Origin of the sequence: Streptomyces sp. NPDC058653 (genome assembly GCF_042716895.1) — a bacterium.
Classification (GTDB): domain Bacteria; phylum Actinomycetota; class Actinomycetes; order Streptomycetales; family Streptomycetaceae; genus Streptomyces.
The window spans coordinates 57,672-106,363 of sequence record NZ_JBHXRM010000012.1; the positions used below are offsets into that span (position 1 = coordinate 57,672).

Genomic DNA, 48,692 nt, shown 5'->3' on the forward strand with positions numbered 1-48,692 from the left:
GAGGAGACCATGTCACCCCGGCTCGACGAACCGCGTACCCACGACGCGCCGTCGACAATCCCGTCCGAACCTGACGAGACCGGCGCCACATCCGCGCCCGGTTTCCCGGGCCTCGATGACATGCCAGAGATCCCGCCCTTCGACGAGGTCGGCGCCCTGGACGCCCGGGCGCTGTCCAAGACGCTCTTCGAGCGCCTCGAAGGCCTGGAAGAGGGCACCCACGAGCACGCGTACGTGCGCAACACCCTGGTCGAGCTGAATCTCGCCCTGGTCAAGTTCGCCGCCTCCCGGTTCCGCTCCCGCAGCGAGCCGATGGAGGACATCATCCAGGTCGGCACGATCGGACTGATCAAGGCGATCGACCGCTTCGAGCTCAGCAGGGGCGTCGAGTTCCCCACCTTCGCGATGCCGACGATCGTCGGCGAGATCAAGCGCTTCTTCCGCGACACGTCGTGGTCGGTGCGCGTACCGCGCAGGCTCCAGGAGCTCCGTCTCGAACTGGCCAAGGCCGGCGACGAGTTGTCCCAGCAACTGGACCGCGCCCCGACCGTCGGCGAACTCGCCGAGCGGCTCGGCATCACCAACGACGAGGTCGTCGAGGGGATGGCGGCGAGCAACGCCTACACGGCCAGCTCGCTGGACGCGCAGCCCGAGGAGGACGACACCGAGGGCGCCCTGTCGGACCGTATCGGCTACGAGGACCACGGGATCGAGGGCATCGAGTACGTCGAGTCGCTGAAGCCCCTGATAGCCGGCCTGCCGGCCCGCGACCGCACGATCCTCTCGCTGCGGTTCGTGGCCAACATGACGCAGTCGGAGATCGGCGAGGAGCTGGGCATCTCCCAGATGCACGTGTCACGCCTGCTGTCACGCACGCTGGTCAGGCTGCGGAAGGGCCTGACGCTGGAGGAGTGAGCAGGACGATCCCCCCAGCCAACTCCCCCCACGGCCCGGCGGCCGGCTCCGGCCCCCGCCGGGCCGTCGGCGTCGCGGCCGAGAGTATGTAGATGAGCCGCCCCTCCCTGACGAGAAACGAGTACGCGCGCTCCCGCGCGTGCTTGGTCACGTCCGTGAGCCGTGTACGCGACGGCCGCGCGGCGGACGGGTCGATCTGGTCGACCATGTACTCGGCGCGCATCGCCACCGTCTTCACGAAAGCAAGCGCATCCGGGGCGTCAGTCGCAACCGACTGCGTCGAGGTGGCCCAGACCGCCGACGGTGGACGCGCCGCACGCGACATCAAGAACCGCGCGGCCGGGACCCAGTTCTACACTCCCGCCCAGTGGTCCGTGTTCGTCACCGGTATCAAGCGCGGTGAACTCGGCGCGTAGGGCACCTACGGCCGCACATTCCTGTCTGCCAGTAGCAGGGCGAGCGGACCGGCAGGCAGAAGGAAACGGCCGTCGGCGGCGGCGGTGAGGGCTTCTGTCATCGGCCACCACGCGAGCTTGAAGTCCGCCTCGCTCGGGCTCAGCTCCTGCGGTCCCAACGACAGTTGGCGGGCCTCGAACAGGTGGATACGGGCTGTGGAGGCCAGGGTGATGGCGTACGAGCCGAGCGGTCGCCACTGGCCGGCGGTGATACCGGCCTCTTCCCGCAGCTCCCGACGGGCGCAGTCCTCGGGGCTCTCGCCGTCTTCGCGACGCCCACCGGGCAGGAACAGATACTCGCCGCCGTGGCGCGGGAAGTCAGCGGCCAGGATGGCTAGCCGGCCGCTGTCGTCGCGCGCCACGATCACCGACGCGTCGCGGGTGGGGGCACTGGGTTCGTCGCTCATGCCCGGCGAGCGTAGCGGGGGTTCAACCCCGGAGCATCGCCGCGTACGGGACGTTCATCACCACGGGGTGAGCGATTCCCCGACCGCGGAAACCGTCCTCTCCGAAGGCGTCGCCGTGGTCGGCGCACATGATGATCAGCCACCGACGGCAGGCGGTCAGCGTGGCGATCAACCGTCCGAGGTGTTCGTCGGCGTAGGCCAGGGCAGCGGCTTGGGACCGTGCGCTGTCTGTGCAGTCGCCGAGGTAATGCCCATGAGGAACGTGCGTGGCCGAGACGTTGACGAACAGGAACAGGGGCTCGATGACGCGTTCGGCCACTTCGAGCGCGCAGTCGACCTGATGACGAGTGGAGTCGGGTTCGGACGAGCAGAATTCGGGGCGCCAGTAGTCCTCGTCGAACATGTCGGGCAGGACGGATCCGAGCGGTGTCTCACGGGAGAAGTAGGTGACGCCGCCGATGCACACGGTTCGGTAGCCGTGCCGACCGAGCCCGGTCAGAAGGTTCGGGGCCTCGAACACGAGGGTTTGGGCGGGCACCGTCTTGAAGGCGGGCGGCCGACACTCCCAGAGGCGGGTCGGTTGCTCGGGCTGGGGGAGCTTGGGCAGGAACCCGGAGAAGAAAGCCATGTGAGCGGGAAGCGTGAAGCTGCCCGGGGTGTCCCGCCGTTCCCAGCCTCCTTCCGGTAAGAGCCTCGCGAGGCGGGGAGTGCTGCCGTCATCCAGGGTGGAGCGCGCGACGTCGTAGCGCAGTGAGTCCAGGGTGATGAACAGGATGTCCGTTCCGGAATGAACGACTTCAGCCGCATTGATCACCGCTCGTCTCCTTCGTTGTCGGTGAACGGGTGGTAGCACTCGACATGCCCCTTGGCCCTCTCGTTGACGGGCAGCGGAACGCGGTCCGCCGCGATCAGTTGCCGGATCCCGGCGAGCCCCCGCTCCTCTCCCAGAGGCCTGCCATCGGGCCCGTACAAAGCGATGCGGACGTTCTCCGTGTCGTCTTCGCCCGCCGTGGTGGAGACGTGTACGCCAGGAACGGCTCCGGCCTCACGCATGGCCTCCAGGAGAGCGGCCTCGTCGGCAACGCCGAAGTCCAGAACCGTGCACGCGTAGTGCTGGGCGTTGACGGCGCCCCGGCACAGCCGAGCCAGGAACGCGGCGCTGGTGCCTTGTCCGTCGTGGGCGACAACGATCCGGCCGGCTTTCACGGTGACGACGAGGCAGGCGCCGAGCCACCAGGCGACGCCTTCGTGGAGTTCTCCTGGGAAGCGGCCACTCGCGCCGCCGTCGCGGATCACGGCCTCGGCGTTGATCGGGTTAAGCACGCATCGCCTCCAGGTGGGTGGCGATCTGTCCGGCGAGCTGATCGGGGGTCGAGTGGTCGGTGTCCAGGACGACGGCGGTGGAATCGGCGGCGGCCACCGACTCGAAGTTCTCCATGAGTTGCTTGAGGCGGCCGGGTACCTCGAACAGGTCCGTGTCGTCCTTCTTCAGATCCCGTTTGTTCCCCATCCGTTCGCGCAGCACCGGCTCCGAACAGAGCAGGTAGAACGTGTGATCAGGGACGACGAGGTAGCCGCGAAAGGGCTCCGGCAGCCGGGCGACGTCGGCGGTGGCGACCCGGTGGGCTGCGGCATGGCAGGCGACCACGGATGACGTGTACCGGTCGGCGATCAACGGTCCTGCTGTCAGGGCCGACCGGGTGCGGTCGGAGACGTGCAGGAGTCCGGAGAGGTAGAACGCGAACTGCGGCAGCGGCCGAAGCCGGCCGGCGGCTTGCGCCGACCAGTCCACGTGCGGCGCGGTCAGGGTGTGGAGAGAGGCCCCGCCGAGCCGTTCGGCCAGGATGCGGGCCAGGGTGGTCTTCCCTACACCGGAGACGCCTTCCAGGACGACAAAGGGGCCCGGCTGACCGTGATGGTCCGGCGCGATCGGTGCGTAAGCGGGCGGCAGGCTCACAGGGTCCCCACGCTGAATGACGAAATGTGCCCGGCGACAGCTTCGGCCAGCCGCTGGGGGTCGTCCAGCAGGGCTTTGACGTTCAGGTGCAGGTCCGGGCGCAGGAGGCACGGCTGGATGCCGCCTGAGTGGTCGAATCTCAGAGCCCAGAACCCTTCGACGCACTGCGGGCGGAGCGGGCAGGTCCGCACTGACCGACGTGGTGGCGGCCGAGGCTGCGGTGGATGACCTCGATCTTCACGCCGTCGACCCGGAAGACCCGGCGGCCCTGTCCGACGCCGACGACTTCACTGTGCTCGTCACGGGTGAGTGTCCGCAGATGGGCGATGACGCCGTCGGCGGAGACCGCGGTGGACCGTTGGTCCTGGTTGAACTCGGTCTCGACCAGTTCGATGAACTGGACCGGCATCCGCTGGTCCAGAGCGAAGTCCAGGATGTGCCGCACCTCGTGGACGTTCTGCTTCAGCAGCAGGCAGTTCAGCTCGACATGGTCGACGATCCCGCGAGCGATGTCGATGCCGTCGAGAATTGCGTCGATCCCGATGCGCGTACCCGCGATCGCGCGAAGGGATTCGTCGGAGAAGTAGTGCAGCGACACCTTGATCTTGTCGAGCAGCGTGTCGCCCAACCAGGACCGATGCGTGCGGATACGGGTCCCGTTCGTGATCAGCGTGTAGGACCCGTCCGGTCCCAGTGGCTCCAGTCCGGTCAAGACCTCGCGGGCCAACGGCGAGGTCAGCGGCTCACCGCCGCTGAAGTAGATCCGCCTCAGCCCTCGCCGGGTCATCGCCCTGATGACCGTGAGGAAGTCTTCGGCGCCGATATCCCGGCGCCGGGGCTGTTGCACGCGGTCGCGGCGAGTCAGAGGAGGCGGGACATCGGCCTCGTTGTGGCAGAAGTAGCAGGCGATGTTGCACCGGGGGGTCAGGGACACTCGGAGCTGTCCACGCAGGGCCGCGAAGTTTTCCAGGGCGGTCCAGTCGACCGCCGTGTCAGCGGTCGGCAACGTGAGGAGTGGGGTCATGGTGTTCTCCAAGGGATGGGAGTGTTCCCCGCCCGAAGACCGAGCGGTCGCCGTCGGGTAGTCACGTTCAGTTAAGGACGGCGACGGGAAGGCGGTAACCCCATGAGAGGGGCCCCACGATGGGTACATTTCATGGGGGTAGCGCCAACTGAGGGGGATGCCATGGCATTTGGTACGCAGCTGGCGGCGTTGCCCTCAGTGCTGCGGCGCGACCCACGATGCGTCGCGGCTATGGCCCGGCGCGACATCGGCGCTCTTTTCGCCCTGGCCCATCACGAGGCGGGGATCAGCTACAACCGCATCGGCGAGGCTTGCGGTATCAGGGCCGAACGGGTCAGCCAGATCGCCCGCGGGAACGGCGAGGTGTCTTCTCTGCCGGTCCTGGAGCGGATCGCGGACGGACTCGGCATTCCGGGTGCGGACTTAGGCTTGGCATCAAGGCCGTGGGAGGCCGGAGTGCCGACAACTCCCCCAATTGATCGAGGAGATGGAGACGATCCGATGAAGCGCCGCGACGTCATGCGCGGCGCGCTCGCTGCCGGTCTGGCAGGTACCGGGCTCGCCGCTGTGACTTCCACCCGCACCGATATCGACGCCGCCCTTGCCGCCGACCATACCCAGCCCGATCTCGACCACTGGCAGTCGACGGCCGAGCGTTACGGCTACGGCTACCACGGCCGGGCGCCCTCGGATGTCCTGTCGAGTCTCCTGGAGGACGTCGAGGAGATGAAGCCGCTTCTCTTCCGGGCGCAGTCCGACCGCAGCCGCACCCAGCTGTGCCACGTCACGGGACAGATGGCGGGCATGGTCGCGATCGTCCTGCACGACCTCGGCGAACACCGCGAGGCCCACCGGTGGTTCGCGACCGCCGGACGAGCCGCCAAACAGTCAGGAGACCAACTTCTGCATGCCTGGGTGCTGGGACGTGAGGCCATGGTGCCGTTGAACTACGGTGCCCCGGCCGCCGCCGCCAAGCTCGCCGACCAGGCCAGGCACCTCGCTGGGAACGGCCCCAGCTCCGCTGCGGCCCTCGCGGCCGCCGTCGCCTCCAGGGCGTACGCGATGGACGGGTACCGGGACAAGGCCCTCGCCGCCGTCTCCGACGTCGAACGGCTGGCCGACCTGCTCACCCCTCAGCAGCGCGCCGACACCTGGTTCGGCTACCCGGTGCAGAAGCATCACGTCCACATGAGCCAGGCTCTCACCCACCTCGGCGAAACCGCCCGCGCGTATGAGACTCAGGCGGCGGCTCTGGAACTGTCCCGGGCGCCGTCGCTCATGACGCGGGCCCTGATCGCGATCGACGAAGCCTGCTGCCGCCTGCATGACGGTGACAGGGCACAGGCAGCCCACATCACCGCCCAGGCATACGGCAGCCTTCCGGCCTCGTATCGGAACGGTCTCACCCGTATCCGCGCTCTGGCCGTGTTCCAAAGGCTCCCGGCCGACACAATCCACCTGGACGACCTCGCCGACCTCCTCGGCGTCGCCGCCTGATTGAGGGCCGGGCCTGAGCGGATGGGCGGCGTCGGGAACGTGGGCCTGGTCTTCCACTCGTAGGCCGGTGAGGTCGCGAACCGCCTCGCCGAGGAGAACCCGGAGATCCTCTCCGGCGCGGTCCCCGTCGACGCCCGGCGCCGGCGCGACGCCGCGGCCTCGTTCGTGCCCGACCGGGCGGAGACCGTATTGACGGGAGCATCCCCCAAGGCCACATTGATCCGGGGGCAGGGGGAAAAGGTATGACTCTTGGGGTGGGCCGGCCGGCGTCGTACGCCGCGCTGGAAGGGCTGATGCGGCGCCGACTCGGCCGGGAGTGTCTGTACGTGCCGTCGTGCCGGCTCGGGCTGTACGTGGCGCTGCGCCACTGGTGCCCACCCGGCGGCCGGGTGCTGATGTCGCCGGTCAACGACGACGTGATCATGTTCGTGGTGCTCGCCGCCGGACTGCGTCCCGTCCAGGCGCCGCTGAACGCGCGGGACGGGTCGATCGATCCGGCGGCCGTCCCGGAGTCCGACTGGCGCGGGCTGTCCGCCGTACTGACCACGAATCTGTACGGGAATCCCGACCCGGCGCCCGAACTGCGCGCCCGCTGCGAGGCGTTGGGCATCCCGTTGATCGAGGACGCGGCCCACGCCATCGGCAGCCGGCTGGCGGGCCGGGCCGTCGGCACCTTCGGGGACGCGGCCGTCTTCAGCCTCTCCAAGCATGTGGGCGCCAAGACCGGCGGCTTCCTCGCCGTGGCCGACCCGGCGCTCCGTACGGAGCTGGCGGCGGCCCGGGACGCGCTCCTCGAACCGTCCAGGCTCGCCGCCGAACTCACCTACGCCGTCAGGCCGTACGCGGAGGCAGGCCTACGCGGGCTGCGCCTGGTGCGGGCGGCGCGCGGGCTGCTGCGCGCGGCGGGCGCGCAGGAGCGCCGGGAGATCCGGATGGAGCTGCGTCCGGGTGATCTGAAGGACGCGCTGGCCGGTGGGCCCGGACTGGGCGGCTTCGACTCCTGGGTGCGGGTGGACATGCACCGGTACCGCATCGCGCCGGGCCGGGTGCGCCTCGGACGTACCGAACGGCTGCTGTCGGGGCTCGACCCGCTGCTCGGGGCCCACCGGGCGGGCACGGAGCGGCTGTTGGCGACGCGGTGGGCCGCGCCGGGGCCGCACGAACCGGTGCAGCCGCTGTTCCGGGTGCCGTTGCTGCTCGCCGACCGGGACGCCGCCGTCGCCGCGCTCGCCCGGCGCCGGATCACCACCGGCTATCTGTACGACCCGCCGCTGGACGTGTACGCGGGCGACGTCTTCACCGACGCGTCCCCGCGGCCCGCGCCCGCCGCCTGGTTCGCCCGGCACGCGCTGCCGGCCGATCCCTTACGGGCGGGCGAGATCGTCGCCGCGCTGCGCGCGTCGGGGGCCGAGCCCGCGTCACCGCCGGAGCACGTCGGTGACTGACACCTCGCGTACGGAGACGGTGGCGCGAAAGGCGCCGGTCGCCGGGGGCGAGGGCGAGGGCGCCGACGGCGGAGACCACAGCGACTCGATGTTCCGCAACGCCTACGCGCTGATGCTCTCCACCGGCGTCTCCGCCGCCCTCGGTCTCGGCTTCTGGCTGGTCGCCGCCCGCTACTACACCGAGGAGGCCGTCGGCCAGGGCTCCGCCGCCATCGCCGCCATGCGGCTGCTGGCGTCCCTCACCGCGACCACCATGATCGGCGCGGTGGTCCGATACGTGCCACGCGCCGGGCGCGCGACCGGAGCGCTCGTCTGGCGCGCGTACGCGGTCAGTTCGGCGGTCGTCTGCGTCGCCTGTGTGGTCTTCCTGCTGACGCTCGATCTGTGGGGGCCCTCCTACGCGCCGCTCAGCGGCGTGAGCGCCGGGCTCGTCTTCACCGCCTCGTGCGTCGCCTGGGCGCTGCTCACCCTCCAGGACGGGGTACTGACCGGGCTGCGCAGGGCCTTCTGGGTTCCGATCGGCAACGCCGTCTTCTCCCTCGGCAAACTGCTGCTGCTCGTCGTGTTCGCCACCGCGATGCCGGTCCTCGGTGTCTTCGTGTCCTGGGCGGCGGCCATAGCGCTGTCCGTGCTGCCCCTCGGCTGGCTGGTGTTCCGCCGGCTCATCCCCCGCCAGGCCGCCGCCGACCGGGACCGGGAGCCGCCGCGCCCGGCGGACATCGGGCGGTTCCTGGCCGGGGACTCGGTCGGCGCCCTCTTCAGCCTGGCGATGATCAACCTGCTGCCGGTGATGGTCGCCGTCCGCTTCGACGCGGCGCACAACGCGTTCTTCTACACCGCCTACACCGTGGGCGGGACGATGGAGTTCATGGCCATCAACATGGCCTCCTCCCTCACCGCGCACGCCTCGCACTCCCCCGAGCGGCTGGCCGAGGGCGTACGGGGGGCACTGCGCCGGATGACGTTGCTGCTGGTGCCGGTGGTGCTGGTGCTGGTGCTCTTCGCGCCGCAGGTGCTCGCGCCCTTCGGGGCGGACTACGCCGAGCACGGTTCGACGGTCCTGCGCCTGCTGGCCGCCGCCGCGCTGCCGCGTGTCGTGGTGGAGCTGTACATCGGCGTGCTGCGTGTCCAGGGGCGTACGGGCATGCTCGCCGCCCTCCAGGGCGCCATGTGCGTCTGCGTCCTCGGGAGCGCGGTCGTGCTGCTCGGGCCCGCCGGGATCTCCGGGGCCGGGCTGTCGATGCTGCTCTCCATGACGCTGATCGCGCTGGTGGCCGCGCCGGGACTGCGCTCGGCGCTGAGAAGTCCGGGCCGGGGGCGCGGCGGCAGGGGCGGAGGCAGGAGCCGGGCGGCGGACGAGGCGTACGGGACGACGTGGGCGCGTGAGGCCGCCGAGCGGAGGGCGCGCGCGGGAGACGGCATGGCGGGGCGGAGCCCGTATCCGGGGGCCGGGTACGACACGGCGACCCCGGCCTTCGGACTGCCCGTGGTGTCACCGAAGGCCGCTCCCCGCACCGGGACGGCGGAACGGACCGTGGCCGCCCCGCCCGCGCGGGGGCACCGGTCGGCCGCGGCGCTGTGGGTGCTGCTGGCCCTGGCCGCCGGGCTGTTCTGGGCACCGCTGCGGGACGCGGCGGACATCGGCGCCGACCGGGTCCCGGCGGACCGACTCGTCGCCGCGCTGCCGCCGTTGACCGTTGCGGCGGGAGTTCTGCTGATCGTCGTCCAGTGCGCGTCCGTGGCGCTCGTGCGGGCGCGCCCGTTCCTCCTCACGGCCGGGCTGCTGGCCACGTTCGGCGCACTGCACGGCGCGCCGGTCCTTCTGGGCGTACGGCCCGAGGCGCTGTCCGGCCCCTGGCACCGGCCGCTCACCGACGCGTTCAGCGACGCGCTCACCCGATCGACCGACCGGACGAGTGCTTCGGAGCTTCTGCCCGTCGCGCTGCAACTGCTCTGTCTGGGGCTGCTCGCCGTCGTACTCCGCGCGGCGGGCGCGGACGGGCGGGCGGTCGCGGCGGCGCTCTGGTGCCTGACGGTGGTGGGCTGGTGGGCGCAGGGCGCTTTCGCGGCGGTCGCCGTCCCGGTGACCGGGGGCCTGCTGGCCGTCGCCGCCACCGCCGTACTGGTGCGGTTCTCCGTACGAAGGTCCCCGTCCGGACGCTGAGCGCTTGCGCACATCGGACATATCGGGTCAACTAATGACGTAGTCGGAAATCCGCTTCCTCCTGAGGGGATGAATGGCATGTCCACTGAGACCAACGCCCGTGACATCGTGAAGGACTTGGACGTCGACATGGACGCGGTCCTGAGCCCGAGCGAGGCCGAAGGAACATACCGCGACAGCCGCGAGTGCGCGCAGCTCGCCCTGCTCGCCGGCGGAGGGGCTCTGCTGCTCTCGCCGCCGACCCCCCGCCCGAAGAAGGCCTGACGGGAGACGTCGAATGGAGCAGTCAGGTACCCCACCCCATTTGGCGGGCGCGGTGCATGACCTGGCTTCAGAGGTGGTCTCCGTCCTTCGGGGCGGGGGCCACTCCTCTGTGGTGGGCGGCAGCGTCGGCACCCTGGCGGACGAGAAGCTGGGCCTGGCGGCGGTGCGCGTACTGGGCGCGGACGTCCTGCTGCCGAGCGTGCTGACCCGGCGTCGGCCGCTCCCGGACGACCTCGCCGTCTTCCAGCGCGCCGTGCACACCTTCGCCCCCGGCGCCACGTCGTCCGAGACGACGGTCTGGAGCCACTGGGCGATGACGCAGGCGCTCCAGGGACTGGACGGTCCGGCGGCGGCGGCCGGAGCGCACGCCGGGCCCGACGCGTCGTGGCTGGAGGGGCTTGAGTGGCCCCGGCTGACCCACCAGCTCTCGCTCCTGGCGGCGCTCGCCGTCCCCGGCGCCGACTCGGCGGTCGCCCAGGCAGCCGCCCGCCGCCCCGTGGACGTGGCGCGGGGCTTCGTACGCGCCGTACGCCGCCGTGACTGGCTCCAAGCGGCCGGCGCCGGACGCTGGCTGAGCGTCATCGACGGCGTCCCGGGCACGCTCGGACTCGACACCGGGCTCGAATTCGTCGGCCGGATGGCCGGGAGCGACGCGCGGGTCGGCCTGCATGTGCACGCCGCGCGGCACATCCGCGCCGGGGGCCGTGGATGAGCACTCCTCCGACGGCCGAGGCGCCGGAGCTGTCTCGCGGGACCCGGGAGTCACCGGCGTCCCGCGTCTCGCGGAGGGCCCTCGAATGGGTGCACGGGCACCGCGACTTCTTCCGGCTGCCGGACGATGTCCTGGCCCCGGACGCCTCCGTCGACCGGACACTGAAGCCGCTCGGCGAACTGGCCCAGCTCACCTCCTCCGTCCGGACGCACAGCGAACCGGGCTCCCACCGCCATCGGCGCGCGTCGGAGCTGCTCGACTTCGCGTGGGACCAGACCCGGCAGGGCCGGCTCTTCCTCGACCTGCTGCGCGGCGAGCCCTTCACCACCTATCCGCTGGAGATCTACGCCGCCTTCGCCGCCGTGGGTCTGCGCCACCCGGGCTTCGAGGAGCTGGCGGGGACGGTACGGCGTACGCGCGGCTGGGAGCGGATCGAGCAGCAGCCGAACCGGCGCCTGGGCATGCTCAACACCGAGCGCCGGGTGGGTTTCCCGGCGTCCGGGGAGCCGTCGGCCGTGTTCGCGGGCACCTGGCTGGGCGGGCTGCCCGAGCCGTGGACGTTCGAGCAGACGGCCGGTTACGGGCTGACGCACGTCGTCTTCCATCTCACCGACTGGGGCAACGCGCCGCAGCTGATGCCCGCCGAGGTGGGCCGGTATCTGGCGACCTGGCTGCCCGCGTGGCTGGAGACCTGTCTGGAGGCGGAGCAGTGGGACTTGACCTGTGAACTGCTCGCCGTCGCCGGAAGCCTCCCCGAAGCCGGTCCGGACTCCGCGTCGTACGAGGACCTGCCCGGGACCGTCGACGCCGCGTGGACGCGGATCGCCGACATCCAGGACGCGGCCGGGAGCATCCCCGAGAACGGCAGGGACCGCCCGCACGAGCCGGCCGCGGACTTCGCGTACTGCTACCACTCCACACTGCTGGCCGTTTTCGCCGGCACACTGACGGATGTCCGCCTGGCGGGCGCGGACGGAGGCGTCGCATGACGACGGACAGCGGGCTCGGACCGGGCGGCGACGGGACGGAGAGCGACCGGGCGCACGGGCCGGGCCCCGAGGCCAACGGCCCCGGCGGGGCCGCGTCCGGCGGCGCGGACCTCACACGGCTGATCCACGGCGTGGGCGCCCAGGCCATGGAGTGGCTGCACACCCACCGCGCCCACTTCCGGCTCGAACCGGACGCCGACCCCGAGGTGGGTTTCCTGGACCGCTTCAAACCGATCGGCGAGGCCGCCACGATCTGCAAGGTCCTGTTCCGGGAGGGGGTGGCGGGCTCGCGGGGGGCCTCACTCGCCCGGGGACTGATGGACCATCTGTGGCGCGACGCCCTCGACGGCGGGCGGATGCTGGCCCGGGCCGGGCGGCAGGAGCCGATGTCGCCCATCCCCTTCGAGGTCTACCTCCCGTTCAGGGAGATGGGCTACCAGGAGCCGGAGACCGAGCGGGCCGTCCATCTCAACCACCGGCTCGGCAGCTGGGCCGCCCTGGAGCTGCCGCCCGTCCGCCGGCTGGGCATGTCCACGTGCGAGCGGCGCTTCGGGCTGGAGCCGAGCACTCCCGTGGAGGAGGCGACCGCACGCACCTGGCTGGCCCGCTCACCCGAGCCGTGGACCGTCGAGGGGCACATCGGATACAGCATCACCCACACGGTCTTCCACCTCACCGACTGGGGCGAGAGGCCCGAGGGGCTGCCGGAGGGCATGGCCCGCTATCTCGCGCGGTGGCTGCCCGTCTGGCTGGACGACTGGCTGGACCTGGAGCGGTGGGACCTGCTGGGCGAACTGCTCGTCGTCGACGCCTGTCTGCCCGAACCGACCCTGGACGAGCACGCCTGGCGGGGTTTCGCCGCCGCGCAGCAGCCCGACGGCGCGATGCCCGCCGTCCTGGAGATGCCGCGGGGGAGCCGGGACGACGTGTTCGACATCGTCTACCATCCGACCCTGGTCGCCGCCTTCGCCTCCGTGCTCGCCACCTCACGCGCCATGGCGCGCCTGTCGGAGCCCGTGGCCTCATGAACGGGTACGGCCTCACGGACGCCGAGGACGGCGGCACCCGGGACGCACGGGAGGCACAGGACGCGCGGGCCGTGGGCGCGGACATGTCCGACCTGTCCGCGCGGACGGTCATGGAGGCCGCGCGCTCCGCCCTCGCCGGCACCCCGCACGACCGGCTCGACGCGGCCGTACGCGCGGTCGACGCGCCGGAGGTCGTCTTCGCCGTCTCCGTCCAGGGCCGTCGCACCGTCCGCGCCTCGCCGGGCGCGGAGGGGCTGCGCTACGAGATCGGCTCGGCCTCCAAACCGTTCGCCGGTCTGCTGCTGGCCCGGCTCGCGCGGAGCGGCCACATCGCGTACGAGGACTCCGCGGCGGCCTGTTTCGGCACCCGGCCACGGCCGCCCGTCGCGCCGATCACGCTGCGCCATCTGATCACCCACACCTCCGGACTGCCCTCCCTGCCGCGCGACTTCTACCCGCAGGCGCTGCCGCGCTGGACGACCACTCCGTACGCGGGATACCCCCCGCACCGGGTGATCGACGCCTTCCTCCAGGCGCGTCCGCGCCATCGGCCCGGCAGACGCTGGCACTACTCCAACTTCGCGGTCTCCGTGCTCGGGCACGCGCTCGCCTCCGCCACGTTCACGAGCTGGGACGCGCTGATGGAGGAGCAGATCCTGGTGCCGCTGGGGCTGTCGGGTACGTCGACACGTGCCGCGCCGACCGCCACCGACGCGATCGGGCACGGCGCGGACGGTGTGCGCGAGGTGCCCCCGCTGAGTATGGGCGGCTTCGCGGCGGCGGGCGCGGTCCGGGCGACCCCGCACGATCTGCTCACCTTCCTGGAGGCGCATCTGCGGCCGGAGCGCACCCCGGCCCTGGCGCACGCGCTGCACGAGGTGCGCCGCCCCGTGCTGCGGCGCGGCCGGGGCAAGGCGCACACGCACACCCTGACCTGGTTCCAGCATGCGACGGACAACGGTCCGGCGTACTTCCACTGCGGGGCGACCAGCGGGCAGCAGGCGTTCATCGGGTTCTGTCCGGGGACGGGGACGGCGGTGGTGGCGGCGGCGACGCGCAAGTTCCGGCGGGGCGACCGGTTCGTGCCGACGGCGTACGAGGTGCTGTTCGGCGGCTGAGTACTACCCAGGCAGCGGCTGCCGGAAGTACCCGTCCCGGCCGGCCTCGCGGTAACCATCGAGCCCTGGGCCCTCGTTGACGGTCAGATCGCAGTTCTCGCCGGGCACCGGCCTGTTCCACTGCACCAGCGCCCTCACCTCCGGCATGGTGCGCACCGATCCGGGGATGTCCGCGTACCAGTCGCGCTGTCTGGCGGCGTCCGACGGGTCGGGAACGGTGCCGAACTCGGCCAGCATCAGAGGCTTCTCGGCCGATACGTTGGCCCGCAGCCAGTCGTAGGTGGGGCGCTGGCTGCGTTCGAAGTCCTTCCAGTCGGTGGTGTCGTGGCAGAGGTAGTAGTTGTACTGGTCCATGCCGATCCAGTCGACGTAGTCGTCCCCCGGATACAGGGCCTTCATCTCGGCCGCGCTGCCGAGATAGCCGGAGACCGTCCACACCCACACCACGTTGTCGACGCCCAGCTCCTCGAAGCGGTCGCGGAGGTGGCGGTAGGCGGCGACGTACTCCGCCGGGGTGCCCGCGCCCTCCTTGATACGGGCGTCGACCTCCTGGTCGAAGGAGAGGAAGATGCGCTTGCCCCGCTCCTCGCCGTACTCCTTGATACGGAGCGCCTGCGGGTCGATGATCTCCTCGTCGTGCTTCCCGGCGGCGATGTTCGCCCAGCCCAGCTGATCCTCCGTCCAGTTGGCGTGGTGCGGCTCGCGCCAGACGGTGGACTCCCAGGCCAGCATCAGCATCCGGTCCTCGCCCAACTCCCGCTCGTCGGGGGTCAGGAGCTGTCCGTCGAGCTCGGTGTTGGACATGTCGTGGTAGTTGTAGACGAGGTCCAGCCTGCGGCCGATCCTCTCCTCGAAGGCGTACACCGCCCTGGTGAGCGAGCCCTCGGCCGGGCCCTCCTCCGCGTAGGGGACGTACGCGCCCCACCACGCGCCGCACGGCGGCTCCAACCGTTCGGTGGCGGCGCACGTGTCCACCGGTCCGTCCCGCTGGGTGGCCCAGACGCCCACCCCGGCGACGAGCAGCCCGACGGCGATCAGGACGACCGCGGTGAACGCCCACTTCTCGTCCCGGCCGGTGCCCGCCGCCATCAGCGGCCCCTCCCAGCGCCGGGTCCGTGACGGCCGGGGCCGACCGCGCCCCGCGTCGCGGCGGGCAGCGGCAGCCCGGGCAGGGCGGCGGCGACGGTCGTGATCGCCGCGAGCGTCACCAGGAAGGCCGTCGCCGAGAAGCCGCGCACCAGGAAGAGGGTGGTGGAGACGGTCACCGCGAGGGAGAGGCTGAGCGGTGCGGCGAGCGCGACCATCTCGATACGGGCGGCCGGGCGCAGCGTGCCGCGCCGGGGGTGCAGGAGCGCGAGTCCGGGTCCGAAGCAGACGAAGAGCAGCACCGGGATCCAGCGCAGGGGTGAACCACCGGGCAGAGCGGTCACGGCGAGCGCGCCCCAGCCGGCGAGGACCGGCGGCAGTCGGAGCCGTAGATGATCCAGGGTCATGGACTCTCACCTTCCGCGTCCGGCCGGTACTCCAGGACGATGCCGTACGGGTGGACCTCCACGACCCGGAAGAGGGGCGAGACGCTGAGGCGCGAGCGCAGCCGGCCGAAGCCGCCCGGGGGCAGCAGCCCCTCACCGGCCGCGTAGATGTCCTGGGTACGGGTGAGGATCACGTACGCCTCGGCGCCGGGCGGGATCCGGTCGGACAGATAGCGGGCGGGGTCCGCCAGCATCCTCTCGTTCTCGGGGAGTTCCTGCTCGGCGAAGAACCAGTGCTCCAGGCGGTCGTAGCGGTGCAGCGCCCCCGGGAAGGAGCCGGTGGTGGCGAGGATCAGCGATCCGTCGGGCGCGCGGTCGAGCGTGCGGGTGACGAGCGCGGTCTCGGCGGGCGGGGTGTAGTACATCTTCTCCTTGCCGTAGTACGAGGGCAGGAAGCCCACCAGCAGCGCGAGGAGGGCGACGGGCAGCGCGAGATGGAGCGTGAGCGCGGCTCCCCGCCGGCGCGGTCCGCGCCGGGCGTCGCCGACGGCGGGCACGAGTGTCGCCGCCGCGAAGAACGCGGCGCCGGGCAGCCCGAACAGATAGACGCGGAAGAGCATTTCGCCGCCGTAGTCGTTCACGACGAAGAGCGGGACCGGCGCGACGGACACCAGCAGCAGCGGCAGCGCGCTCCGTACGAGACGGCGCCGCAGCAGCAGGGCGGCGCCCGCGAGCGCGGCGACGGCGAGCACCATCAGCACATTGGCGCGGCCGGCGAGTTCGGGGCCGGGTCCGGTGAGTTCACCGGCGTATCCGGCGCGTGAGTTCTGGGTCAGCTCGCCCAGGGAGTCGCGCAGGGTGCCCAGGGTCTCCACGAACAGCGGCCGGCCCATGGTCAGGTCCCAGGCAAGCATGATCAGCACGGCGAGCACGAGCAGGCCGTAGTTGCGGTAGCGGCGGGTGAGGGTCAGGGCGAACAGCGCGACGCAGAGCATCACCGGTGTGAGCTGGTGCGAGGCGTTGACGGCCAGGATCAGCGGCGCGAGGACGGCCGCGCAGACGGCGCGCTGCCGGGTGCCGGTGGGCGGTGGTACGGCAGCGGACGCCGGGTCCAGATACGTCCGGTCGCGCAGCCTGCCCGCGGACCTCGGCAGGACGAAGTGCCGCAGCAAGACGACGATCACGGTCAGATGCAGCAGATACGCGAAACCCTGCGGCGCCAGATAGTCCTGGCCCACCCAGTTGGCGAGCTGGAAGATCCAGACGGCGGTCCACACCAGCCGCCAGTCCTCGGTGAAGGTGCGGTACATGAGGACGAGCACCGGCAGCATCAGCAGACCGAGCGCGATCGGGGCCCAGTTGAGGAAGACGGCCGCGCTCTCCACACCGAAGGCGCGGACCAGACCGCCCACGAGGGTGAAGAAGCCGGGCCACTGGTCGTAGGCGGACATGTTGCCCGACAGGGCGCCGTTCGGGCGCAGTTCGCCGCTCCCCAGCAGCTGGTTGACGACGGCGTCGTGCTTGGAGGCCCAGGGGTAGCGCACGGAGTCGTAGAGGACGGCGGGTGGTGCCTTGAGGGCGGCCAGGAGGGCGACGCAGTAGCTCGCGGGCCACCAGGGCGCGGTGCCGGCGCGGCGCAGGGCGGCCAGGAATCCGAGGGTGAGGAGGGCGAGTGCGAGGTAGTACGCGACGGGGAACCGGTCGAGGAGCCCGTAGTCGCCCATGGAACGGAAGCCGATGCGCGGCAGCGCGTACACCCAGAGGACGGCCGCGGTGAGCAACGGCAGCCAGGAGAGGAGGAGTTGGGGCCGCAGGACCGCTAAGGACCGGGCGAGCGCGCGGCGCGGCCGGGGCGGGGGCGGGGGCCGCCGGGTCGTGGACGGGGCCTCCGCCTCGGTCCGAGGCTCCGCCAGGTCCGGCGCGGGCACGCGTGGTTGCACGGTGCGACTCCCCCCACCCCTGTGTCGCGGCCGTCACGCCGCTGTCCCGTTCAGCGAATTATATGAAGTCTCTGGGCTTTTGCGTGGCTCTCGTGCATCTCTGTTGCATGAGGGTCTCCGGCGCACCGGGCCCTGCGCATCAGCGCGCTCCCGGCCTCGGCCTGATCCGGATGAGACGCGTCAGCCGGCGAACTCCGGGCCCCGTACGGCGGCGCGTGCCCTGCGGTAGAGCCGCCAGCCCACCGTCGCCGCCGAGTCGGGGAACGGCGCCGCCCGCGCGCCCGCTCCCGCCATCCACGCCTCCACGTCCGCCACCGTGTGGCTCCGGCGCAGGATGAGGCGGGAGATACGGAAGGGTTCGTCCGTCTCGGAGCTGAGCGCATGGCGTACGGCGACGGCCGAGGCGTATCCGGCGCGCCGGGCCGCCCGCCGTACGGCACGGCTGTTGTAGCCGTGCGGATAGGCGAGATGCGCGACCTCGTGGCCGAGCACGTCCTCCAGCGCCGCCTTCGACTCCCTTAGTTCACGGTCCAGTTCGCCCGCGCGGAGCGTGTCCAGCTGTGGGTGGGTGACCGTGTGCGCGCCGACCTCCAGAGCGTGCCGCTCCAGCGACGGCGCCTGCGCGAGCGTCATCATCGGGGCGGGCGGCAGCAGGCTGCCGAGACCCGGGGTGATGGCGCCGGTGGTGAGATAGACGGTCGCGGGCAGGGCGCGCTCGGCGAGCGCTTCGGCGGTCGGCCCCGGAAGATCGGCGAATCCGTCGTCGAAGGTGAGGACGACGGGCCGGGGCGGCAGCGGGACACGGCGGATCAGCCGGTCGACGAGCGCGCCGACGGTCACGGGAGTACGGCCCGAGGCCACGATCGCGTCCAACTGGTCGCCGAACCGCCGTGGCGCGACGGTGAATTCGGCGATCCAGGCGGGCGGGTCGTCCATCACGGCGTGGTAGAGCAGCACCGGGACAGGGGACGGCGGGTGGTCCGCCGGCCGGGTCATCGCCGCCCCCAGCGGGCCCTGGCGTATCCGAGGGGGCCGTACAGCATGCCCCTGCGCTCCAGCCGGGACAGGGCGCGCGGCCACGGGTGGGCCTGGGCGCCGTGCGCGCCGGGGGCGCCCGTCCCGTTCTCGCCGGGGCCTTGCCGGTGGGCGGTGATGGCGCGCGCGTGGGCGAGGCCGCGCGGCAGCTTCGCCAGCAGCGCGGGCAGGAGCGCCGGGTGGCGGCAGACGACGGCGGTGAGGTAGGCGGTGAGGCCGGCCCCGTAGCCGTACGCCTGGTTCCGCAGGTCCTGCCAGGTCTCGCGGTGGTGGTGCCAGACCAGGGCGTCGGGCGCGTAGCGCAGCCGGTGGCCCGCGGTCAGGACGCGGACGAAGGCGTAGAGGTCGTCGCCGCCCTTGGCGGGTGTGCCGGTGCCGGTCGCGGGGTCGAAGCCGCCGACGGCGCGCAGCGCGGAGGCGCGGAACGCCATGTTGGCCCCGGAGCCGAAGCTGCCCGCCGTGAACGGGAAGAGCGGTTCGCCGACGGGCGGCGCGGCCGGGTCGTAGAGACGCGGGTCGAAGCCCTTGGCGAAGCCGCCGTGGCTCTCCAGGAGGACCTGCGCGGGGGTGGTCAGACGGGCCGGGAGGATCAGGCCGGTGACACAGCCGGTGCGCGGGTCCTCGGCGAACGGCGCGGTCAGCGCGGAGAGCCAGTGCGGATCGGCGACGACGTCGTCGTCCGTGAAGGCGACGACGGGGCTGTCCGCGGCGGCGACACCCCGGTTGTGGGCCGTGGCCAGTCCGGGCACCGGCTCGCGGAGATAGGTGACGCGGCCCGCGTAGCCGGTGGCGACCAGCTCGCGGGTGGCCGGGGTGACGGGCGCGTTGTCGACGACCACGACGCGGAAGTCCGGGTGGTCCTGCGCGAGGAGCGAGTCGAGCGCCCGGCCGAGCCGGTCGGCGCGCTCGCGGGTGGCGACGACGACGGTCGTACGGGGCGGGCCCGCCGTCGGCGGGCTCGCCGTGCCCGCGCCCGCCGTGCTCGGTGCCGGGCGGTGCGGGCCGTGCTCGCCCGACTGCGCGAGGAAGGCCGCCGTCAGTACGTCGCGGGGGTCGGCGCCGTCCGGGACCGTGGTCAGGACGGTGGCGACGGGGCGGCCCCGCAGCCGTACGAGAGCGTAGACCGGGCCCGCCCGGAGGGCCGGTCCGCCGGGGGCCGGGGTCAGGGTCAGCACCGTGGCCCCACCGCCCGGATCGAGGTCCAGGTCCAGGTCGGCGACGACGATGTCGCGCAGGGGCGATCGCGCGGGTGGTCGTGAGGACGTGCTCGGACTCTGGGGCATCCTGCCTCCGCTCATGTGCCCTGGGAACGACTGACAAGTGGTGCGGGAGAGGGGTGTGAGCGCCGGTGACCGGCCACGGGCAGCCTGGCCGCCGGCCCGGGACCGGCGGACACCGACCGCCCGTCACCGGTCGCGGAGCCGGCCCACCCGGTTGAGGGCGCGCTGCGCGTAGCCGGCCAGCTTCGGCCGGTTCCGTACGAAGCTGTGCGCGCGGCGCGAGGGCTCGCGGCTGAGCCGGTAGAGGGCCGCCCGGGGCCCCCGCCGTACCGACGCCCCCTCGTACACCCGCAGTTCACCGGTCTTGAGCGCGTCCTTGTACTCGGCGGCGCCGCGTCCCAGGTCGAGCAGCGAGATCCCGGCTCCGGCCGCCGCCTCGGCCATCCGCAGATGCAGGATCAGGCCCGGCGAGTACTTGGCGAAGTCGGTGTCGTACGCGGGGAACCAGCAGGACAGAACGGTCCGGGAGCGGAGCCCGAAGTGGGCGGCGACTGGCCTCTCACCGACGTACAGCACGGACAGGACCCCGGAGCAGCCGGGCGTGCGGTCCGCCGCCAACTGCCGTACCAGCGTGCTGATCCACTCCTTGGCGAACCGGTCGCGGCGGCCGGTCCTGCGGTACTGGGCCGACTTCCACTCCATGAGCGTGCGCAGGGCCGCCGGGTCGCGCTCGTCGAAGACGAACCTGACCTCGCCCGCCTGGCGGGCCAGTTTCCGTTCCTTGGCGGTCGTCGTACGGAAGAACTTGGGCGATCCGGCGCGCAGGACCTTCTCGTACTCCTCGTACCCCTGGCCGATGTCGATGACCGGGGAGCCGAACTCCTCGGCCGCCTCGGGGACGAACAGCCTCTGGCCCGCCTCCAGGTTGTCGAACTCCCAGCTGGTGAGCGAGCAGGCACGCAGCAACTCCCCCGCCGTGAGGGGGTGTTCGGGGTCCAGCACCGGCCCCTGGCTGTCGGAGACCCCGAAGCCGATCGCACGGCCCTGCCCCAACGGGCCCCTCTCATAAGGGAAGAAGCCGCTCGACGGGCCGCTCCCGTCTCCGACGACGGCCACCCGGGCGCCCGGCCGCACCCGGCCGACGGCGAGGGTGAACTCGGGCTCCATGAACGGGTTGGCGGGCGCGGCGGAGAGCGCCCGTAACTCACGCCACCGTTCGATCTCCCCCGCGTCCAGCTCCTCGGGCCGCATCACACGGATGCGGGCCGCGGCAGCACTTCGTACGCGTACCTCACTCAACTCGACCCCCCGGTCGCTCGGGCCCGTCCCCATCGGCCGTTCCCGCGGCCGCCCCCCGACGAGCTCACGCAGAACAGGACGGTACCGGCCCAAATCGCTCCGGTACAGGGCCAGTCGGCCATGTCATGACCGATACCGAACACGACCGACACCGTGGAGGGACCTGTACATGGGACCGATGGTGCCCAGGGGGTGGCTGCGCCGCGCGGTCTACCGGGCACGGCCAGCCCGAACGCCCCGCCGACTCGCCGTACATGTGCGCGGATGGTGGGCGACTCGTGTCGCGGTGTGACAGGAGTTGAGCAACTCCCGCCCGCCGCAGGCACATTGCTCGTAGGATCTGGTTGCTCGCGATCACCCCATCGGGAGCCCGACGTATCCGACAAGTCCTGGAAGGGGCCCGGTCTCCGTGTTCGCCGTATCCGCGCCTGTCATGTCGGGGTCGCCGTGTTGAACCGTCCGGTGGACAGGCGGCGCAGACGGGTCGTGTGGTGGCTCGCGGTCCTGGTGACCGCCGCCGTCGCCGCCGCGGCGATCGGCAAGGGCTCGTCGGCCGAGTGGCGGCAGGCCCTCGCGGGCGGCTGCGCTGCCCTGGCCGTGCTGCTCGTCGCCTGGGTGATCGTGCTGCACCGGCGGCTGGGCGCGGAGCGCGCCGAACGCGAGCGGGAGCGGCGGACCGCCGCCGCGCGAGCCTCGGAAGTGGCCCATCTGGCGGCGGTACGCGTCCCCGCCATCGCCGAACGGGTGCGCACGGGGCGGCGGTTGGACGGTGTGCCGGGACCCCTGGCGCCCGAGACCGAGACCGGCGAGGACTTCGCCCGCGCGCTGGCCGCGGTGGTCGCCGCGCTCGGCTCCGACGAGGCCGTACGGCGCGAGCGCGGGCTCCGCGACTCGGTGCAGACGGCCTTCGAGTCGGTCGCCCGCAACATGCACGCGATGGCCACCGTGCAGCAGCAGGTACTCGACCATGTGGAGCGCGCCATCGACGACCCGCGGCTGATGGCGGACGTGATGAAGGCCGACCACGCGGCGGCGCAGATGACCCGTAAGGCCCAGACGCTCCTGGTGATGTGCGGTATCTGGCCGGCCAGGCGCGAGTCGCAGCCGGTCTCGCTGTACGACTGTGTGCGTGGCGCGCAGTCGCGGATCGTGGAGTTCGGGCGGGTGGAGGTGCACGGCGGGCAGACGCTGTTCGTGGTGCCGCCCGCCGTCGAGGGTCTGATGCACGCCATCGCCGAACTCCTGGAGAACGCGACGGTGTTCTCGCCCTCCCGCACCCAGGTGATCGTGACGATCCGGGAAGTGGGCGCGGGGGCCGTCGTGGAGATCGACGACGCGGGCCTCGGTATGCCTCCGGACGTACTGCACATGGCGATGTCGCAGCTCAGGGACGATATGGACCTGACGCGGCTCGGGGCCGTACCGCGGCTCGGACTGGCGTGCGTGGGGCGCTGGAGCCGGGAGATGGGCTTCAACGTGGAGCTGACGGGGGCCTCCGCGTACGGCGGGACCCGGGCCGTCACCTTCGTACCACACCGCCTGCTGACCGAACCGCTGTCGCACTTTCCGCCGGTGCCCGCCCGCGAACGGGCGACGGCGGGAGAGGCGTCGGGGAAGCGCTCGGCCGGCAAGGCGTCGGCGGGCGGAGGCTCCGGCGCGGGCTCGGGCACCGGCAGCGGCGGCGGCTCCGCCGGCGCGACTCCGGCGGGCGAGGAGCGTGAGCACGAACGGCCGGGTGCCCCCGTGAGCGCCGAGGACGCGCCCGGCGGGCTGCCGCGCCGCCGCAGCAGGCGGCGGTCCCCGGCCGCCGACTCCGATTCCGGCTCCGCCCGGAAGAGGGGACGGACACCGGCACAGGCACCGCAGACATCACCACAGCAAGCACAGCCCGACCCCTCCTGGACCCCCGAAGCGGCACGCGCGTCGATCACCAGCGTGGTGTCCGGCTCCCGTCGTGGCCGCGCGGCGGCCGTCCAGGACACCGAAGTGCCCGACCAACACGACGGAGGCCGGCAGTGACCGGAAGAGTGACCGGAACGATCTCCCGACTCCCGGATCTCGGGTGGATGCTCCGCCCGCTGACCGAGATCCCGGGGGTCCGCCACGCCGTGGTCGTCTCGGAGGACGGCCTGCGGCTCGGCCACGCGTCCGCCGAGAACCTGAAGGGCCCCGTGTCCGAACTGAGCGTGGCCGAGGCCGAATCGCTCGCGGCGGCCTCCGCCGCGCTGACCATGACCGGGCGTTCCACGGCGGGTCTGCTGTTCGGCGGCGGCGCCGACGTACGGCAGTTGATGCTGGAGTCCGACCAGGGCTTCATCCTCTTCACCTCGGCCGGCGTGGGCGCGCAGCTGGGCGCCGCGACCGAGACGGACGCCGATGTGGGCCTGGTGGCCCAGCAGATGCAACTGCTGGTCGTCAAGATCGGCAGCCACCTGAGCAGCCATCCCCGGGATCCGGTGAGCCCGTCGTCATGACGGAGGGCCCCGACGACCGGACCACGTCGGCGGTACGCCCGTACGTGATCACCGGTGGCAGGGCGGACGCCGGAGTCGCACCACTGTCCTGGGAATCGCTGGTGATGGCCGCGCCGGCGGTTCCGCCGGTGACCCTCCAGCCGGAACACCGCACGATATTGACGCACTGTCAGGGGCTGCTGTCGGTGGCCGAGGTGTCGGCCCATCTCGGCCAACCACCCTCCGTGGTACGGGTGTTGCTCGCCGACCTCATCGACTGGGGACTGATCGTGACCCGCCCACCCATACCGCCGGCCGAACGAGCCGATGTGACCATGCTGAGAAAGGTCCTCCATGGCCTCGAAAGCCGCCTCTGAGGCCTCCGCGCCCGAGGCGCCGGAAGGGGCGTCGTCGGACGCCCCGCCGGACCCGCCGTCCGAGCCGTACACGTCGCCCGAGCCGTATGTGACGTCCGAGGCGAACGCGACCTCCGAGGCGCACGGGCTGCCGTCCGGGCCGGCCGCGTCCGACGGCTCCGGGTCCGGCGGCACCGGTTCCGCCGACTCCGGCGCCGACTCCGGCAAGTACGTGAGCCCGACCGTCTCCGGCGCGGCGAAGATCATGGTGGTCGGGCCGCTGGGCGTCGGCAAGACGACCTTCATCGGTACGGTCTCCGAGATCAAGCCGCTCAGCACCGAGGCCGTGATGACCCAGGCGGGCGCGTCGGTCGACATACCGCCCGACGAGGCCAAGGCCACCACCACAGTCGCCCTGGACTTCGGCCGGATGACGCTCGACGGCGAGCTGGTCCTCTATCTCTTCGGTACGCCCGGGCAGCAACGTTTCCTCCCCGCGTGGCGCGATCTGGCGCGGGGCGCACTGGGCGCGCTCGCACTGGTGGACACCCGCGATCTGACCGCGTCCTTCGACGCCCTCGGCCATCTGGAGGACCTCGGGCTGCCGTTCGCCGTGGCCGTCAACGTCTTCCCCGGCAGCCCCCGGCACAGCGACGCCGAACTGCGCGCGGCCCTGGACCTGCTGCCGGAGACCCCGCTGGTCTCCTGCGACGCGCGGGACGAGCGGTCGTCCGTGATGGCGCTTATCGCGCTCGTACGCCACCTCCTTCTCGCCGCCGAGTCCTCATGACGACGGAGTCCCCATGACCACGCCCGCAGCCGAAGACACCGCCGGAGCCCCGGCCGAAGCCGCGTCCACGCCGACGCCCGGGGCCGGGGGCTGTCCCGTCACCGGCGCCGGCGCCGGCGCGACTCCCCTCTTCGGGGAGCACCTCGACGGCGACAGCATGCCGCGCCTGTACGAGCAACTGCGCGCCGAGCACGGCCCGGTGGCCCCGGTCACGGTCGCACCCGGTATCGAGGCATGGCTCGTGCTCGGCCACCGGGAGCTCGTCCGGCTGACCCGCGAGGAGCAGGACTTCTCCCACGACCCGCGCCGCTGGCGGCAGTTGCGCGAGGGCCGGGTGCCGGAGGACTCGCCGATCCTGCCGATGGTGGGCTGGCGCCCGGCGCTGCTGTTCGCCGACGGGCAGCAGCACCGCCGTATGCGGACCGCCGTGTCGGACGCGCTCTCCCGAATCAACGGGCATGAGCTGCGGCGCGGTGTGAGGGCGATGTCCGAGCGGCTGATCGCCGAGTTCGCCGAGCGCAAGGAGGCGGACCTGGTCTCGGACTACGCGCGCAAACTGCCGCTGATGGTGATCACCGGCCTGCTCGGGCTCGACGGGCCGACGGGGGCGGAGCTGGTGAAGGCGATCGCCGGGCTGGCCGTGGCGAACGCCCACTCCGCCGACGCGAGCAAGCGCATGGGCGCGATCCTGCTCGCCCTGATCGAGGAGAAGCGGCACCGCCCCGGCAACGACGTCACGTCCGCGCTGCTGAACCATCCGGCGCGGCTGACGGACGAGGAGGTGCTGCACAACCTGGTGGTGATGTTCGTCGCGGGCAACCAGACGACGGTGAACTGGATCGCCACCACCCTGCGCATCCTGCTCTGCGACCCGGCGTTCCGGTCCTCGCTCAGCGGCGGTCATCTGAGCGTGGACGACGCGCTTGACCTGGTGCTGTGGCGGTTCCCCCCGACGCAGAACTTCCCCGCCCGGTACGCCACCCGCGACCTGGTCTTCGGTGGTCAGGAGATACGGGCCGGGGACATGCTGATCCTCGGTCTGGCCGGCGCGAACGCGGACCCCGAGGTCCTGCCGGAGGACGGTACGCCCGTCGTCGGCAACCGCTCGCACCTGGCCTTCGGGGCCGGGCCGCACACCTGCCCGGCCCAGGATCCGGCCAGGCTGATCACCCGTACCGCGGTCGACACGATCAGGCACCGGCTGCCGGATCTCGAACTGGCCGTGCCCGAGAGCGAGTTGGCCTGGATCAAATCGCCATGGAGCAAGGGCCTGGCGGCCCTTCCCGTCCGCTTCACCGAACCGCAGTTGCCGCGCGGCGCGCAGGCACCGCGGAGTTGAGGAGAGCACCGATGAGCGCCCAGCCCGATCCGTACGCCGCACCGTCGCACACGCCCGCCGTCACGCCCGCTGTCGCGCACAGCACCACGCACAGCGCCGAGCACCCCGGCACGCCCGACGTCACGAACAGCGCCACGCCCGCCGATCCCCACGCGGACCCCCATGGCGATCCGCATGGCGATCCGCATGGCGATCCGCATGCCCCGGCCCCGCACCGGATGGACCCGGCCGGCGGCTGCCCGCACGCCGCCAACGCCCGCCTGCTCGCCCGTAACGGGGTGGCCCGTGTCGTACTGCCCGGCGACGTCGAGGCGATGGCCGTCATCGGGCACGACGCGCTGAAGGACTTCCTGTCGCATCCCGATGTGGCGAAGGGCGCGAGCCACTTCACCGCGTTGCGGGAGGGGCGGATCCCAGACGGCTGGCCGCTGAAGACGTTCGCGACCGTTCAAGGCATGACGACGGCGGACGGCGACGACCACCGGCGGCTGCGCTCGCTCGTCAGCAAGGCGTTCACCTCGCGGCGGGTGGAGGCACTGCGCGGGCGGGTGGAGGAGGTGACGGCGGAGCTGCTGGACAACCTGGCGGCCGGGGCCACGGCAGCCGCCGAGAGGGACGGGCGGAGCCCCGACGGGGAGCCCGTACCGCACGTCGTCGATCTCCGCGCCGACTTCGCGCTGCCGCTGCCGATGGGTGTCATCTGCGAACTGCTGGGCGTGGACGAGGAGTTCCACGACCAGCTGCACCATCTGTCGAACCAGATCGTCGCGACGGACATCTCCCCCGAGGACGCGATGGCCGCCAACCGCGACATCGTGGCCGTACTGGGCGCGGTGGCCGCCTCCCGTACCGAGAACCCCGGCGAGGACCTGACCAGCGCGCTGATCGCGGCGCGCGACGAGGACGGCGACCGGCTGAGCGGGCACGAACTCATCGGCACCCTGCTGCTGATGATCATCGCCGGGCACGAGACGACGCTGAACCTGATCACCAACGCCGTACGGGCCCTCTGCCGCCACCGCCACCAGCTCGAACTGGTCCAGAACGGCAAGGCGAGCTGGTCGGACGTGGTCGAGGAGACCCTGCGCTGGGACAGCCCGGTGAGCTTCTTCCCGTTCCGCTACCCGACCCGGGACCTGACGGTGGACGGCACGCTGATCCCCCGGGGCACGCCGGTGCTCGCGGGCTACTCGGCGGCGGGCCGCGACAAGGCCGCGCACGGCGAGGACGCGGATCTGTTCGACGTCACGAGGTACGCCACGGGCTCGACCACCCGCCATCTCTCGCTCGGCCACGGCACGCACTTCTGTCTCGGGTCGTCGCTGGCCCGGATGGAGGCGACCATCGCGCTGGAGCGGCTGTTCACCCGCTTCCCGGACCTCGATGTCGCGGTCACGGAGGCGGAACTGCCGCGTCACGCGAGCTTCGTGGGCAACAGCGTGCAGCAACTGCCGGTGTCCTTGGGCCGGTTGGGGTAGTCGGGGCGTTCGGCACTGGGTCACCGGCCGCCGGGGCGCGCGAAGCCGACAACTGTGCGAGAGCGGGGTCCGGGTGACGGTTCGTCAAGAACTTTGGTCCATACCAACTCCTTGACGGCCCCACCCGACCCCCCTTAAATCAAGTATTGAATTAATGCACTGAATGTCATGCGCATGCCCCCCTGAGAAGTGAAGTGATGACCTGTGCGAACCCCCCTGCGGCGTCGTGTGACGCTGTACGCCCTGGCCCTCCTCTGCTGTACGAGCGTGGCCACAGCAGTGCCTTCGGGAGCGGCGGTGCCCTCTCCCGAACCCCGTACGAGCACGGTCGAGAGATCCGCCGGAACGAACGGGACGAACGACACGAAGGCCGCCGCCGCCGTGACGTTCGACGAGAACTTCGACGGTCCCGCCGGATCGGCCGTCAACGGCAGTAGGTGGCAGATCGAGACCGGCGACAACGTCAACAACCACGAGCGGCAGTACTACACGGCGGGCAACAACAACGCCCGCCTCGACGGCCAGGGCAATCTGGTGATCACCGCCCGCAAGGAGAACCCGGGCAACTACCAGTGCTGGTACGGCCGGTGCGAGTACACCTCCGCGCGGCTCAACACGGCGGGCAAGTTCACCGCGCAGTACGGCCGCGTCGAGGCGCGGATGAAGATCCCGCGCGGTCAGGGCATGTGGCCCGCGTTCTGGATGCTCGGCAACAACATGGGTGACGTCGGCTGGCCCAACAGCGGCGAGATCGACATCATGGAGAACGTCGGCTTCGAGCCCAACACCGTCCACGGCACCCTGCACGGCCCCGGTTACTCGGGCTCGGGCGGCATCGGCGCCGGGTACAGCCTCCCCGGTGGCCAGGCGTTCGCCGACGCGTTCCACACCTTCGCGATCGACTGGTCGCCCAACTCCATCCGCTGGTCGGTCGACGGCAACGTCTTCCAGACCCGTACGCCCGCCGACCTGGGCGGCCGGGAGTGGGTCTTCAACAAGCCGTTCTTCCTGATCCTGAACCTCGCGGTCGGCGGCTACTGGCCCGGCGACCCGAACAGCAGCACCCCCTTCCCGAGCACCCTGACGGTCGACTACGTGCGGGTCACGACGGACGGCGGCGGAGGCACCGGCGGCTCGATCACCGGTCTCGGCGGCAAGTGCCTGGACGTGGCGGGCGCGAACCCCGCCAACGGGACGGCTGTCCAGCTCTACGACTGCAACGGCTCCGGCGCGCAGCAGTGGAGCAGGGGCGCCAACGACTCGCTGCGGGCGCTCGGCAAGTGCCTGGACGTGAAGGACAACAGCACCGCCGACGGCGCGCAGCTCCAGCTCTGGGACTGCTCCGGCGCGGGCAATCAGCGCTGGGCCGTGTCGGGCGCGAACGACGTCGTGAACATCCAGGCGAACAAGTGCATGGATGTGACCGGCGGCGCCTCGACCAACGGGGCACGCGCGCAGATCTGGACCTGCACGGGCGCGGCCAACCAGAAGTGGTCGGTGAACGCGTAACCGCGGGGCGGCACTGATCGGCTGACTCAACGGCCCCGGCGGCGCGGCAAGTTACTTGCCCGCCGCCGGGGTCGTTCCGTTCGTCCGTCCGTTCAGTGCAGGCGTTCTCCGGCGCGCCAGACCGCCCAGGTCAGCGGCACCCCCGGCCGGTAGGCGAGATGCACATGGCTCGGGGCGTCGAGCAGGACCAGGTCGGCGCGGGCGCCGCGCCTGAGGCGTCCGACGTCCGTACGGCGCAGAGCGGCGGCGCCGCCCGCCGTGGCCGACCAGATCGCCTCGTCGGGCGTCATTCCCATGTCGCGTACGGCGAGGGCGATGCAGAACGCCATCGACGAGGTGAAGGACGACCCGGGGTTGCAGTCGGTGGAGAGCGCGACGCTGGCGCCCGCGTCCAGCAGCCGGCGGGCGTCGGGCCACTCGGCGCGGGTGGAGAACTCGGCGCCGGGCAGGAGCGTGGCGACCGTACGGGAGTGGGCCAGCGCGTCCACGTCCTCGTCGGTGAGGTGGGTGCAGTGGTCGGCGGAGGCGGCGTCCAGCTCGACGGCGAGCTGGACACCGGGGCCGTACGACAACTGGTTTGCGTGGACGCGCGGTTGGAGGCCCTTCGCCCGCCCGGCGGTGAGGATCGCCCGTGCCTGGTCGCCGTCGAAGGCGCCCTTCTCGCAGAAGACGTCGATCCAACGGGCGTACGGGGCGCAGGCGTCGAGCATGTCGCCGGTGACGAGGTCGACATAGGCGGCGGGGTCGTCGGCCAGTTCGGGCGGGACGATGTGGGCGCCGAGATAGGTGACCTCGTCGGTGTGGCGGGCCGCGACGCGCAGCGATCGCGCCTCGTCGGTGACGGTGAGGCCGTACCCGGACTTGGTCTCCTGGGTGGTGGTGCCCTGGCGGAGGCCCTCGGCGAGGTATTTGGCGACGTTGGCGCTCAGCTGCTCGTCGCCGGCGGCGCGGGTCGCGGCGACGGTGGTGCGGATGCCGCCCGCGGAGTAGGGGCGGCCCGACATGCGGGCGTTGAACTCCCGGGTGCGGTCGCCCGCGAAGACGAGGTGGGAGTGGGAGTCGACGAAGCCGGGGACGGCGGCCCGGCCGCCGGCGTCGACGGCATTGTCAGTGGCGGGTGCTTTGCTTGACTCACCGACCCAGATGACGCGGTCGCCGCCGATGACGACGGCCGCGTCCTGGATCAGACCGATGGGGGATCCGTCACCGAGGGAGGGGTCGTTGGTGACCAGAGCGGCGATGTTGGTGATGGCGGTGGTGGGCGCGGCCGTGGGCGCGCTCGGGTGGACGGGCGTGCGGGAGACCGTGCGGGCCGGCCGGTCTGCGGGCGTGTCGGCGGCCATGTGGGCAGGCGTGTCGGCGGGCGGGTTGGCGGGCGTCATCGTGGGGGCGCTCTCCTTCAGCCGCGTACGGCCGCGATGGACCGGGCGAGTGTTCCGGGCACGTCCGGGATCAGGGTGTGCTCCCCGTCGCGTACGAGATGGCGACCGCCCACGATCGTGTGACGCACGTCCGCGGATGTCGCGGCGAATACGGCCGTCTCGGCGCCCAGCCTCGGTACCTGCCCCGCTGTTCTGACGGAGTCCAGCGCGACGGTGACGAGGTCCGCGAGCGCCCCGGCCTCGATCCGGCCGGCGTCCGGCCTGCCGAGGGCGGCGTGGCCCTCGGCCGTGGCGGCGGAGATGAGGGCCCCGGCGGTCCAGTGGCCCCGGACACGGGAGCGCAGCCGCTCGTTGAGCTCCATGGCGCGGGCCTCTTCGAAGAGGTCGATCACGGCGTGGCTGTCGCTGCCCAGCGAGAGGGGCGAGCCCGCGTGCTGGAGGCGCGCGGCGGGGCCGATGCCGTCGGCGAGGTCGCGTTCGGTGGTGGGGCACATGCAGGTGCCGGTGCGGGAGGAGCCCAGCAGGGCGATGTCCTCGTCGGTGAGGTGGGTGTTGTGGACGCCGGTGGTGCGGGGGCCGAGGACCCCGTGGTCGGCGAGGAGCTGGGCGGGGGTGCGGTCGTGGGTGGCGAGGCAGGCGTCGTTCTCGGCGGTCTGTTCGGAGAGATGGACATGGAGGGGGGTCTGCCGGGCCTCGGCCCATTCGGCGACGGTCGACAGCTGCTCGCTCGGGACGGCGCGTACGGAGTGGATGGCGGCGCCGATCCGTACATGGTCGTCGTCCTTGGTGTACCGGTCCCCGAGGGCGGACACGCGCTCCGCCCAGGCGTGCGCGGTGCCGTCGGAGAAGCGGACCTGGTGGCGGTCCGGGGGCTTGCCGCCGCGCCGCTTGGAGATGCCGGAGGAGAGATAGGCGGTGTCCAGCAGGGTGATCCGGATCCCCGCGTCGTCGGCGGCGGCGATCAGCGCCTCGCCCATGGCGTTGGGATTGTCGTAGGGCGTTCCGCCAGGCGCGTGATGCAGATAGTGGAATTCGCCGACGGAGGTGATGCCGGCGAGGGCCATCTCGGCGTACACGGCGCGGGCGAGCGCGTGGTAGGTGTCGGGGGTGAGCTTGGCGGCGGCCTGATACATCATCTCGCGCCAGGTCCAGAAGGTGCCGGAGCCGACCTGGACCTTGGCGCGCAGGGCGCGGTGGAAGGCGTGCGAGTGGGTGTTGGCCAGGCCGGGGAGGGTGAGTCCGCGCAGGGCCGTGGCACCGGCGGGCGGGGTGTCGTCCTCGGTGCGGACGTCGGTGATGCGGCCGTCCGCGACCGTCACGGTCACACCCGGTTCGACGTGGGTGTCGAGCCAGGCGTGCTCCAGCCAGTACGTGGTCACGTGCACGCCAGCCCTTCCAGTACGTCGGCGAGTGCGAGGACCCCGGCCACGCAGTCGTCCTCGGCGGCGAACTCGGCCGGGGAGTGCGAGACACCGGTGGGGTTCCGTACGAACAGCATGGCGGTCGGAATGGATCCGGACAAAATACCCGCGTCATGACCGGCGCCCGTTCCGAGCACGGGGAGCTCGCCGCCGAGGATTCTGCCGACCTCGTCGCGCAGGCTGTGGGCGAACTCCACCAGGGGGGTGAAGGACTCCCGTACGACCCGCAGATCGATGCCCGCGCGCTCGGCGTGCTCGTGGGCCGCCGCCTCGATCGCGGTGACGACGGTGTCCAGGGTGGCCTGGTCGGCGGCGCGGGAGTCGAGCCAGCCGCGTACGAGGGAGGGGATGGCGTTGACGCCGTTGGGTTCGACGGTGATCTTGCCGAAGGTGGCGAGAGCACCGGCGAGTGCCGCCTCGCGGCGGGCGGCGAGGACGGTCTCGGCGTAGGTGGGCATCGGGTCGCGGCGGTCGGCGAGACGGGTGGTGCCCGCGTGGTTGGCCTCGCCGTGGAAGTCGAAGCGCCAGCGGCCGTGCGGCCAGATGGAGGAGGCGATGCCGACGGGGTCACCGGTCAGGTCGAGCGCGCGGCCCTGCTCGACGTGCAGCTCGACGAACGCGCCGATCCGGGCGAGGCGTTCGGGGTCGGGTCCGATGGTGTCCGGGTCGTATCCGGCCGCCTCCATGGCGCGGGGCAGCGGGACGCCGTCGCCGTCGCGCAGGGCGTGCGCCTGCTCGATGCCGAGCTGCCCGGCGGTGAGCCGGGAGCCGACGCAGGCGAGCCCGAACCGCGCGCCCTCCTCGTCGCCGAAGTTGGTGACGGCGACGGGCCGGGTGAACTCCACTCCCCTGCGGCGCAGTTCGTCGAGGGCGGCGAAGGAGGACACCACGCCGAGCGGCCCGTCGAAGGCGCCGCCGTCGGGCACGGAGTCCAGATGCGACCCGACGACGACGGCGTCCCCGGCGTCCGGGTCGCCGAGCCAGCCCCACTGGTTCCCGTTCCGGTCGGTCTCGTACGTCAGCCCGCGCGTCTCGGCCTGCGCCCGGAACCAGTCGCGGCACTCCCGGTCGGCTCCGGTCCAGGCGTACCTCCGGTACCCACCACTGCCCGCGTCCCGCCCGACGGGCGCGAGCTCCCGCCACATCTCATGGAAGGAGACCGCACCGACTCCGCCCCCGCCGGGCGCCGGCGCCGTGGTGGGCGGGGACGGGTCGGGGGCGCCCGTGGCGCTCGCGCGGGTCACTCGCCCTCCCGCATGGGGACGCGGACGCCGCGTTCCGTGGCGACCGTGACCGCCTCGTCGTAGCCCGCGTCGACATGGCGGATCACGCCCATGCCGGGGTCGTTCGTCAGGACGCGGCGGATCTTCTCGGCCGCCAGCGCCGTGCCGTCCGCCACGGTCACCTGGCCCGCGTGGATCGAGCGGCCCATGCCGACGCCGCCGCCGTGGTGGATCGAGACCCAGGTCGCGCCGGAGGCGACGTTCACCATGGCGTTCAGCAACGGCCAGTCGGCGATCGCGTCCGAGCCGTCGAGCATCGCCTCGGTCTCGCGGTACGGGGACGCGACCGACCCGGCGTCCAGATGGTCGCGGCCGATGACGACCGGCGCGGCGAGTTCACCGCTCGCCACCATCTCGTTGAAGCGCTCACCGGCCCGGTCCCGCTCGCCGTGGCCGAGCCAGCAGATACGGGCGGGCAGTCCCTGGAAGTGGACGCGTTCGCCGGCCATCTTGATCCAGCGGTGCAGGGACGCGTTCTGGAGCGAGTCGCCCTCGGGGAACAGCTCCAGGATCGCCCGGTCCGTCTTGTGGATGTCCGACGCCTCACCGGACAGCGCCGCCCAGCGGAACGGACCGCGGCCCTCGCAGAACAGCGGCCGGATATAGGCGGGTACGAAGCCGGGGAAGTCGAACGCCCGGTCGTAACCGGCGAGTTGGGCCTCGCCCCGGATGGAGTTGCCGTAGTCGAAGACCTCGGCGCCCGCGTCCATGAAGCCGACCATCGCCTCCACGTGCCGTGCCATGGACTCACGGGCGCGGAGCGTGAAGTCGGCCGGCTTCTCGGCGGCGTACGACGCCATGTCGTCGAAGTCGACGCCGAGCGGCAGATAGGCCAGCGGGTCGTGCGCCGACGTCTGGTCGGTGACGATGTCGATCGGCGCGCCGTCGGCGAGCATCCGGGGCAGCAGCTCCGCCGCGTTGCCGAGCAGCCCGATCGACAGCGGCCGGCGCGCGTCGCGGGCCTCGGTGGCGAGCTGGAGCGCGTGCTCCAGGGAGTCGGCCCGTACGTCCAGGAAGCGGTGCTCGATCCGGCGGTCGATGGCGCGCGGGTCGCAGTCGACACAGATCGCGACGCCGTCGTTCATGGTCACGGCCAGCGGCTGGGCGCCGCCCATCCCGCCGAGCCCGGCGGTCAGGGTGATCGTCCCGGCGAGCGTGCCGCCGAACTTCTTCGCGGCGACGGCGGCGAAGGTCTCGTACGTGCCCTGGAGGATGCCCTGCGTACCGATGTAGATCCAGGAGCCGGCGGTCATCTGGCCGTACATGGTGAGGCCGAGCTTCTCCAGGCGGCGGAACTCCTCCCAGTTGGCCCAGTCGCCGACCAGGTTCGAGTTGGCGATCAGCACGCGCGGCGCCCACTCGTGGGTCTGCATGACCCCCACCGGGCGGCCCGACTGGACGAGCATCGTCTCGTCCTGCCCGAGCGTGCGCAGCGTGCGCGTCATGGCGTCGAAGGAGCGCCAGTCGCGGGCGGCCTTGCCCGTGCCGCCGTAGACGACGAGCTGGTCCGGGTGTTCGGCGACCTCGGGATCGAGGTTGTTCTGGAGCATGCGCAGGGCGGCTTCCTGCTGCCATCCCAGGGCGCTCAGTTCCGTACCGCGCGGTGCCCGTACGGGGCGGGGTCCTGACATGGCGGGTGCCTCCTCCGTCACTGCTCCACTGTTGGCCGATCTATTCACATACTCGACGCCTGAATAGATGTAGTCAACAGTGGAGCAACCGGCGGCCGGATGATTGGCTGACACGCATGATCGAGGACACCGGCACGGTCGAGGAAACAGCCGAGAACAACGGCGAGGACAACGGCGGGGGCGACCGCGCGCCCCACGCGGGACCGGAGAGCGCGGCGGAGGCCGCCGCCAGGCGGGATCTCGCCGTACGGGCCGCCGTCGAGCAGGGGCTGCTCACCGAGGCCGACCCCGTCGTGGCCCTCGTCGACGTGGCGGGAATCCGGGCCTCCGCCGCCGCGCTGCACGCCGCCTTCGACGCCGTCACCGCTCCGGACACCCGGGTGCTGCACGCCTTCGCCGTGAAGGCCGCGCCCCTCGTACCCGTCGTGCGCCTGCTGCGCGACGAGGGTGTCGGCGCCGAGGTCGCGAGCCCCGGCGAGCTGGGCATCGCCCGCGCCGCCGGGGTCCCGCCCGAACACACCGTCCTGGACTCCCCCGCCAAGACGCCCGGCGAACTGCGCGAGGCCCTCTCCCTGGGCATCGCCGTCAACGCCGACAACCCGCAGGAACTCACCCGCCTGGACGCCCTCCTGTCCGGGGCACCCGGCCGCTCCCCGATCGGGCTACGGGTCAACCCGCAGACCGGGAGCGGCTCCATCGGCGCCCTGTCCACGGCGACGGCCACGTCCAAGTTCGGCGTCGCGCTGCGCGACGAGGGTGCCCGGGCCTGGGTCGTACAGGCGTTCCTGGACCGGCCCTGGCTGACGCGGCTGCACACCCACTCCGGTTCCCAGGGCGTGCCGTTCGCCCTCATGGCGGAGGGCGTCCGGGCGGTCCACGAACTGGCCGAGGAGATCAACGCGGCGGCCGGCCGGCGGCAGGTCGACACCATCGACATCGGCGGCGGCCTCCCGGTCAACTTCGCCTCCGACGAGCACACCCCCACCTACGCCGAGTACGCGCGGCTGCTGAAGACCACCGTCCCCGGGCTGTTCGACGGCCGCTACGGGCTGGTGACCGAGTTCGGCCGTTCCCTGCTCGCCAAGCACGGCACGGTCCTGGCCCGGGTCGAGTACGCGAAGTCCGCCGGCGGCCGGCCCATCGCCGTGACCCACGCCGGTGTGCAGATCGCCACCCGTACCGTCTACAACCCGGAGTCCTGGCCCCTGCGCATCGCCGCGTACGACGCCGAGGGCCGGCCCAAGGACGGCCCCCCGGTCGCCCAGGACATCGCGGGCCCCGCCTGCTTCGCGGGCGACGTCCTGGCCACGGACCGGCCCCTGCCGCTGCTGGAACAGGGCGATGTGATCGCGGCGCTCGACACCGGCGCGTACTACTTCGCCAACCACTACGCGTACAACAGCCTGGCCCGGCCGGGCATCCACGGCTTCACGGTATCGACGGCGGCGACCACGGCCACGACCACGGCGACGGCGACCACGGCGAAGGGCTCCGTGCGCTTCGCGACCGTACGGCCGCCGCAGACCGTGGCCGAGATCGTCGCCGAGTCGGGCGGCGGAGAGCCGGACGCGCTCGTACGGGACTGACCACCGGACCGTACCGACCACCGGACCGCGCCGGTCCCACCCGACCGGCCCGATCACCGGAACGGATGAGGATCCGCCTCGTTCACCTCAACGCCAGGAATCAGCGCCCCCGCATCGGGCAGAACACTTCCCACCATCAATCGGGGGAGGTCATCGCATGACGGCATCGGAAACACCGGAGACATCCAAGGCGGCGGACACACCTGGGCCCGCCGACGAGAAACCCGGGCTCAAACGCGCTCTCGGCCCCAAACTGCTGATCCTGTTCGTCATCGGCGACATCCTCGGCACCGGCATCTACGCCACCACCGGCCAGGTCGCGGGCAAGGTGGGCGGGGCGCTGTGGGTGCCGTTCGCGATCGGCTTCGTCGTCGCGATCCTGACGGCCGCGTCGTACGTGGAACTCGTCGGCAAGTACCCGAAGGCCGCCGGCGCCGCGCTCTACACCCAGAGGGCGTTCAAGGTCCCGTTCCTGACGTTCATCATCGCCTTCATGGTGATGTGCTCGGGTCTGTCGTCGGCGAGCGCCGCGGCCCGCGCTTTCAGCGGCGACTACCTGTCGGAGTTCACCGACGCCGTCCCGCCCACCCTGGTCGCGATCCTCTTCATCGTCGCGCTCGCGGCGCTCAATCTGCGCGGCGTCTCGGAGTCGGTGAAGACCAACGTGGTGCTCACGCTGGTCGAGGTGAGCGGTCTGGCGATCATCCTCGCCATCGGCGCGTACGCGGTCCTCTCCGGCGACGGCGAGCCGTCACGGCTCACCGACTTCGAGGCGAGCGGTACCGGCTTCTCCCTGATGACCGGGGTGCTCGGGGCGACGGCCCTGGCGTTCTTCGCGTTCGTCGGCTTCGAGGACTCGGTCAACATGGCCGAGGAGACCAAGGACCCGACGCGGACCTTCCCGCGCGCGATCTTCATCGGCGTCGCGGTCACCGGCACCATCTACATCCTGGTCGCCCTCGTCTCGTCCCTCCTGGTGGACTACAAGACCCTGGAGGGCTCCAGCGGGCCGCTGCTGGAAGTGGTGAAGGCGGGCGGGGTCGACTTCCCGCCGAAGCTCTTCGCCCTGATCGCGCTCTTCGCCGTCACCAACTCCGCGCTGATCAACATCATGATGGCCTCGCGGCTCTGCTACGGCATGGCCAACGAACGCATCCTGCCGAAGGCCATGGGCCGGGTGCTCCCCGCACGCCGTACCCCGGTCGTGGGCATCGTCTTCGTGGCGCTGCTCGCCATCGGGCTGGTGTCGACCGGCGAGATCGAGGGACTCGGCGACACGACGGCGTTCCTGCTGCTGTGCGTCTTCTTCGTGGTCAACGTCGCCGCGCTGGTGCTGCGCCGGGACCGGGTCGAACACCGGCACTTCCGGGCGCCCACGATCGTGCCGGTGCTGGGCGCGATCACCGCGCTGATCCTGGCGAGCCCGCTGGCCGACCGTGACGCGGACGTCTACATCCGGGCCGGGGTGCTGCTGGCGCTCGGCATCGCGCTGTGGGCGGTCAACAAGCTGGTCCTGAAGGCGCGTTCGGAAGAGCACGCGAAGACCGGCGGTGAGGTGACGAAGTAGGGCGAGCGGCAGCGCGGGGCACAGCGCACCGCGGACAGCAGCGCGGGGCACGCCGGACCGCGGACAGCAGCGCGCGGCACGGGGCGCCGGCACAGGCGCTCCGTGCGCCGACCCTATCCCCGTTGGGCATGTTCCAACGGAAATTGCCCGAAATCCCTTCCACCGTACGTACGTTGCGTAATCTCGCCGTCACTGTCGCACGACGGTCCTTACGTACGACCGGCTGGGAGGGAAGTCCGCGTGCCCGGAATCGACGCATGCCTGCACGAGATCATGACCCTGCCCGGTGCCCGCGGAGCGGCGATCGTCGACTGGACCAGCGGGCTGGCGCTCGGCACGGCGGGCGAGTCGCCCAACGGTGATCACGAGACGACCGCCGCCGAGACCGCCGAACTGGCGCGGGCCGCCGCCGAGTACCCGGCCTTCGCGCCGGCCGACGAGCGGGCGGGGCCCGGGGCCGCGGAGCCCAAGGGCCCGCCCGTCGAGGACCTGATCATCACGTCCCGTACCGGCTACCACGTCCTGCGCTTCGTCGAGACGACCTTCGACAGCAGTGTCTTCCTCCATCTGTGGCTCGACCGGGACACCGGGAACCTCGCTCTCGCCCGGCTCCGGCTCCAACAGCTCGCCGAACGGCTGGTACTCGCATGAACGCCGACACCGCGGCTCCCGTCGCACCGCACGCCTCCCGCGTCTCGCCCATGCTGGTCCGGCTGGCCGACGAACGCGCCACCGGCGCCCTCCTGCGCGACCACGGCACGCTCTATCTCGCCGAAGGACGCGTCGTACACGCCGAGAGCCCCGCCGCCCCCGGCATCGACATCCTGCTGACCGCGGGCGGCAGGCTGCCGCACGAGGGCTGGCGGCACGCGGTCGACGAGGCGGGGGCCCGCCGCGAGGTCGGGCGCTTCCTCGTCGACAGCGGCCGAATAGGCGGCGGAGAGCTGGAGATCTGCCATCTCGGCGCGCTGTACGACGCCGCGTTCTTCGCGCTGGCCCCGGGCAGCGGCCCGACCCGGTTCCGGTACGGCGTCGCCCACTGGATCGGCCCGGTGCGCCCCGTCTCGGCGGCGGCCGTCGAACGCGAGACACGGCGCCGCCGCGAACTGCTGGACCAGGTCTGGCCCTATCCGGCGGTCGACACCGCTCCCGTGGTGCCCCGCGCGCCCGGTCCCGGCCAGTCGGTCACCCGCCGGCAGCGAGCGCTGCTGGAGCTGGCCGACGGCGTACGGACCCCGGTGTCCATCGCCTGGGCCCTGGGCCGCCCCACGTTCCACACCCTTCTGGAGATACGGCGGCTGGCGGCGGCCGGGCTGGTCGAGACGCCTCCCGATCCGCCCCCGGGGGCCCGCCCGGGCCGCCCGGCCCTGCCCGCCTGGATCGCCGAGGTCGCGGCGGACCCGGACGTCGCCCTGCTCCGCCGGCTCCGTGACGCGCTGAAGGCAAGCCTGTGAGACGCGCCCTGCGGCTGCGCAGCGAGAGGAGACAGCTGATGACGGCGGAGGCCGAGGTCCTCGGGGAGCTGCGGCGCCTGCGGGCCCGTCTCCCCCAGCTCACCGGTGCGCTGGCCGCGAGCACCGACGGTCTCGTCCTCGCCGAGGAGCTGACCGGCGGGGGCAGCTCGGCCGCGGAGGCCACCGGCGCGGGAGCCTCCGGCGTGGAGCCCGAGGGCATCGCCGCCCTGACCGCCGCCGCGCTCGGCGTCTCCCTGCGGCTGACCGACAGCACGGGCCAGGGCGGCTTCCGCGAACTGCTGATCAGGGGCGAGCGCGGCTATGTGGCCACGTACGCCGCCGGCGGCTCCGCCGTCCTCACCGTGCTCGCCGAGCCGCGGATCAATGTCGGCCGGCTCCATCTGGAGGCCCGCCGGTCCGGCGCCCGGATCGGCGCCCTCGTCGACAGCGCCCTCGAACGACCGGAGAACGCCTGACCCGTGCCCACCAGCAGACCACCCGCCCGGACAACTCAGAGACGAAAAGGAAGTGCGACGTTCATGGCCAACACCGAAACGGCCCTCAAGGAAGCAACGACCTCCATCGAAGGCGTCATCGGCGCCGCCCTGGTCGACTACACCAGCGGCATGGCGCTCGGCACCATCGGCGGCGGCAAGGAACTCGATCTGACGGTAGCCGCCGCCGGGAACACCGATGTGGTGCGGGCCAAGGTGCGCACCATGGAGATGCTGGGCCTCAAGGACGAGATCGAGGACATCCTGATCTCCCTCGGCGGCCAGTACCACCTGATCCGGCTGCTCAAGGGAAGGGGCAACAACGGTCTGTTCCTCTATCTGGCCCTGGACAAGCGGCGGGCGAATCTGGCGATGGCCAGACACCAGCTCAAGAGGATCGAGAACGAACTGGAGGTGTGACGGGAGTCCGCTCCCGCCCGTTCTTCGCCGCCTTGGCACCCTTGGCACCCTTGGCCGGCCCGGCACCCCTGGCCGCCTTGTCGCGGGGGCGCCGTGCCCCACCCGGTACGGCGTCCCCGGCCTCCAGCCCGGTCGTACGGAAGCCCTTGACCTTCTTGCCCACGGGGCTGCCGCGCCCGGCCCAGTCGGTACGGACCCACAGCAGCTCCCCGCCCGCGCGCTCACCGCGGCCCAGCAGCACGGCCTTGAGCCAGAGCCCCGCTCCGGCGCCCGCGAGAGCCGCGCCGCCCGCGAACGGGACGACGAAGGACACGGCCACCGCGGCGAGGAACGCCCCCACCAGCCACCACGCGTGCGCGCGCCGCCAGACCCGCAGCGTCACCGCGCGGTCCTGGAGGTAGTCGAACTTCCCCGCGCGCGAGGTGGCTTCGGCCCAGCCGCCGTACCGCCCTCGCCGTACGAGAGCGACGGCCGCCGCGCTCAGCGCGAACAGCGCCACCCCCGCGTACAACCCGACCCAGCGCCCGGTCAGCCCGGGAATCAGCACACCGACCGCGGCGGCCACCACTCCGAGCCACCACATCGGGGCCGCACCGGCCCTCACGATCACCGCCACCCGTGCCAGCGACTGCTGCCCTCCGCGTCCCACGGCCGCCTCCCCTTCACAGAAGTTTTGGCGTGCAGATTAATGCCGTTCCCTGAGCTTTTCCTGAGAAGCGGCGGTTTCCCAACCGCCCGGGGACCGGCGAATGCCCCAAGTCCCCGCTGAACGCCCTCCCGCCGACCGCGCGTCTACTCGACGAACAGGCCCCGGGCGACCGCCCGCCCGTCGAACTCCTCCAGGCGCGCCTGCGCGTCCGGCAGGGCGTCGCACATCGCCTCCAGCAGCACCCGGCCCAGGAGCATCGGCGCGCACGCGGTGTCGAAGGCGAGGGCCGTGCCGACGGCCGCCGGGATCAGCAGGTCGCTGTGGGCGGCGACGGGCGCGAAGGCGGAGTCGGCGACGGTGACCACGAACAGCCCGGCGTCGCGCGCGTAGTCCAGCGCCTCCACGACCTCCTTGGGATGGCGCGGCAGCGCGAAGCAGAGCAGCGCGCTCGCGCCCGCGCGCCGTGCCGCGTCGACCCGGTCGGCGAGCATCGTGCCGCCCTCGTCCAGGAGCCGGATGTCGGGATGGACCTTGGCGGCGAAGTAGGCGAAGCCCCTGGCCTGGGCGGAGGCCGCGCGCAGACCGAGGACGAGCAGCGGGGTGGAGGCGGCGAGCACGCGGCCCGCCCGCTCGACCGGGGCGGGGTCGGCGAGGAGATCGGCGAGTTGCCGCAGATTCTCCAGCTCGGCGTGGACGGCCTGCTGGTACTCGTTGTACGCGGACTCGCCCGCGCCCGGCTCGGCGGGCGCGACGTCCCGCAGATGCCTGCGCAGCGCCGGGTAGCCGTCGAAGCCGAGCGCGACGGCGAACCGTGTCACCGACGGCTGGCTGACCCCGGCGAGTTCGGCCAGCTCGACGCTGGACAGGAACGGCGCGTCGGCGGCCCGGCGCACCATGCTGTGCGCGATCCGCCGCTGGGTGGGCGTGAGCCGGTGGCCCTCGAAGAGCTCCTGGAGCCGAGCGGCCGGACTGTCGCTCACGCGATCCCCCTCGTCGTGCCTGCCATGCCGGTGGCACCCACCGTGCCCGTACGTCCTATGTCGTCCGCCGTGACGGCGAGCCGGTCGAGCAGCCGCGCCGCCGCCGTCACATCATCGGTCAGCGGCCGGTCGGCGGTCTCCGCCTCCAGTACGGACTCCGCCAGGGCGAAGGCTCTGCCGACGGGCAGACCGGCCTCGGGCCTGAGGCCGCGCTGGCGCAACGCCCGTACGGCGGCGACGAGTTCGCAGCCGACCACCTGGCGGTAGGGCTCGCACGCCCGCAGCGTCTGGCGGGCGGCCAGCGAGGCGAAGCTGGCCTGCTCCTCCACGCCCCGGGACAGTACCGCGTGCCCGAGCGAGGCCGGCGCCGAGAAGGCGCGCAGGTCACCGAGGGCGGCCCCGGCCGCGTACTCCAGGATCATCACGCCGGAACTCGCGGGCTCGGCGTCGGCGAGGAAGGGCCGCAGCCGGGTGAAGGCCGGTTCGTTCAACGCGGAGAGCCGGGAGGTGGAGAGCCGCGCGGTCTGGGTGAGGGCGAGCCTGAAGTGGTCGAGCGCGAGGGCGAGTTGGGCGAGGTAGAAACCGCCGTGGTGGTACGCGGCGGGCGCCAGTTCCTCGTCCGTGCCGGGACAGATGAGGGGGTTCTCGGCGGCGGAGTTGATCTCGACGGCGAGGGCGCTCTCCAGCGCGCCGGCGGCGTCCCGCGCGGGCCCGTGGACCTGGGGCAGACAGCGGAAGCCGTACGGGTCCTGGATACGGCCGAGCGGCGGGGTGGGGCGCTCGGGGGCGCCGAGGATGTGCCGCATCCGGGTGGCGACGGCGTACGAGCCGGGGTGCGGGCGCGCGGCGTGGACCGGTTCCGCGTACGCCTCGTAACTGCCGTCCACGGCGAGCAGCGACAGCGCGGCGACGAGTTCGGTGGCGGCGATGAGCCGCCCCAACTCGTCCAGCGCGAGCGCCGCCTGACCGAGCGTCAGGGCGTTGCTGCTGATGAGGGCGAGGGCGTCGTTGTTGTCGAGGGGCTGGGGCTCGGGAGGGTGGCCGCCCTGCCAGGGGTGCTCGCCGACGAGGGCGAGGCCCAGCTGCGAGAGGGCGGCGATGTCGCCGGTGCCGACGGAGCCGAACTCGTTGACGACGGGATGCGCCCCGGCGGTGAGGGCGTCGCAGAGGGCGGTGACGACGGTGGGGCGCAGCCCGGCGCCGCCGGCGATGAGCTGGTTGGCCCGGACGGCGAGCATGGCGCGGACCTCACGCCCGGGCAGGGGGCCGCCGATCGCCCCGGCGTGGCTGCGCAGCAGGCGCAGGCCGTGGTCGGCGGCGGCGTCGGAGGGGACGGTCTCGGTACGGTTCGCGCCGACGCCGGTGGAGCGGCCGTAGACCCGGCCGGACGCGGCGAGTTCGCGCGCGGTGTGCCAGGACCGCTCGACGCGCTTCATGGCCTCGGTGCCGGGAACGGGCCGGGCGGTCCCGTCTGCCAGCCGGACGATGTCGGCGACGGGGAGGCTCTGTCCGTCGAGGACGACGACGGCGGGCGGTACGGCGGCGGGCTCGTCCGGCAGGCCGTACGGCGACTCGTACGGCGGCTGGTCCGCCATCTGGGACACCCCCTTCGGAACGTGGCGATCCGCTCAGCCGATCGCCGGCGCGCGTGGCGTACGAAACGTACGACACGTCGGCGCACACCGTGCGCCGTCCCCGGCGGGGCCATTGCTCATGTCATGCGATCAACGACTATTTTCACCCGGCGGCGCGGCGAACCCGGCCCCCGAGGAGGGCGGTGGCCGCGCCCTCGGCCCGGCGTCGCGCGCCCCGCGGCGCCCCGTTCGTAAAGAGGGGGGATAGCACCACTGTCCGGGACGCCGCGCCTTCGTACCGTAGTGCCATGGAAGCCCGCGACCCTGAGCTCAAGAAAGAGCTCGACGCCACCCTTCAGGCCCGCCGAGAGCTGGGACCCGAGTACGAGTCCGCGCTCATCGAGTCCTTTCTGGAGAAGCTCGATCAGCGCCTCGACCACACGACCGACCGTCGCGTCCGGCGTCAGCTCGCCGAACAGCAGATGGTCGTCGCGCGCGGCGCCCGCCCGCAGAGTACGGAGGAGTCGTTCGCCGAGCGGTACGGCTTCGGCGTCGTCTCGCTGGTGCTGGCCATCCCGCTCTCCGCGATCGCCGTCGTGAACGCGGACTTCGGCGGGCTCTGTGTGGCCTGGCTCGGCATCGTCGGGGTGAACGTGGCGCACGTGTCCGGCGGTGTCCGCTGGGCGCGCCGGCGCGCCGAGCGCTCGAAGCAGTCCTCCGACTGGGAGGACTGACCCCCTCATACGCACGACAACGGCCGGTCCGCGGGCGGACCGGCCGTTGTGGAGCGCGTATGTCGCGGGAACCGCCGCACCCCCGTTTCCGGAGGGCGGGACGACGGCGGTCCCCGCGAGGGTCCCGGGCCGGGTCAAGTACCGGCACCGTTTCCCGGTGGCGTCCATGGGTCCGGGAGCCGCTCCGGAGATCACTGACGCCGACGACAACCACTCTCCCCGAGCCGTGTTAAGCGCGTACTGCGCGTAGATGTCGCGCTGGTACCACTTCCACGAAGGCGCCCGAGCCGGGCGGAACGGGCCCGCCCCGGCACCGAGGTGCCGGCCGACGGGCCCGCCCGGGAACCGAGGGGCGTGGCACCACTACGGGACTACTTGGCTTCCTTGGCGAGGAACGCGAGCAGATCCTGCCGGCTCACCACTCCCGTGGGCTTCCCCTCCACGAGCACGATCGCCGCCGCGGCGGCGTTGGTGCCGCTGAGCGCCGTCATCAGGTCGGCCACCGGCTCCCCGGAGCCGACCTGCGGCAGCGGCCCCGACATGTGCTTCTCCAAGGAGTCGCCGAGGGACGCCCGACGGCCGAAGAGCGCGTCGAGCAGTTCGCGCTCCACGACGGAGCCGATGACCTCGGCCGCCATCACGTCCGGGTGACCGGCGCCGGGCTTCACGATCGGCATCTGCGAGACGCCGTACTCCCGCAGCACCTCGATCGCCTCGCCGACCGTCTCCTCGGGGTGCATATGAACGAGTGAGGGCAGCGCGCCGCCCTCCTTGTACCGCAGGACGTCGCCCACCCTCGGGGCGTCCCCCGCCTGCTCCAGGAAGCCGTAGTCGTTCATCCACTCGTCGTTGAAGATCTTGCTGAGGTAGCCGCGGCCGCTGTCGGGCAGCAGCACGACGACCACGTCGTCCGGGCCGAGCCCCTCGGCGACACGCAACGCCGCCACGACCGCCATGCCGCAGGAGCCACCGACCAGCAGGCCCTCCTCCTTGGCGAGGCGCCGTGTCATCTGGAACGAGTCCTTGTCGGACACGGCCACGATCTCGTCCGTGACGGTCGGGTCGTACGCGCTCGGCCAGAAGTCCTCGCCGACACCCTCGACCAGATACGGGCGGCCGGAGCCGCCGGAGTAGACGGAGCCCTCGGGGTCGGCGCCGACGATCTTGACGCGCCCGTCGCTGACCTCCTTCAGATAACGGCCGGTCCCGCTGATCGTGCCGCCCGTGCCGATGCCGGTGACGAAGTGCGTGATCCGCCCGTCCGTCTGCTCCCAGAGCTCGGGACCGGTGGTCTCGTAGTGCGAGCGCGGGTTGTTCGGATTGCTGTACTGGTCCGGCTTCCAGGCGCCCGGTGTCTCGCGCACCAGCCGGTCGGAGACGTTGTAGTACGAGTCGGGGTGCTCCGGGTCGACCGCCGTGGGGCAGACGACGACGTCGGCGCCGTACGCCCGCAGCACATTGATCTTGTCGGTCGAGACTTTGTCGGGGCAGACGAAAATGCAGTGGTAGCCCTTCTGCTGGGCCACGATCGCGAGGCCGACGCCGGTGTTGCCGCTCGTCGGTTCGACGATCGTGCCGCCGGGCCGGAGTTCACCGCTCTCCTCCGCGGCCTCGATCATGCGCAGGGCGATCCGGTCCTTCACCGAACCGCCCGGATTGAAGTACTCGACCTTGGCCAGGACTGTCGCCTGAATGCCCGAGGTCACATTGCCCAGCTTCAGCAGCGGGGTATTGCCAACCAGACTGATCATCGAGTCGTGGAATTGCACCGTTGTCTCCGGGGTCTCCGTGATGGTCCGGCCAGCGTATGCGCAGGCGTAAGAGATTGGGCCACGGGCGTTACGGGGCAATTACCTCTTGCTGGTCTTATTGCAGGGTGTGAAATAGCTACAGCGGGTGGACGGCAACAGGGAGGTGACCCCGACTGTGTCAAGAGCGAGAGTGGCACGGCGGATCGCGGCGGGCGCCGCCTTCGGCGGTGGGAGCGTCGGGCTGATCGGAGCGGCGGGAGTGGGTCTCGTCCTGGCCGAGGTCCAGCTGGCGAAACGGTCCGTCGGCGGTGGCAGGGCGCCGATCCCGCCGAGGGGGAACGGCTGGTACGGGCTGGCGTACGGACACACCGACCCCCTGCGGATGGGCATCCTCGGTGACTCCACGGCGGCGGGACAGGGCGTACGGCGGGCGGGCCAGACACCGGGGGCGCTCCTCGCCTCGGGACTGGCGGCGGTGGCCGAGCGCCCGGTGGACCTGCGCAACGTGGCGCTGCCCGGCGCGCAGTCGGACGATCTGGAGCGGCAGGTGACGCTCCTGCTCTCGGACGCGTTCCCGGCCCCGGACGTCTGCGTGATCATAATCGGCGCGAACGATGTCACTCATCGGATGTCGGCCACCGCCTCGGTCCGCTATCTGGCGGCGGCGGTACGGCGGCTGCGGACGGCGGGCTCGGAGGTCGTCGTCGGCACCTGCCCCGATCTGGGGACGATCGAGCCGGTGTATCAGCCGTTGCGCTGGCTGGCCCGCCGGGTGAGCAGACAGCTGGCGGCGGCGCAGACGATCGTGGCGGTCGAGCAGGGCAGCCGTACGGTCTCGCTGGGCGATCTGCTGGGACCGGAGTTCGAGGCCAATCCCCGTGAGATGTTCGGCGCCGACAACTACCACCCCTCGGCCGAGGGGTACGCGACGGCCGCGATGGCCGTCCTGCCGACGCTCTGCGCCGTACTGGGCCTGTGGCCGGAGACCGACCATCTGGACTCCTCGCGCGACGAGGACATGCTGACGGTCGCGAAGGCGGCGTCCGCGGCTGCCGCCGAGGCGGGCACCGAGGTCACGGGCGCCCGGGCGCCCTGGGCTCTGCTCAAGCACCGCAGGCGCAGGCGTCTGCCCGCGGAGGAGCCGGCCCAGACCGAGCCCGCCGAGCCGCCGCCCGCGGCGAAGGAGCGGGCCCACCGGACCTGACGGCACGGCCGCGGGGTCCGGCGCCGGCGCCGGACGGACCGGTATGGGTCCGTCCGGCGCGGGTGGGGACCACACTGGACCCCGGAGCACACTGCGGCCCTCGTCACACCTCGGGCCGGGTGACCCGCGCCGTACGTGCGGGTAACTTCACCAGACGGCAATCCCGCCGTACCGCACCCGCCCCACTGGAGCCGTGATGCCCGAAGCCGTGATCGTCTCTGCCGCCCGCTCCCCCATCGGCCGGGCCTTCAAGGGCTCCCTGAAGGAGCTGCGGCCGGACGACCTGACCGCCACGATCATCCGGGCGGCGCTCGCCAAGATCCCCGAGCTGGACCCGCGCGACATCGACGACCTGATGCTCGGCTGCGGTCTCCCCGGCGGCGAGCAGGGCCACAACCTGGGCCGGATCGTCGCCGTACAGATGGGGATGGACCATCTGCCCGGCTGCACGATCACCCGCTACTGCTCGTCCTCGCTCCAGACATCCCGGATGGCGCTGCACGCCATCAAGGCGGGCGAGGGCGACGTCTTCATCTCGGCCGGTGTCGAGATGGTGTCCCGCTCCGTCAACGGCTCCAGCGACGGCATGCCGGGCACCCACAACCCTGAGTTCGCCGAGGCCGAGGCCCGTACCGCCGCCGTCGCGGCCTCCGAGGGCACCGACTGGCACGACCCGCGCGAGGACGGCCTGCTGCCCGACGCGTACATCGCGATGGGCCAGACCGCCGAGAACCTGGCGCGTCTCAAGGGCATCACGCGCCTGGAGATGGACGAGTTCGGCGTGCGGTCGCAGAACCTCGCCGAGGAAGCCATCAAGAACGGCTTCTGGGAGCGCGAGATCACCCCTGTCACCACCCCCGACGGCACCGTGGTGGCCAAGGACGACGGGCCCCGCGCCGGGATCACCCTGGAGGGCACACAGGGCCTCAAGCCCGTCTTCCGCCCGGACGGACTGGTCACGGCCGGCAACTGCTGTCCCCTCAACGACGGCGCCGCGGCGCTCGTGATCATGTCGGACACCAAGGCGGGCGAGCTGGGGCTGACCCCGCTGGCCCGGATCGTCTCCACCGGGGTCTCCGCCCTTTCGCCGGAGATCATGGGGTACGGTCCCGTCGAGGCCAGCAAGCAGGCGCTCGGCCGCGCGGGGCTCGGCATCGGCGACATCGACCTGGTCGAGATCAACGAGGCGTTCGCGGCCCAGGTCATCCCCTCCTACCGGGGCCTGGGCGTCGACCTCGACAAACTGAACGTCAACGGCGGCGCCATCGCCGTCGGCCACCCCTTCGGTATGACGGGCGCGCGGATCACGGGCACGCTCATCAACGGGCTCCAGTTCCACGACAAACAGTTCGGCCTGGAGACCATGTGCGTCGGCGGTGGTCAGGGCATGGCGATGGTCATCGAGCGGCTGAGCTGAGCCGGAGCGGAGGGTAGGGGCGGCCCGAGGTACGAGGGCGGCACCTGCCCGCAGCGGTGGCGAAGCGAACGCGACCAAAGGAACCGAGCGGCTGAGCTGAGCCGGAGCGGAGGGTAGGGGCGGCCCGAGGTACGAGGGCGGCACCTGCCCGCAGCGGTGGCGAAGCGAACGCGACCAATGGGGGCGAGCGGCTGAGCTGAGCCGGAGCGGAGGGTAGGGGCGGCCCGAGGTACGAGGGCGGCACCTGCCCGCAGCGGTGGCGAAGCGAACGCGACCAAA

General features: G+C 72.0%; 44 protein-coding genes and 1 pseudogene. 26 read left to right on the plus strand and 19 right to left on the minus strand.

Going from position 1 to position 48,692, the window contains the following annotated elements:
* Positions 1 to 9: 9 nt before the first annotated feature.
* Complete coding sequence (locus tag ACFWU9_RS13165) at positions 10 to 915, plus strand: RNA polymerase sigma factor SigF (protein WP_384317422.1); 906 nt, start codon at positions 10 to 12, stop codon at positions 913 to 915.
* A gap of 155 nt (positions 916 to 1,070) precedes the next feature.
* Positions 1,071 to 1,331: a DUF397 domain-containing protein gene (locus ACFWU9_RS13170; RefSeq protein WP_384317424.1), complete on the plus strand. Its 261-nt coding sequence runs from the start codon at positions 1,071 to 1,073 to the stop codon at positions 1,329 to 1,331.
* Positions 1,332 to 1,336: 5 nt separating this feature from the next.
* Here the strand turns inward: ACFWU9_RS13170 and ACFWU9_RS13175 are convergent, their stop codons facing one another.
* From ACFWU9_RS13175 to ACFWU9_RS13195, 5 genes are all read right to left on the minus strand, one after another.
* Positions 1,337 to 1,777, minus strand: a complete 441-nt coding sequence (locus ACFWU9_RS13175) for an NUDIX hydrolase (RefSeq protein ID WP_384317427.1) — start codon at positions 1,775 to 1,777, stop codon at positions 1,337 to 1,339.
* A gap of 22 nt (positions 1,778 to 1,799) precedes the next feature.
* On the minus strand, positions 1,800 to 2,591 hold the full coding sequence (locus ACFWU9_RS13180) for an STM4013/SEN3800 family hydrolase (protein ID WP_384317429.1): 792 nt from the start codon (positions 2,589 to 2,591) through the stop codon (positions 1,800 to 1,802).
* Entirely contained in the window at positions 2,588 to 3,100 is a 513-nt protein-coding gene (locus ACFWU9_RS13185) for a hypothetical protein (RefSeq protein WP_384317432.1), read from the minus strand. Before ACFWU9_RS13185 ends, ACFWU9_RS13180 begins: the two co-directional genes overlap by 4 nt.
* The gene (locus ACFWU9_RS13190; protein ID WP_384317435.1) at positions 3,093 to 3,734 is read right to left on the minus strand and encodes a dTMP kinase; all 642 of its coding nucleotides are present in this window, start codon (positions 3,732 to 3,734) and stop codon (positions 3,093 to 3,095) included. The genes ACFWU9_RS13185 and ACFWU9_RS13190 overlap by 8 nt, the downstream gene beginning before the upstream one ends.
* A gap of 139 nt (positions 3,735 to 3,873) precedes the next feature.
* Positions 3,874 to 4,758 (minus strand): radical SAM protein, encoded by an 885-nt coding sequence (locus tag ACFWU9_RS13195; protein ID WP_384317438.1) that lies wholly within the window; start codon positions 4,756 to 4,758, stop codon positions 3,874 to 3,876.
* A gap of 162 nt (positions 4,759 to 4,920) precedes the next feature.
* Between ACFWU9_RS13195 and ACFWU9_RS13200 the strand changes: the two genes are divergently transcribed.
* From ACFWU9_RS13200 to ACFWU9_RS13235, 8 genes are all read left to right on the plus strand, one after another.
* Complete coding sequence (locus tag ACFWU9_RS13200; RefSeq protein WP_384317440.1) at positions 4,921 to 6,255, plus strand: helix-turn-helix domain-containing protein; 1,335 nt, start codon at positions 4,921 to 4,923, stop codon at positions 6,253 to 6,255.
* Between the two features lie 293 nt (positions 6,256 to 6,548).
* Positions 6,549 to 7,700 carry a DegT/DnrJ/EryC1/StrS family aminotransferase gene (locus ACFWU9_RS13205; RefSeq protein WP_384317657.1) on the plus strand — a complete coding sequence of 384 codons (1,152 nt, stop codon included), beginning with the start codon at positions 6,549 to 6,551 and terminating at the stop codon, positions 7,698 to 7,700.
* The gene (locus tag ACFWU9_RS13210) at positions 7,693 to 9,864 is read left to right on the plus strand and encodes a lipopolysaccharide biosynthesis protein (protein WP_384317443.1); all 2,172 of its coding nucleotides are present in this window, start codon (positions 7,693 to 7,695) and stop codon (positions 9,862 to 9,864) included. Before ACFWU9_RS13205 ends, ACFWU9_RS13210 begins: the two co-directional genes overlap by 8 nt.
* Before the next feature lie 78 nt (positions 9,865 to 9,942).
* On the plus strand, positions 9,943 to 10,128 hold the full coding sequence (locus tag ACFWU9_RS13215) for a hypothetical protein (protein WP_384317446.1): 186 nt from the start codon (positions 9,943 to 9,945) through the stop codon (positions 10,126 to 10,128).
* A gap of 13 nt (positions 10,129 to 10,141) precedes the next feature.
* On the plus strand, positions 10,142 to 10,840 hold the full coding sequence (locus ACFWU9_RS13220; protein ID WP_384317448.1) for a hypothetical protein: 699 nt from the start codon (positions 10,142 to 10,144) through the stop codon (positions 10,838 to 10,840).
* Positions 10,837 to 11,829 (plus strand): DUF6895 family protein, encoded by a 993-nt coding sequence (locus ACFWU9_RS13225; RefSeq protein ID WP_384317450.1) that lies wholly within the window; start codon positions 10,837 to 10,839, stop codon positions 11,827 to 11,829. The genes ACFWU9_RS13220 and ACFWU9_RS13225 overlap by 4 nt, the downstream gene beginning before the upstream one ends.
* Positions 11,830 to 11,975: 146 nt before the next feature.
* Positions 11,976 to 12,857: a DUF6895 family protein gene (locus tag ACFWU9_RS13230; RefSeq protein ID WP_384317660.1), complete on the plus strand. Its 882-nt coding sequence runs from the start codon at positions 11,976 to 11,978 to the stop codon at positions 12,855 to 12,857.
* Positions 12,858 to 12,967: 110 nt separating this feature from the next.
* Positions 12,968 to 13,975 carry a serine hydrolase domain-containing protein gene (locus ACFWU9_RS13235; protein ID WP_384317663.1) on the plus strand — a complete coding sequence of 336 codons (1,008 nt, stop codon included), beginning with the start codon at positions 12,968 to 12,970 and terminating at the stop codon, positions 13,973 to 13,975.
* A gap of 3 nt (positions 13,976 to 13,978) precedes the next feature.
* Here ACFWU9_RS13235 and ACFWU9_RS13240 read toward each other — a convergent pair whose 3' ends face one another.
* From ACFWU9_RS13240 to ACFWU9_RS13265, 6 genes are all read right to left on the minus strand, one after another.
* Entirely contained in the window at positions 13,979 to 15,064 is a 1,086-nt protein-coding gene (locus ACFWU9_RS13240; RefSeq protein WP_384317453.1) for a glycoside hydrolase family 26 protein, read from the minus strand.
* Positions 15,064 to 15,468, minus strand: coding sequence for a hypothetical protein (locus ACFWU9_RS13245; RefSeq protein WP_384317456.1), 405 nt, complete (start codon positions 15,466 to 15,468; stop codon positions 15,064 to 15,066). The genes ACFWU9_RS13240 and ACFWU9_RS13245 overlap by 1 nt, the downstream gene beginning before the upstream one ends.
* Positions 15,465 to 17,387 (minus strand): hypothetical protein, encoded by a 1,923-nt coding sequence (locus tag ACFWU9_RS13250; RefSeq protein WP_384317458.1) that lies wholly within the window; start codon positions 17,385 to 17,387, stop codon positions 15,465 to 15,467. Before ACFWU9_RS13250 ends, ACFWU9_RS13245 begins: the two co-directional genes overlap by 4 nt.
* Before the next feature lie 180 nt (positions 17,388 to 17,567).
* Positions 17,568 to 18,383: a polysaccharide deacetylase family protein gene (locus ACFWU9_RS13255; RefSeq protein WP_384317461.1), complete on the minus strand. Its 816-nt coding sequence runs from the start codon at positions 18,381 to 18,383 to the stop codon at positions 17,568 to 17,570.
* Positions 18,380 to 19,705 carry a glycosyltransferase gene (locus ACFWU9_RS13260; protein ID WP_384317464.1) on the minus strand — a complete coding sequence of 442 codons (1,326 nt, stop codon included), beginning with the start codon at positions 19,703 to 19,705 and terminating at the stop codon, positions 18,380 to 18,382. Before ACFWU9_RS13260 ends, ACFWU9_RS13255 begins: the two co-directional genes overlap by 4 nt.
* A 123-nt stretch (positions 19,706 to 19,828) precedes the next feature.
* Positions 19,829 to 20,893 carry a GNAT family N-acetyltransferase gene (locus tag ACFWU9_RS13265; protein WP_384317666.1) on the minus strand — a complete coding sequence of 355 codons (1,065 nt, stop codon included), beginning with the start codon at positions 20,891 to 20,893 and terminating at the stop codon, positions 19,829 to 19,831.
* Between the two features lie 495 nt (positions 20,894 to 21,388).
* Between ACFWU9_RS13265 and ACFWU9_RS13270 the strand changes: the two genes are divergently transcribed.
* The 7 genes from ACFWU9_RS13270 (at position 21,389) to ACFWU9_RS13300 (ending at position 28,866) form a co-directional block, all read left to right on the plus strand.
* Complete coding sequence (locus ACFWU9_RS13270) at positions 21,389 to 22,960, plus strand: ATP-binding protein (RefSeq protein WP_384317467.1); 1,572 nt, start codon at positions 21,389 to 21,391, stop codon at positions 22,958 to 22,960.
* Between the two features lie 8 nt (positions 22,961 to 22,968).
* The gene (locus tag ACFWU9_RS13275; RefSeq protein ID WP_384317668.1) at positions 22,969 to 23,415 is read left to right on the plus strand and encodes a roadblock/LC7 domain-containing protein; all 447 of its coding nucleotides are present in this window, start codon (positions 22,969 to 22,971) and stop codon (positions 23,413 to 23,415) included.
* A complete protein-coding gene (locus ACFWU9_RS13280; RefSeq protein ID WP_384317470.1) occupies positions 23,412 to 23,771 on the plus strand; it encodes a DUF742 domain-containing protein in 360 nt (119 codons plus the stop codon). Before ACFWU9_RS13275 ends, ACFWU9_RS13280 begins: the two co-directional genes overlap by 4 nt.
* A gap of 244 nt (positions 23,772 to 24,015) precedes the next feature.
* Positions 24,016 to 24,540, plus strand: coding sequence for an ATP/GTP-binding protein (locus tag ACFWU9_RS13285; protein ID WP_384317671.1), 525 nt, complete (start codon positions 24,016 to 24,018; stop codon positions 24,538 to 24,540).
* Positions 24,541 to 24,553: 13 nt separating this feature from the next.
* Entirely contained in the window at positions 24,554 to 25,879 is a 1,326-nt protein-coding gene (locus ACFWU9_RS13290) for a cytochrome P450 (RefSeq protein ID WP_384317473.1), read from the plus strand.
* A gap of 218 nt (positions 25,880 to 26,097) precedes the next feature.
* Positions 26,098 to 27,357: a cytochrome P450 gene (locus tag ACFWU9_RS13295; RefSeq protein WP_384317675.1), complete on the plus strand. Its 1,260-nt coding sequence runs from the start codon at positions 26,098 to 26,100 to the stop codon at positions 27,355 to 27,357.
* 204 nt (positions 27,358 to 27,561) lie between these two features.
* Positions 27,562 to 28,866: a family 16 glycosylhydrolase gene (locus ACFWU9_RS13300; protein WP_384317475.1), complete on the plus strand. Its 1,305-nt coding sequence runs from the start codon at positions 27,562 to 27,564 to the stop codon at positions 28,864 to 28,866.
* A gap of 92 nt (positions 28,867 to 28,958) precedes the next feature.
* Here the strand turns inward: ACFWU9_RS13300 and hutI are convergent, their stop codons facing one another.
* The 4 genes from hutI to hutU form a co-directional block, all read right to left on the minus strand.
* Positions 28,959 to 30,209: an imidazolonepropionase gene (gene hutI / locus ACFWU9_RS13305; RefSeq protein WP_384317678.1), complete on the minus strand. Its 1,251-nt coding sequence runs from the start codon at positions 30,207 to 30,209 to the stop codon at positions 28,959 to 28,961.
* Positions 30,210 to 30,265: 56 nt separating this feature from the next.
* Positions 30,266 to 31,681 carry a formimidoylglutamate deiminase gene (locus tag ACFWU9_RS13310; RefSeq protein WP_384317680.1) on the minus strand — a complete coding sequence of 472 codons (1,416 nt, stop codon included), beginning with the start codon at positions 31,679 to 31,681 and terminating at the stop codon, positions 30,266 to 30,268.
* Positions 31,624 to 32,814 carry an allantoate amidohydrolase gene (locus tag ACFWU9_RS13315; protein ID WP_384317683.1) on the minus strand — a complete coding sequence of 397 codons (1,191 nt, stop codon included), beginning with the start codon at positions 32,812 to 32,814 and terminating at the stop codon, positions 31,624 to 31,626. The genes ACFWU9_RS13310 and ACFWU9_RS13315 overlap by 58 nt, the downstream gene beginning before the upstream one ends.
* 95 nt (positions 32,815 to 32,909) lie before the next feature.
* On the minus strand, positions 32,910 to 34,583 hold the full coding sequence (gene hutU, locus ACFWU9_RS13320) for a urocanate hydratase (RefSeq protein WP_384317478.1): 1,674 nt from the start codon (positions 34,581 to 34,583) through the stop codon (positions 32,910 to 32,912).
* Positions 34,584 to 34,699: 116 nt separating this feature from the next.
* Between hutU and ACFWU9_RS13325 the strand changes: the two genes are divergently transcribed.
* From ACFWU9_RS13325 to ACFWU9_RS13350, 6 genes are all read left to right on the plus strand, one after another.
* A complete protein-coding gene (locus tag ACFWU9_RS13325; protein ID WP_384317481.1) occupies positions 34,700 to 36,169 on the plus strand; it encodes a diaminopimelate decarboxylase in 1,470 nt (489 codons plus the stop codon).
* A gap of 157 nt (positions 36,170 to 36,326) precedes the next feature.
* Complete coding sequence (locus tag ACFWU9_RS13330; RefSeq protein WP_384317484.1) at positions 36,327 to 37,736, plus strand: APC family permease; 1,410 nt, start codon at positions 36,327 to 36,329, stop codon at positions 37,734 to 37,736.
* A gap of 240 nt (positions 37,737 to 37,976) precedes the next feature.
* A complete protein-coding gene (locus tag ACFWU9_RS13335) occupies positions 37,977 to 38,387 on the plus strand; it encodes a hypothetical protein (protein ID WP_384317487.1) in 411 nt (136 codons plus the stop codon).
* Positions 38,384 to 39,190, plus strand: a complete 807-nt coding sequence (locus tag ACFWU9_RS13340) for a transcriptional regulator (RefSeq protein ID WP_384317489.1) — start codon at positions 38,384 to 38,386, stop codon at positions 39,188 to 39,190. Before ACFWU9_RS13335 ends, ACFWU9_RS13340 begins: the two co-directional genes overlap by 4 nt.
* A 38-nt stretch (positions 39,191 to 39,228) precedes the next feature.
* Positions 39,229 to 39,666 carry a roadblock/LC7 domain-containing protein gene (locus ACFWU9_RS13345; RefSeq protein ID WP_384317686.1) on the plus strand — a complete coding sequence of 146 codons (438 nt, stop codon included), beginning with the start codon at positions 39,229 to 39,231 and terminating at the stop codon, positions 39,664 to 39,666.
* Between the two features lie 63 nt (positions 39,667 to 39,729).
* A complete protein-coding gene (locus ACFWU9_RS13350; RefSeq protein ID WP_384317492.1) occupies positions 39,730 to 40,104 on the plus strand; it encodes a hypothetical protein in 375 nt (124 codons plus the stop codon).
* An 82-nt stretch (positions 40,105 to 40,186) separates the two neighbouring features.
* Here ACFWU9_RS13350 and ACFWU9_RS13355 read toward each other — a convergent pair.
* From ACFWU9_RS13355 to ACFWU9_RS13365, 3 genes and pseudogenes are all read right to left on the minus strand, one after another.
* Positions 40,187 to 40,720 (minus strand): annotated as a pseudogene (locus ACFWU9_RS13355) (hypothetical protein); the annotation flags it as partial.
* A gap of 176 nt (positions 40,721 to 40,896) precedes the next feature.
* Positions 40,897 to 41,733 (minus strand): MurR/RpiR family transcriptional regulator, encoded by an 837-nt coding sequence (locus ACFWU9_RS13360; protein WP_384317495.1) that lies wholly within the window; start codon positions 41,731 to 41,733, stop codon positions 40,897 to 40,899.
* Positions 41,730 to 43,328, minus strand: coding sequence for an aromatic amino acid ammonia-lyase (locus tag ACFWU9_RS13365; protein ID WP_384317497.1), 1,599 nt, complete (start codon positions 43,326 to 43,328; stop codon positions 41,730 to 41,732). Before ACFWU9_RS13365 ends, ACFWU9_RS13360 begins: the two co-directional genes overlap by 4 nt.
* A 287-nt stretch (positions 43,329 to 43,615) precedes the next feature.
* Between ACFWU9_RS13365 and ACFWU9_RS13370 the strand changes: the two genes are divergently transcribed.
* Positions 43,616 to 44,041, plus strand: coding sequence for a hypothetical protein (locus ACFWU9_RS13370; protein WP_384317500.1), 426 nt, complete (start codon positions 43,616 to 43,618; stop codon positions 44,039 to 44,041).
* 371 nt (positions 44,042 to 44,412) lie between these two features.
* Here the strand turns inward: ACFWU9_RS13370 and ACFWU9_RS13375 are convergent, their stop codons facing one another.
* Positions 44,413 to 45,810 (minus strand): cystathionine beta-synthase, encoded by a 1,398-nt coding sequence (locus tag ACFWU9_RS13375; protein ID WP_384317503.1) that lies wholly within the window; start codon positions 45,808 to 45,810, stop codon positions 44,413 to 44,415.
* Positions 45,811 to 45,982: 172 nt separating this feature from the next.
* Between ACFWU9_RS13375 and ACFWU9_RS13380 the strand changes: the two genes are divergently transcribed.
* Together ACFWU9_RS13380 and ACFWU9_RS13385 are read left to right on the plus strand one after the other, a co-directional pair.
* Complete coding sequence (locus tag ACFWU9_RS13380) at positions 45,983 to 46,996, plus strand: SGNH/GDSL hydrolase family protein (RefSeq protein ID WP_384317688.1); 1,014 nt, start codon at positions 45,983 to 45,985, stop codon at positions 46,994 to 46,996.
* Between the two features lie 196 nt (positions 46,997 to 47,192).
* Positions 47,193 to 48,413 carry an acetyl-CoA C-acetyltransferase gene (locus ACFWU9_RS13385; protein ID WP_384317505.1) on the plus strand — a complete coding sequence of 407 codons (1,221 nt, stop codon included), beginning with the start codon at positions 47,193 to 47,195 and terminating at the stop codon, positions 48,411 to 48,413.
* Positions 48,414 to 48,692: the final 279 nt, after the last annotated feature.

Bases quoted from the DNA above. Each gene is read 5' to 3' on its own strand.
- ACFWU9_RS13165 (WP_384317422.1), top strand. From the start codon at position 10: ATGTCACCCCGGCTCGACGAACCGCGTACCCACGACGCGCCGTCGACA.
- ACFWU9_RS13175 (WP_384317427.1), bottom strand. From the start codon at position 1,777: ATGAGCGACGAACCCAGTGCCCCCACCCGCGACGCGTCGGTGATCGTG.
- ACFWU9_RS13195 (WP_384317438.1), bottom strand. From the start codon at position 4,758: ATGACCCCACTCCTCACGTTGCCGACCGCTGACACGGCGGTCGACTGG.
- ACFWU9_RS13200 (WP_384317440.1), top strand. From the start codon at position 4,921: ATGGCATTTGGTACGCAGCTGGCGGCGTTGCCCTCAGTGCTGCGGCGC.
- ACFWU9_RS13205 (WP_384317657.1), top strand. From the start codon at position 6,549: ATGCGGCGCCGACTCGGCCGGGAGTGTCTGTACGTGCCGTCGTGCCGG.
- ACFWU9_RS13215 (WP_384317446.1), top strand. From the start codon at position 9,943: ATGTCCACTGAGACCAACGCCCGTGACATCGTGAAGGACTTGGACGTC.
- ACFWU9_RS13220 (WP_384317448.1), top strand. From the start codon at position 10,142: ATGGAGCAGTCAGGTACCCCACCCCATTTGGCGGGCGCGGTGCATGAC.
- ACFWU9_RS13225 (WP_384317450.1), top strand. From the start codon at position 10,837: ATGAGCACTCCTCCGACGGCCGAGGCGCCGGAGCTGTCTCGCGGGACC.
- ACFWU9_RS13230 (WP_384317660.1), top strand. From the start codon at position 11,976: ATGGAGTGGCTGCACACCCACCGCGCCCACTTCCGGCTCGAACCGGAC.
- ACFWU9_RS13235 (WP_384317663.1), top strand. From the start codon at position 12,968: ATGGAGGCCGCGCGCTCCGCCCTCGCCGGCACCCCGCACGACCGGCTC.
- ACFWU9_RS13240 (WP_384317453.1), bottom strand. From the start codon at position 15,064: ATGGCGGCGGGCACCGGCCGGGACGAGAAGTGGGCGTTCACCGCGGTC.
- ACFWU9_RS13245 (WP_384317456.1), bottom strand. From the start codon at position 15,468: ATGACCCTGGATCATCTACGGCTCCGACTGCCGCCGGTCCTCGCCGGC.
- ACFWU9_RS13255 (WP_384317461.1), bottom strand. From the start codon at position 18,383: ATGACCCGGCCGGCGGACCACCCGCCGTCCCCTGTCCCGGTGCTGCTC.
- ACFWU9_RS13260 (WP_384317464.1), bottom strand. From the start codon at position 19,705: ATGCCCCAGAGTCCGAGCACGTCCTCACGACCACCCGCGCGATCGCCC.
- ACFWU9_RS13265 (WP_384317666.1), bottom strand. From the start codon at position 20,893: ATGCGGCCCGAGGAGCTGGACGCGGGGGAGATCGAACGGTGGCGTGAG.
- ACFWU9_RS13280 (WP_384317470.1), top strand. From the start codon at position 23,412: ATGACGGAGGGCCCCGACGACCGGACCACGTCGGCGGTACGCCCGTAC.
- ACFWU9_RS13285 (WP_384317671.1), top strand. From the start codon at position 24,016: ATGGTGGTCGGGCCGCTGGGCGTCGGCAAGACGACCTTCATCGGTACG.
- ACFWU9_RS13290 (WP_384317473.1), top strand. From the start codon at position 24,554: ATGACCACGCCCGCAGCCGAAGACACCGCCGGAGCCCCGGCCGAAGCC.
- ACFWU9_RS13295 (WP_384317675.1), top strand. From the start codon at position 26,098: ATGGACCCGGCCGGCGGCTGCCCGCACGCCGCCAACGCCCGCCTGCTC.
- hutI (WP_384317678.1), bottom strand. From the start codon at position 30,209: ATGGCCGCCGACACGCCCGCAGACCGGCCGGCCCGCACGGTCTCCCGC.
- ACFWU9_RS13315 (WP_384317683.1), bottom strand. From the start codon at position 32,814: ATGTGGCGGGAGCTCGCGCCCGTCGGGCGGGACGCGGGCAGTGGTGGG.
- hutU (WP_384317478.1), bottom strand. From the start codon at position 34,583: ATGTCAGGACCCCGCCCCGTACGGGCACCGCGCGGTACGGAACTGAGC.
- ACFWU9_RS13325 (WP_384317481.1), top strand. From the start codon at position 34,700: ATGATCGAGGACACCGGCACGGTCGAGGAAACAGCCGAGAACAACGGC.
- ACFWU9_RS13330 (WP_384317484.1), top strand. From the start codon at position 36,327: ATGACGGCATCGGAAACACCGGAGACATCCAAGGCGGCGGACACACCT.
- ACFWU9_RS13340 (WP_384317489.1), top strand. From the start codon at position 38,384: ATGAACGCCGACACCGCGGCTCCCGTCGCACCGCACGCCTCCCGCGTC.
- ACFWU9_RS13345 (WP_384317686.1), top strand. From the start codon at position 39,229: ATGACGGCGGAGGCCGAGGTCCTCGGGGAGCTGCGGCGCCTGCGGGCC.
- ACFWU9_RS13350 (WP_384317492.1), top strand. From the start codon at position 39,730: ATGGCCAACACCGAAACGGCCCTCAAGGAAGCAACGACCTCCATCGAA.
- ACFWU9_RS13365 (WP_384317497.1), bottom strand. From the start codon at position 43,328: ATGGCGGACCAGCCGCCGTACGAGTCGCCGTACGGCCTGCCGGACGAG.
- ACFWU9_RS13370 (WP_384317500.1), top strand. From the start codon at position 43,616: ATGGAAGCCCGCGACCCTGAGCTCAAGAAAGAGCTCGACGCCACCCTT.
- ACFWU9_RS13385 (WP_384317505.1), top strand. From the start codon at position 47,193: ATGCCCGAAGCCGTGATCGTCTCTGCCGCCCGCTCCCCCATCGGCCGG.